The organism is Paenibacillus sp. PvR098, from assembly GCF_017833255.1.
Taxonomy (GTDB): domain Bacteria; phylum Bacillota; class Bacilli; order Paenibacillales; family NBRC-103111; genus Paenibacillus_G.
Window position 1 is genome coordinate 57,672 of record NZ_JAFIBU010000001.1, and the last position, 57,671, is coordinate 115,342.

Below are 57,671 nucleotides of genomic sequence, written 5' to 3' on the forward strand. Positions count from 1 at the left end.
CCAGAATCGCTCAAGTCGGGACTGTATTACGGGATATGGTCGCAGCTGATGCCGATGAAACTTTGGACGAGTTGGACCAGATATCGAATCACATTACCCGGATTGTCGGCGAGCTTCAGGGAAGTGTAATGAAAACGAGAATGCTTCCCATCGAACAGCTTTTTAATCGCTTTCCCAGGACGGTACGGGATTTGACTCAGGCCTTACATAAAGATATCGATTTTATCGTTGAAGGAAAAGAAACGGAACTGGACCGTACGGTCATTGAAGAAATTGGCGATCCGTTAATCCACCTGATCCGTAATGCAATCGATCATGGCATCGAAGCTACGGAAGTACGGAGACAGAGGGGCAAACCGCTCAAAGGCACCGTTCGGATTAAAGCAACCCAACCAAGTCGTTTTAACCATTGAAGATGACGGAGCCGGTATTGAAGCTGAGAAAATAAAGCAGTCGGCCATTTGCAAGGAACTCATCACTACCCAGCAAGCGGATTCAATGAGTGAACAGGAACTCATTCATTTGATTTTTTTGCCCGGATTTTCTACCGCCAATGCCGTTAGCGACATTTCCGGCCGAGGTGTTGGAATGGACATTGTAAGGAATCATATTGAAAAACTAAATGGGCTTATTGACGTAGAAACGAATCTGGGGCAAGGAACGAAGTTCACGATCAAACTGCCGTTAACTTTGGCTATTGTGCGGTGACGCAAGCTACTAAAGAACAAGCAGCGGGAGTACAAGAGGTCATTGGCGGTGTGGTGAACGCCCGTGAACAGGCGCGACAAATTACCGTTGCTACCGGCGAACAGGCCAAGCAAGCGGAAGGTATTGTTCTCGCAGTAGAAAACGTAACTAAACAAGCTGAAATGGTTACTGTGGGCACGAAAGAACAGGCACAAGGTGTGGAGGAGATTATCAAGGGAGTCGCCAACGCGCGGGAGCAGGTTCGTCAGATCACTGTCTCTGTCGGAGAGCAAGCGAAGCAGGGAAAAGACATTGCATATTCAATGGAAAATGTAACGAAGCAAGCGGAAATGGTAACAACAGCGACCAAAGAACAAGCCCAAGGGGTTGAAGAAGTCATTAAGGGGATTGTCAATGCGCGGGAGCAGGTTCGTCAGATCGCAGCAGCTGCGGTACAACAAACCAGACAAGGCCAGGATATGGTTAAAGCGGTGCAAAACGTAACCAAGCAAGCTGCCGATGTGAGGGAGGGAACCAAGGAGGAGCTAAAACAAATGGAACGGTTAAATAAGGGCATGACCGGAACCGAACGAGTGATGCTCCAGAACATAAGGGACGTTGAACAGACTGTGGCCGTGACCAGGGAGCTTGTCCAGCAATCTTCTGCGATCCAAAAGTCACTTGCAGCATTGCAGCCGTAAACTATTTTTTCTAATTCATTAACACCATTGGAGAAGTACATTGACGACTTCTTCAATGGTTTTTTCAGGAGTGAAATGAAATGGATAATCAACTTGTTCAGATGCAGGGTTCATCTTTACGTCTTTTGGCCCAAATGATTTATGACTTCTGTGGAATCCATTATCTAGACAATCTTCCCGGACTGGCATCCAAAATTTCACGGAGGCTATCTGCGCTGGATATGTCTTGTTGGGAGTATACGGAATATCTGCGGCAAGTCACTCGTGAGTGGGATATCCTAGTCGAACATATCACTATTAACGAAACCTATTTCTTTCGGGAAGAGGGGCACTTGAATGAGTTGCGGGATTCCATTATAAATTTGTATAAGAATTCTCAAGGCCTTAAGATATGGAGCGCAGCTTGTTCTACTGGAGAAGAACCATACAGCATCGGAATGACGATGGCCGACTGCGGGAAACTGCCGCTCGAGTCAATAAACATTATGGCCTCCGATATTAACAGAAAAGTTCTTGGTATTGCGGAAAAAGGATGGTATCACAAAAATTCTTTGTGCTTTCGTAGAACCACACCCGAGCAATTAGAGAAGTTCTTTGATAAAGAAGGCGATGGGTACGAGGTAAAAAGCCATATTAAAGATCTAGTGGAGTATCGGCAGATTAATCTTTTGGACGAAAAACAAGTAGAGCTGGTTGGGGAAGTGGATATGATATTCTGCCGCAATGTACTTATTTACTTCGATTCAGCGACGATAACGAAAATACTTACACGGTTCCACTCCTTATTAAAGCCAGGAGGCTTTTTGTTTCTTGGGCATGCGGAAACCATCCGTGGCATGAACGGCTTTTTTGAAACGATTAACGCCCAAACCACTTTTTACTATAAGAAGGGAATAACCATATGAAAAGGTACGGAGTTTTAATCGTGGATGATTCCGCGTTTATGAGAAGGGCGATTAATCTCTTATTTGACATGGACTCTGATTTTTTTGTTGTAGGAATTGCCCGGAACGGGGAAGAAGCCATAGAAAAGATAAGGCGCTTAAAGCCCGATGTGGTAACCATGGACGTGGAAATGCCGGAAATGGATGGAATTAAAGCACTAGAACATATTATGAAATCCGATCCGGTTCCCGTAGTCATGTTAAGCGTTCAAACCGGGGATGAAACGGCATCCACTCTTAAAGCATTGGAGCTAGGAGCCGTTGATTTCTTCCTAAAATCAAACTTAATACAAGATGTGGATAATCAGGATACGATCCGTGATTTTTTGGATCGAGTGAAAGTGGCTGCGGGCGCAAATATAGCGAGGCAACAAGCGATAGTCGATGATCATCATGTTGACCAATTGATTCAAGGAAAACGGGTTGTGTCTATGGATTTGGTGATTATCGGATGCTCAACCGGGGGGCCTTCCGCGTTACAGTCGATCCTTCCGCGATTTCCATCTGACTTTCCTGCGGGAATTGTCGTTGTACAACATATGCCACCGGGTTTTACTAAGCCATTAGCCGACCGGTTTGATCATATTTGCAACCTGACGGTGAAGGAAGCTGAGGATGGGGATATCGTGGGTCCAGGGACCATATATATCGCCCCCGCTGGTTCGCATCTGATTTTCCAAAAAACTAGCGGGATGGTCCAACTGAAAATCCAATCAGAGGTTGCAGAAAAACACCTGTATAAGCCTTCTGTGGATGTCACCCTTGGTTCAGCGGCTCCCATTTATGGAAATCGGCTTTTGAGTGTGATTTTAACGGGGATGGGGATCGACGGGTTACACGGATGCGGAGAGGTCAAGGCGCGCGGGGGGCGGGTGATTACGGAATCAGAGAATTCCTGCGTTGTCTATGGCATGCCGAAGGCTGTCTATGAAGCAGGATTAGCGGATAAACAAGTCCTTTTGAATCATGTATATCAACACATCATTGCTGAAATATAGACAGGCCATCAACAGAACGAATAGGTCGTTTGAAGATCTTCTTGTAAATATCTCGAGAAGGTCTTTCTTTATTATTAATGAGATGTATTTCCAAAAAACGCTTGACTCAAACTATAATCAGGAATATTAAAGACGTATCCAGATTGGCCGGTGTTTCACTCAGTACCGCTTCCAAAGTCATTAATCATGAAGGCAATGTGAAGCCTGAGCTTCAAGATAAGGTTTGGAAGGCCGTGCATGAACTGAATTATCATCCGAACGCCGTAGCAAGGAGCTTGAAATCATCCACTACGAATACATTGGCGGTTCTTTTTTGGGCAATATTACCAATCCGTTTTGCTTTTTGGGGAGGGAGAATTGCTTATTTTTCCGACCCGGAAAATAACCTTTGGGAAGTTGCTTGGAATCCCACGGCCATTTTTGATGAACGAGGGGCGATGATATCATTTTAAAATAAAGAGTAGAGAGGTGATATCCATGAAAAATCCAACCCCCAAGCTTCCCATAACTCCTGAAGAAAGGTCGAATTTAAGAACTTTTAAAATTAAACTAATGGATATTGCTCATATAGATGCAACCGAACTATCCCAATGTCTGCAATGCTCATTTCAACGAGCAAAATATCTTATCGCTTTGGCTCAATTCCAAATGATCCCCTCCATCGGTCCGAAAGTAGCTCAATGGGTGACCGAATTAGGGTATTATTCTCTGGAGGAGATAAAAAATGAAGGTGGTGCGGACTTAATTCAACGCTTGGAAGAACATTTCGGATATTGGGAGGACCCTTGTGCGGAGGATGCTTTACGTTGTATTGTATATCATGCCAATCATCCTGGCAGTGATAAAACCTGGTTTGATTTTACATCCGAAAGGAAAGCATATCGAGAGAAGCATGGGTATCCTGCGACTAGACCCACGGTTCCTTGGTATGAGAAGAAAAAACTTCATACCGAGGGATGGGGAACAAGAGTTGAATAAACCATCAAACAACAAGGAGACTGCCTCGGGCAGCCTCCTTGTTGTTTAGTAAACTCATGACGAAAGGCTAAATAGTGATTACGGATGAAAATTGCTGCTCCTTTATGGTAAAACAGTACATAGATTTCATCTTCGTTCTGTTCTACAATGAAAGCATGGCGCAAGCTGCTAAGCTTTTAAAAAGAACCGTAAGGGGAGAAACCCTCATGGAAGAATTGAAGTAGTAGTGAATGTAGTATTATCCTGCTTAAATAACGTCTTGGCGATCGCCCCCCAGATAGTGTACAGGAAAGCGATCGCCGCTTTAGAGTCTTTAAATTCTAGTCCCGTGGGATAAGCCCCCACTTTATAAAATCTTATTGTAGATTGGAATCCTCGTTCTGGTTTACTGTATTTTCAGTTCCTGTGTTAGTTTAAAGCTCGGAGGATAATGATTCGATCTGCTGCTGCTGCTGTTCGTTATTTGGTGCAGTTTGCTTTGCAGCATTGAGTGCATGTTGGATTGCATTCTGATCATTGCCAGCCATTGTGCTTTCACCCCAAGGTGTTCATATTTTATTAGAAAAAAGCGGGTTTCTCATGAGGCCCGCTTTTTTATGATTAGATTAACGGAATGTGCTTTGTCCAGCCATAGACATTCCAAACCCATTGACAGGAGCAGAAGTAGCATAGCCTCCGCCAAATTGCGAAGAAACATTGTTTACATTATTATAAGCTGCTTCATTCCCACGAACGCCATAACCGAAGGAACCGTAATTGGCTTCGTATCCTGCCCCGCCTTGCTGTTGAGCCGGGTACAAGGAATCGCCGCGAAGGCCTTGGTCATGGCCTGGCTGGTTGCCACGGTAATTTTGCATATGGTATGCTTCGGCAGAAGGTTGGCCTTGAGCATAGGATCCTTGTCCAAAGGAAGAACCGAAGTTTTGGCGTGAGATGGAAGACCCGATGCCTTGACCTGCAAAGGAGGATCCGAATCCACCGTTTACAGGAGCGGAAGTTGTAAAGCCGCCGCCAAATTGTGAGGAAACGTTATTTACATTGTTATAAGCTGCTTCATTTCCACGAACACCGTAACGGAAGGTGCTGTAATTAGTTTCGTATCCAGTTCCCCCTTGCTGTTGAGCCGGGTAGAAGGAATCGCCACGTAGACCTTGGTCATGGCCCGGCTGGTTACCACGGTAATTTTGCATATGGTACGCTTCAGGAGAAGCACTGTTACCCATTTGCATTTGTTGCTGATTTTGGCCATAAAAGGATTGAACATTCCCAATTGGCTGATATGCCTGAGTTCTTTGAAAAGTTGAGCTTCCAAAGGGAGAAGTGCCAAGGTTGTTTTGGAACTGTTGATTATACATTCGATTTCTCCTTTATTTAATTTATTAGTCTTCAAGAAGTGAATAAAACACCTCAATTGAAGCCTTGATTAGGTTTTGCAGATTCCGATTTTTTTATGTTTAGAATAATAAAGTAACAAAGGATAAATCAATCTTTCATAAGAATCCCCTGAGCGGCGCTCAGGGGATTCGAACAACATGAAGGATTTTTCATGTACAACCATATAACAGTATGACTCCAATATTTGATCCTATACCAAGAATTTTTTCAGAACGGGTTATGACAAAGATTCGTAATCAAGAACAAAATGTATTGCCTTGTATACGGTTGCATGTTAGACTAATAAAGCAAAATATTTGTCGAAAATAATAACGATAATGCTTGGTGTGTCAACAGCGTTCCTGTTTACCGTTAAGCCCGATTCGGATGAACGAATGACATGCTGGTTTTAACGTAGCGTTCCTGCGGTTATACTAGTGTCACAGATCCTGTCCAAAGATGATTACCAACCATGGACAGGTGTTTGTGATGCTTTTTATTTTTACATCAATTGGAATTTGAATGAAGAGGGTGTAGGGTATGAGAAAAGTTAAAAATCGTTGGTTGATTGCAACATCAGCAGTAGGAATCCACATCTCCATCGGATCAGTTTATGCTTGGAGCAATTTTACCAACCCGCTGATTCAACAGTTTGGCTGGACAACTAGTCAAGTACAGCTTACGTTTAGTTTAGCGATTCTGTTTCTAGGGTTGTCTGCGGCTTTTATGGGTCACTTTGTGGAAAAACACGGTCCACGTAAGGCTGGTTTGGTTGCCGCAATCTTTTTCGGCGTGGGGACTTTCGGCTCCGGATTTGCGGTGAACATGGAATCGCTCAGCTTGTTGTACCTATGTTATGGCGTTCTCGGCGGTATTGGCCTGGGCGTTGGCTATATTGCGCCCGTGTCCACATTGGTCAAGTGGTTTCCGGATCGTCGCGGGTTGGCTACGGGTCTTGCGATTATGGGATTTGGATTTGCGGCCGCGATCAGTAGTCCGATTATGAATTCCTTCATCCAGACGATGGGTGTGGCAAATACGTTTTATATCTTGGGAGCTGCCTATTTTTTGGTCATGACGGTATCATCCTTGTACCTTGAAAGGCCACCTGAAAATTGGATGCCGGCAGGATTTGAGCAGAAAGTGAAGGCTTCAAAATCCCGATATACGGACCTCTCTCAGCTTACGGCGAATGAAGCGATCAAGACGTCCCGTTTTTATTACCTTTGGATCATGCTGTTTATTAACATAACGTGTGGAATTGCCATTCTTTCCGCAGCAAAGCCGCTTGCCCAGGAGAGCATTGGGCTGACCGCGGCGGAAGCAGCGACCCTAGTCGGGATTCTGGGTCTTTTTAATGGTTTAGGACGTATCGGTTGGGCAAGCATATCAGACTATATCGGACGTCCTAATACGTACACGACGTTCTTTGTACTGCAGATCATTCTGTTTGCTCTATTGCCGCATACGACAGGAGCTCTAATGTTCCAAATCATGCTGGCTGTAATATACACTTGCTATGGTGGAGGTTTTGCCGCAATCCCCGCGTTTATCGGTGATTTATTCGGAACCAAGCAGCTTGGAGCGATTCATGGTTACATATTAACCGCTTGGGCGGCGGCCGGATTGGCAGGTCCGATGTTTGCAGCATGGATGAAAGATACGACGGGAAGCTATGCCAGCAGCTTGACCTTCTTCGTAGGCTTATTCGTAGTAGCGTTCATCGTTTCTCTTTTAATTCGCAAAGACATCCGCAGATTGAGGGAACAAGCTGGATTGATACAAGAGAGACAGGCTTCTTAGGAAAACAGAGTGAGGTTTATATAGAAATACCGCTGTAATGAAAAAAGAGACAAGCCGTTCGGTGTTTGATGCCCGGGCGGTTTTTTTGTCTTGAAAACACACGACCGCTTGCTGCTGGTTAAATCTTGTTGAGTTTACTGTTATACAATAGATCACTATATTGATTTTATGTTGCAAACAAATAGTTACTGTTATATAATAAATAAAATTAAAACGAATTGTAATATTATAAAAAAACATTCGAAGGGAGCGTTAATCATGAATAGTACGGCTTTGTCAGTAGAGTTTAAATCAAGACAGATCCGGAAATTGCGTGTGCTTGAATCGAAGAAAGATGAAACAAGAGGAACGGTAAGTACGGAACATGATGAGCTTGGAGAAACGGTTTTTTATGAGCTATCCCCTATTCATATGGCCTTGTATTATGCATTCGATCCCGAGATGGATATTTCATAAAGCACTTATACAGATTTGAAGTCCGCCATAACATGGCGGGCTTTATTATGTTTTGATCATTTTTTAACTGTTATATAACAATAAAAAAATAAAAAACAATATTTAACATTAAAAAACTATATATTATAAAATATATATAAATTAACAAACTGTACTATAACAATTAAATAGGAGGAGCTCGGAAAAATGGGTTACAAATTCCAATTTGTTACCTTGGCTGGATTCCATGTGCTTAATCACAGTATGTTTAAACTTGCTTATGATTACAAAGATCGCGGCATGGCAGCCTACTCCGAGTTCCAACAAAGTGAGTTTTCCAGCGAGTCCAAGGGTTATGAGGCGACGCGTCATCAACGCGAGGTGGGAACAGGGTACTTCGACGAAGTATCCCAGGTGATAGCAGGAGGGACTTCTTCCACCACGGCACTGACAGGCTCGACCGAGGAAGAGCAATTCGCCCATTGACGTGAATAGATTGAAGTGACAGCACTCTTAGCATCAGGGTGCTGTCTTTTTTTGTTAAGCTATTATATAATTGTCTAAATATTATAGAACAGTTCAGCGAGGTGCGGAAGATGAGCTTGGACAATTCTGAACTCAATACGAAGCATGAACAAATTACCAAATACATTGAGTCTTTAAGCGTAGGCACGAAGCTGTCCGTACGGAAAATCGCTCAAGAGCTGGAAGTAAGTGAAGGGACCGCGTACCGTGCTATTAAGGAGGCGGAAAACACCGGACTGGTCAGCACTAAAAGACGAATCGGCACCATCCGGGTGGAAAAAAAAGAAGAGCTTCAGATTGATAAACTCACCTTCGCGGAAATCGTCATGGTGGTGGAAGGCGTAGTGCTTGGCGGTTCTGCAGGGATACACAAGACGCTGAATAAATTTGTCATAGGCGCGATGCAGCTTGAAGCCATGCTGAAATATATTGAACAAGGCAATCTTCTTATTGTTGGAAACCGTGTACAAGCGCATATGTGCGCGTTAAGTCAAGGCTCCGGTGTATTAATCACTGGAGGATTTGATACAACCCCCGAGGTCAAGAAGCTTGCAGATGATTTGGAGCTTCCGATTATCGGGAGCAGCTACGATACGTTTACTGTTGCTGCCATGATTAACCGGGCCATTGAGGATCGATTAATCAAAAAACAAATTCTAATCGTGGAAGATATCATTCGAAAAGATACGCCGGTTTACTCCTTGCTGCCGACAAATACGGTAAAAGATATGGAAAAACTAGTTGAGCAAACGTCTCATACTCGCTATCCTGTTGTGGATGAAGATCGGAAGCCGATAGGAATCATAACGACAAAGGACATCATCGGGGCGAAGCCTAACCAGCCGATCGGAGAGTTAATGACGTTAAATCCGCTCGTGATTAGCACCAAAACATCCGTAGCTTCCGCAGGACATACGATGGTTTGGGAAGGCATAGAGCTGCTTCCGGTCATTGATTCGGATCGAAAAATGATCGGGGTTATCAGTCGTAAAGATGTTATGAAAGCGATGCAGTACATGCAAAAGCAGCCTCAAAATGCGGAAACTTTTGAAGTTCAAATCAGCGCGGGCTTTGAAGAGCTGAGGAACGCGGAAGGAAAGCTATACTTTAAAGGTTCCGTGACACCTCAAATGACCAATTATGAGGGGATGGTGTCGGAGGGAGTCCTATCTACCCTTATGATTCGAGCCGCGTACCGTACGGTACAGGAGCATAAAAAGGGTGACTTGATCATAGACAGCTCCTCCAGTTATTTTCTCGTGGCATTACAAATCGACGATGTGATCGAGATCGTTCCCACGATCATTGAATTAAGCCGAAGATTTTGCAAGATCGATTTGGAAATGACGTGCAATGGCGTTAGAGTGGCGAGATCCATGGTCACAGCACGTATATTACAATAAATGAAGTTTCCATTGTATGTTTTGCTAATAATCTATATAAAAGCTTATACAAAAAGCATTGGCTCCGCGCTGCGGCGCATACCAGCCAATGTTTTTTAGATTGTGGGGATAACAAAGGCCAAGTCGGTTTTGGTCAGTGCAAGGATATCTGATCTCACAATAACCGGTTAATTTATAGAATTATTTTTGATACAAAAATAACCTAATGGCTTAGTTAAGCGTTAGGTTATTTTAAATTGGTGTAAGCACACTACTACTTAATAACATATTTTTATTTAGTTACTTACTTAATTTGTCATATAAAATCTTTCATCGATCACTTTTTCTACTGGCAGATCATTTTTAATTGATCCGGTTTCCTTCACGGCATTGATTGCCCATTTTATGCCTTCAACATTAATTTTCGCTTGGTCCGGAAAGGAGTCTTTTACAAAATCCAGCGATTTCGTTGCAATTTCTTGATCCATTCCCATAGAATCGATAGCAATTTGTATTGCTTCCTTACTATTGACTGGATCCTTTATAAACGCGATAGCATCGGCTGTAGCGGCCATAAACGCGCGGGCGACTTCCGGCTGTTTTTGGATTACTGTTCCGCTGGAGGAGATTACAGTGTGATTATAATTCTGCAGTTCATCACTTAAGTTTACAAAACGTTTCATTCCGGCTTGTTCACCGTTGATATCATTGGGGGGTTGGAGAACAGTCACTTGAACTTGCCCGTTTCTCAGCGCGGCAAGACGGGAAGGTGTTCCTCCTGCTGAGATCATTCGAATATCTTGATCCGGTTCAAGTCCATTTTCCTTTAACCACCAACGCATAATAATATCCACTCCATTACCTGGTTGTAAAACAGCTGCTGCTTTCCCCCTGAGGTCTTCTATTGTATTGATTTCGGGGGATACGAATACGGAATATAATGTCTGATCGCTTAAGGAACCGATAATTTTCATATTTGCGCCTTCATTTACTGATGTCATGATGGACTCGGCTAAACTGGCAATAAATTGAAAATCGCCGGCTTGCAAACCGCGCAAAGCAAGGACTCCTCCTTCAATTTTTCGTAGGTCCACTTCAAGGTTATACTTTTCAAACATTCCTTTTTTTTCAGCTACATATAAAGGTAAAAAACTAGTAGTGTTGGAAACGATGGCTACGCTTATTGGAGTAAGTTTGTCAGGTTTAGATTTGTCCTCTTGTCCACCGCTGGTTGCTTCTGGGATAGAAGTTGTCGTTTTCGTGCCGCAACCTGATAAAACCGTTACAAATACCATTACGATTAACAAAAAAATGGATAACATCTTTTTATTTCCCACGATACTCCTCCTAATAAGATGATTTAGGGTACCACATATCCCGATCCATTCGTTACACTAAGAAACTAGAAATCAGCTTAATGTAAAATAACCCCCTTTATTAAAAGTTAATTATTTATAAAGCGCTTTCAGTATAAGCTTATATCTTTAATCTGTAAAATTAATACTTTCTATTCAAACTTACTAGTAGATAAGTTAAAAACTATTCAACAATTAGTTAAAATTTATGTTTATTGCGGCGTTTCTTTCTAGCCTTGCTCTCATTATCTTATTTCGTAATCCTCTGTTGTTATACAGTTAACCCGTGTCCACCCCTTGATCTGATTACGTTATTATTTGTTTGTCCTGGGGAGGTAGCCCCTTATTATGTCAGGATTTACCATGCAATTTGATTCAATATTTCAATGAATGCGATTGACAAAATGTTTGCTAACTTATTTTTTGATTAGAAATAATCTATTTCACAATAAGGATTTATTAAATTAAAATCATTTGTAAGCGCTTATAACGGGTGAAGGGAGTGGATAAAATTTGTGGATTTAAAAAATGTTCAAACCTTCCTCCATATTGCACGGGAGTTAAGTTTTACTAAAGCGGCTCAATTACTTCATCTAAGCCAACCTTCTGTAACGGCAAGAGTACGTGCGTTGGAGTCCGAGCTGGGCAAGTCTTTGCTTATTAGACAACATCGCAACTTACATTTGAGCAAAGAGGGTGAAGCGTTCATCCCATTTGCGATGCAGATACTGGAAGTAGAAAAAGCTGCGGAAGAAAAATTAAAAAGCCTTAAAAATGCGCTGCAGGGAAAAGTCACTATAGGCTCGACCACTAGCTGCTCGCTGTATCTCCTACCGGGAATTTTAAGTAGGCAGTTGCAAAAATACCCTCAAATTGAATTTCAAGTTGTTACGGGAGATACTTCCAACATCACGGAATTGCTTCTGCGGAATCAAATTGATTTGGGCATGGTCTCATCGGATGTGAAAAAGAAACAAATTAAGCAGATCAACTTATGCCTTCACGATTTTGATTTGGTATGCGGCGCTAATCACCCCCTTGTTAAAAAGGGGAACGTATCTATTGAAGAGCTGGTTGAAATGCCGTTTGTCACCTACGAACAGAATTCAGACGTATGGAAAAAAATAAAAAAGCTCTTCGCCCAGCACGATGCTTCCCCCAATGTGGTGATGCAATTAAATCAGATTGAGGCGGCTAAAGAGATGGTTCATGCCTCCTCATGCTGCATGGGTATGTTTCCGCATCTCAGTGTGAAGCGTGAATTGTCTCTAGGGCGACTAGTGAAGCTCAAGGTCAAGGAGCTGGAAGTCATTAAACAATATTCGTCCATGATTTATATGGAAAAGAAAGAATTTTATCCTTTGATGGAGCTGATGATCAACACCTTTTTAAACCATTTCAATCCGGATTCATCTCATATAAAGACTACAGGTTAATGAATACCAAAATAAGTTGTCACGAGGAGGAGCGCATATGTTATCAAGCGAAGAGAATGAATTATTGACTAGAACCGGTCCGGGCACACCAACAGGAGAGTTATTGCGTCGTTATTGGCTACCGGCCATGATTTCCGATGAGCTTCCCCATCCGGATTGTACACCGGTTAGGGTGAAGCTGCTCGGGGAGCAGCTGCTGGCGTTCCGGGATACGAACGGGAATGTCGGTCTGATTGATGAATTTTGCCCGCACCGCAAAGTTTCTCTGTACTATGGAAGAAATGAAGAATGCGGCCTTCGCTGCGTTTATCATGGCTGGAAATTCGATACCAGCGGACAGTGTGTAGATATGCCTTCGGAGCCCCCGGAAAGCAGTTTTAAGGATAAAGTGAAAATTACATCGTACCCATGCCGGGAGCGGGGTGGTGTCGTATGGACGTATATGGGACCGCCTGAGCTTATGCCGGAACTGCCGGAATTGGAATGGGCTTTGGTTCCTGACAGCCACCGTTATACGACCAGAAGAATACAGGAGTGCAACTACTTCCAAGCGATTGAGGGGGGACTGGATTCGAGTCATATCTCTTTTCTTCATCGCAATTCAGGCGGTCAAGGGTTTATGGGTACGAAAGCATATGATAAAAGTTCGGCTCCATCCTATTTAACCCATGATACCGCCCCGAAATTTGAAATTGAAAAAGCGGATTACGGAATGATGGTTGGGGCCAAACGTAACGCAGACCCCGGACACCTGTATTGGAGAATCACCCAATTTCTGATGCCTTTTTACACGATGATCCCGCCTTTTGAGCATGCTCCTCGCGGTGCTCATGCCTGGGTTCCGATGGATGACGAACATGTCTATACCTGGAACATCAACTGGAACCCCCTTCGTGCGCTGACGGAGGAAGAACGGGATATTTTAAAGCAGGGCCGGGGCATTCATATGGAGCTTATCCCGGGTACGCTGAGACCGGTACAAAATAAGGATAACGAGTACCTGATTGATCGCGAGCAGCAAGCTTCGGGTAAATCGTTCACCGGAATCAAAGGAATCGGCGCGCAGGACAGCGCAGTACAGGAAACGCAAGGAACGATTGCCGACCGCAGCGTGGAAAGATTGGGCACAAGCGATGCAGCGATCATTGCTGCCCGAAGAATTATGCTGCAAGCGGTGAAAAATCTGCAGGAGGGAATGGAGCCGCCCGCTCTTGACCCTAAATCCCATCACGTCCGCTCCGTATCGCTTGTGCTTCCGGAGGGAGTGGCTTTCCAAATCGGCGCAAAAGAAAAACTGGTTACGCAGCCGGGCGATTACATTGATGTAGAATCTGTGCAGCAATCGGATGCTGTTTAATACAGTCTTGAAGGGAGACGATATCATTGATAACAGCGACTGCTGCCGTTCAGATCGGCGCTTTGACGACGGAAATACGGGAATTTCAACTGCCGGACATTGCGCCTGATGCGGGTCTGCTCAAAGTGGAGTTATCCGGCATATGCGGAAGCGATTGGCCGGATTATAAAAAGGATGAAGGCCCCCGGATTCTCGGGCATGAGGTCGTGGGACGAATCGTCAAGATGGGCAAAATGGCAGAAAAGCGGTGGGGTTTAAAGGAGGGTGATCGGGTAGCCCTTGAGGAATATTTACCCTGCGGTTATTGCGATCGATGCAGAACAGGGGAGTTCCGCCTATGCGATTTTACGGATAAATGGATGGGCGGAATACGGTATGGCTCGACGAATACAACCATCGAACCGTCGTTATGGGGAGGATACAGCCGATATCTTTATCTTCATCCGAATTCAGTTTTCCACAGGGTTCCTGAACAGGTTCCGGCAGAAGAGGCAGCGCTTGCTCTCCCGTTAGGAAACGGAATCGAATGGACGGTAAATGAAGGCGGCGTGGGCATAGGCAAAACGGTCTTGATTCAGGGTCCCGGACAGCAGGGCTTGGCTTGTGTCTTGGCTGCGAAGCAGGCCGGTGCGGATTTGGTTATCGTGAGCGGACTTACGGCGGATAAAGAACGGTTTGAAATTGCCAAGCGTTTCGGCGCCGATGTTACGATAGATGTCTCTGCCGAGGATGTAAAGGAACGAATCCGAGAGGTTACGGCAGGAAAAATGGTCGATGTCGTTATCGATGTGGCCTCCGGAGGTCCCTCAACGGTTACAACCGGAATAGATGTTGTGAAAAAACGAGGCACGGTGATCGTAGCCGGCAAGAAAAATACAGAGATACCTCATTTCATGAGCGATGTCCTGGTATCCAAATATGTGGCCCTCAAAGGAGTTCGGGGTCACAGCTACGGTGCGGTGGAGCAGGCTATTCAATTTATGGCCTCCGGTAAATTTCCTCTTCATGAGCTTTGCACGCATACATTCAGTTTAGATCAGGTGGACTTGGCGCTCAAAACGGTTGGGGGACAAGGAGTGCCGGGAGCGATCCATTGCTCTATCGATCCGTGGAACTAGAGGGGGCAGACTCCATTGACAGGTAAACAAGAACAAGATGTCGATCTTTCGTATTTTAAAGGGAAAACGGTAGCCATCCTTGGATATGCCGATCATGGCAAGGAGCATGCTCTTAAACTAAGAAATAACGGAATTAACGTTGTGGTGGCCTTAAGGCATGAAGTCGCCTCGACGGGTTGGGTGGAAGAGGGCTTTAGGGTCGTATCTGTATATGAAGCGGTTGACGAAGCGGATGTCATTCAGGTGTGGTAATTTTAGTGAAACCCAACGCTCTGCAATCCTAGAGTTTGAGAATATTAATGTCATCTATAATGCTGGTAATCCAAATGAAGTACACGCTTTGAAAGAAGCGTCGGGACAAATTCAAGAAGGTGAATTCATATCCATTATTGGTCCAAGCGGTTGCGGTAAAAGCACCTTACTTCATACGTTGGATGGTCTTATCAAACCGGTTTCGGGCTCAGTAAGCATTAACGGCCACAAGATCGATGGTCCAGGTGGAGAAAAGGCAATGGTTTTTCAGGATTTTGCTTTAATGCCTTGGCAAACGGTATTTGAGAACGTTGCATTTGGCCTAAGGATTTCAGGCAAATCCAAAAACGATATGAAAGATCATGTCATGCATTTTATTAAGATGGTCGGACTTGATGGTTTCGAGAATAAATATCCTCATCAATTGTCCGGGGGGATGAACCAACGGGTAGGGATAGCTAGAGCGTTTGCTGTTGAGCCTAAGATTCTGTTGATGGACGAACCATTTTCCGCAATAGATGAACAAACCCGCGAAATTATGCAAGAAGAGGTTCTGAAAATCATGTTGAACGAAAAAAAGACCGTAATATTTATTACCCACTCCATTGATGAAGCTGTGTTTTTGTCCAGCCGCATCTTTCTTATGACCGTCCGTCCGGGAAGAATAATAGCTGACTTGAAAATAGATATTCCTTATCCCAGAACGCTTAAAACGAAGCTTCTTCCAGAATATCAAGAATACAAGAATACTAATCGGTTATTTGGAATCACTTAAAAGCTGAGGTTACCAGACAATACGAGAAAGGAGAGGCGTAATGTCTAACACAGTTTTGGTTAATAATCAGTCACTGAGCATAAAACGCAAAAACTTATAACTACATCCAGCCGTTTCTTATCCTATCATATGAATTGGTACTATTTTTATTATATGGGAATTGACCGGGCGATTAGGGATTATCGATCCGTTCATGTTCAGTTGGCCTAGTAAAATTTTTGTGGAAGTATGGAGTTTTACAATAAACGGTACATTGTTTCAGCATTTATATATAAGCGGTATAGAAGTTGGAATAGGGTTTGCCATGGCTTTAATCGGAATACCTCTTGGACTCATGTTAGGTTATTGGAGAAAATTAGAGTACGCAACTGATCCTATTATCATAGCCTTGTATACAACGCCTACCGTTGCCCTGACCCCACTGTTTGTATTATGGTTCGGACTGGATATTTTATCTAAAGTGATGATGGTCTTTCTGATGTCAATCTTCCCGATACTAATTAATACCATGGCCGGCGTAAAAACAACGGAACCTTCACTTATCAAGGCCGCTCGTTCCTACGGTGCTTCTGAGTTCCAAATGTTCAAAGAAGTCATCTTTCCTTCAACGCTTTCCTATATTATTACCGGTATTCGTTTGGCCATCGGACGGGCATTAATTGCCGTTGTGATCGCGGAAATGCTTGCCGCCAATCAAGGGATTGGATACGCTATCCGCCATGCATCCGAGCTTTTCCGAACATCGGAATATTTGGGATACGTCGGTGTTCTCATGGTCTGTTCCGTGATTCTCACCCAATTGCTAAAAATGGTGGAACGTTGGATCGCGCCTTGGCGCCAGCATTAATGAGTATACGTGTACCGAATTAATTACATTGAATTGATTCCTTAAAGACCGTAAATTAACAAAACATAAAAGCGGAGCAGCACGGCTTAGTTTCAAGCCGTGCTGCTCCGTTTTTCTTCATGTTCCTTTTTATATAGAAGCCTATTTAACGGATATAATTGGACAGCTGCACGCATAGACTTTTATTGAAACGGCGCTTCAACTTGCATAATTCACAACGATGGTATATTGACCATGTCAACAACACTTTGTTAGTCATTTTGACAATCAAAGGAGGTGAACAAAGTTGTGCTTGGTCGTGGTCAAACCGGGAACACCAAGTTGGTGAAACAAATCAATCGTGAAGGGATCTTGCAACAGCTCAGGATACATAAGCGCATGTCCCGGGCGGATTTGGCCAAAACGACGGAATTGAGTCGTCCTTGTGTTTCTTCTATTGTAGACGAATTGATCAAGGAAGGTCTCGTCCATGAAGTAGGCACCGGGGAGTCCAAGGGAGGCCGCAGGCCCATTTTACTGGAGTATAATTTTCAGGCCTATGGCGTCGTGGGTGTGGTTTTCGAAGGAAGCATGCTGCAGATGTCTATCGCTAATCTGAAAGGCGAACTCACGTCCCACTACCGGGTACGCCTGGAACAACCAGTGAATGGCGAAAAGGCTATACAGGCCCTAGAGCAAGGGTTGTTGGCTCTCCTGTCACAAAGCAGCTTTGACAAATCAAGACTGCTTGGCGTTGGCTTGGGACTGCCTGGGATTACACATCGCAGACAAGGCACGATCAGCTATGCGCCCAGCACAGGATGGATGGATCTTCCTGTTCAAAAGGAAATGGAAGAACGTTTGGGACTGCCGGTGATTCTGGATAATGACGTCAACATGATGACATTAGGAGAGTTTTACAAGGGGGTCGGGTCGAAAGTATCCCATCTTGTCTACATGTATGTAGGCACAGGGATCGGTGCGGGCATTATTATCGATCGTCAGCTGTACCGGGGGATTCGCGAGGCAGCCGGGGAAATCGGCTATATGATGGTCGGCTCCGAGGAGAATAGACTTCACGGAGAATATGGGGTGTTTGAAAGAAATTATTCCGTAACGGGGATTTATGAGAAAGCTAAAGCGCTGCTTCCTGCCATGATCGACAGGGATCATGTGATTAAGCAGCTTGTGCAGCTATCCGATCAAGGATCGAAAGAAGCGGGTGAACTGCTCGAGAACGTGTATCGGCATTGGGCCTACGGGATCGCCAATATGGTGAGCGTGTTGGATCCGGAGCTTCTGATCCTAAGTGGGCAAATGATTCACATCGGCGACAAGGGCATTCAGGCCATATCTGCTTTACTCAGGGCATGGGTACCGTACGTCCCGGACATCCGCTTGGCTAGGCTGGGCGATAAAGCCGGAATTATCGGAGCGGTTCACAGCGTGCTGGAAGCTTTTCCGGCTGCACATATCCATAGGATATCCAAAAGGGAGGAGTTATCTTTATGAAAAGTTCAGGAAGAAATGTGTTCAAAGGGGTTACGGCCCTTCTGCTTGCGTTGATCATGATCGCTCTAGCCGCTTGCGGGGGTACTGCGCCACCGCCGGCTGCTCAGCCAGCCCCCGCAGAGAAGCCGGCAGAGAACAAACCGGCAGATCCCCCGAAAGCTCCCGACAAACAAAAATTGGTGATCTATACGGCTCGTGATAAGACGGTGATCGATGAAATTATTCCGAAGTTTAATGCTCAGAATCCGAACATCGAAGTAGAAGTTTTGACCATGGGCGCTCAACAAATTATGGAACGTGTGCGCGGGGAAAAAGCCAATCCGCAAGCCGACTTCTGGTGGGGAGGCACCCAATCCGCCTTGATGACCGCGGCGAATGAGGGCTTGCTGGAAAGCTATAAACCGAGCTTCGGCGGCAATATTCCTGACTTGTATAAGGACAGCCAGGATCGTTGGTACGGTGAAATGCTGCTTCCGGAAGTCATCATGTACAACTCCAAAGCATTGAAGACAGAAGATGCGCCGAAAGATTGGGATGATCTGCTCGACCCGAAATACAAAGGGAAAATCATTATCCGCGGCGTGCTGGCATCCGGTACGATGAGAACGATCTACTCCTCCATGATCTTTAAAGAAGGAGGAGCAACCGATCCTGCCAAAGGCTACGAGTGGTTGAAGAAGCTGGATGCGAATACGAAAGAATACGCCCAAGATCCGACCAACCTCTATCTCAAGCTTGCCCGTGAAGAAGGCACTTTGTCCTTATGGAATCTGCAGGACATCTTGATCCAAAAGCATCTGAAAAACCAACCATTTGACTATATTTATCCGGCAAGCGGCGCACCGATCCTGGTTGATGGCGTAGGCCTCGTCAAAGGCGCTAAAAACAGTGAAGCGGCTAAAAAATTCTACGAGTTCCTGTTCGATCCGAAGCTGCGTGTGGAATTGGCGGAAAAATTGTTCCAAATCCCAACCCGTACGGACATTAGTAAAGACACCATGCCGGAATGGCTCAAAGGAATTGAGTTGAAGCCGATGGACATCGACTGGAACATCATGGCCGAGAAAGAAAAAGAGTGGATGCAGCACTGGGATGAGAACATCAAAGGTAAAGGCGGTAAGTAACCAAGAGGCAGGTTTATACATTTTCGGGCGGAGGCTGACTCCGCCTGATCGTTCAACGGGGGAGGAGCCGTCTTGATCGACGTTACACTGGACCATGTAGGTAAAATGTTCGGAAATGTCAACGGAGTAAACAATGTAGATATCCACATTAAACCCGGTGAATTTTTTACTTTCCTCGGCCCGAGCGGCTGCGGGAAAACGACAACGCTGCGCATGATTGCTGGATTTTATTTCCCCAGCTCAGGACGGATTTTATTCGGAAACCATGATGTGACCCGCCTGCCTCCCAACAAAAGAGAAACAGGTATGGTTTTTCAGAACTATGCGTTATTTCCGCACATGACCGTATTTGAGAATGTGGCCTTCGGCCTTCAGGTGCGTAAACGATCAAAGCTTGAAATTGCGGAGCGTGTGGAGCGTGCCTTGGGGCAGGTTCATTTACAGGGCTACGGCAGCCGCCGCATCGATCAGCTTTCCGGCGGACAGCAGCAGCGGGTAGCGCTTGCCAGAGCTCTTGTCATTGAACCGAAGATTCTGCTGCTGGATGAGCCGCTGTCCAACCTGGATGCCAAATTAAGAGAAGAAACCCGATTGGAAATCAAGAGACTGCAAATGGAGCTGGGCGTTACCACCATTTATGTCACTCACGATCAGGCTGAGGCGATGGCAATGTCGGATCGGATTATGGTGATGCAGAGCGGTGTCGTTCAACAAATTGGAAGTCCTGAGGAAATATATAACCGTCCCTTGAACCGTTTCGTCGCTTCCTTTATAGGAGAGTCGAATTTGTGGGAGGGTACGCTTGAAAGAATCGAAGGGGAATACGCTTATGTTCGCATTTCGCCGGAGCTTGTCTTATGCGGTCATGCGGCGAACAAATCGCCTCTATGCGATTTAACGACGGGCGGGAGAATCACCGTTTCCGTTCGGCCGGAATCCATCCGTGAAGCGATGCCCAAAGAAGCGGGGGAGGCGAATACGGTTCAAACCAAAGTCGTTATTTCCGAGTTTACGGGCGTCAGCGTTAATTATTTGACGGAAATCGAAAAACAATCGTTAAAAGCCATGTTTGTCAATCAAGGACACCGCGTCCGGCTTCGGGGCGAGCGGCTAGCGGTGCATATACCTGTAGAAAGTGTATACCTTTTGGGGTAGGTGAAGCTATGAAGCCGGAACACAAAGCATCCGTTCGTCCTGCTAATACCTGGAGTGCCATGACTTCGTCGCCCTATTTCGTCTATGTGCTGATTTCGCCCTTATTTCTTGTTTTATTGGCTTATGTGATTTATCCGCTTTATCAAACCTTCATTCAAAGCGTCCAGATCGAAGAGCAATTTTCATTGCAAAACTATTCCAGGTTTTTCAGTCTGGAGCATACCTCCAATCTAGAGGCACTATGGACCAGTATTTACATTTCCGTGCTTAGCGTCATCACCTGCGCAATCGTCGGAGTAACCATGGCATTCTTGCTTGAACGTTATGAATTTCCAGGCCGAAAAATTCTCATGGTTCTGGCCATGGTACCGATGGCGCTGCCCCCTTTGGTTGGAGTATTATCCTTCACCTTTCTTTATGGGGAGAGCGGAATCATTCCAAGATCGCTTAAATTATGGTTTGATCTGGAACAGGTGCCATTTTCGCTAAAAGGCGTCTGGGGCGTACTCATGGTACATACCTTCACGATGTACACGTATTTCTATATGACGGCCTCCGCCGCCATCAAAGGACTCGATCCGTCTCTGGAGGAAGCCGCAGCAAGCTTGGGGGCCGGTCGATTGCTGATTTGGCGCAAAATTATTCTGCCGATGCTGACCCCGGCAATGGTCGCTTCATCGCTGCTGGTTTTTATGGTTTCGATGGCCTCGTATACCGCTCCGTTGATCTTTGGTATTGACCGGACCATGACGATGCAGATTTATTTGTCCCGGACCAACGGAAATTTGGATATGGCAGCTACCCAATCCACCATATTATCGGCTGTGTCGATCATCTTTTTGTTTATCATGCGATGGTATCAGAGTCTCAGAACCTACCAAAATATGAGCAAAGGCATCAGCGTCCATCGGACGGAGATTAGCCGGCCTCTGGTGAAGTACATCTCCATGGCACTTTCTTTTGTCGGCGTCGTTATTTTGATGCTGCCTATTCTCGTGCTTGTGCTCATTTCATTCTCTACCGACGGCACCTGGACAACGCAAATTTTGCCTCCAGAGTACACCTTACAACACTATAAAGATCTGTTCACGGATAGCAAAACGTGGCGTCCGATCGCCAACAGCTTTCAGATGAGCTTTATCGCCACCATCGGCAATGTTCTTTTTGGCGTTGCTGCTGCTTATGCCATGGTGCGCTTGAAGTTTAAAGGCAAGACGCTGCTCGATATGCTGATCATGATGCCTTGGGCGCTGCCGGGAACGGTCGTAGGGGTGAATCTGATCGCTGCTTTCAGCCAGCCTTCGATCTTTAGCTTTAATCAGGTCCTGATCGGCACGTTCTGGATTCTTCCACTGGCTTATTTTGTCCGCCATTTGCCGTTGGTGTTCCGTTCAACATCGGCCACATTGATGCAAATGGATCCTTCCATTGAAGAGGCTGCCCGTAATTTGGGGGCTACTTGGTGGTACAGCTTCCGCAGAGTAGTGACTCCAATGGCATTAAGTGGAATATTGGCCGGAACCTTGCTGGCTTTTGTTACGGGCATTGGCGAGTTCGTATCCTCCATCCTGATCTTCACGGCGAGAACTACGCCGATTTCTGTAGAAATATTCCAACGGATGTATGCGTTTGAGTTTGGTACGGCTTGCGCCTATGGGGTACTGCAAATAACCTTGATCATTATCGTGTTGTTCATTTCAAGAAAGCTCACGGGCGATAAAGCGGGCACAGCGGTGTAAGGTGTCGACAAAGATGAACGGTGGTTACCGCGCGAAGAACACCTAGGGTTCGGTCGCGTAACGATATCGGGGCGGGAAATAGGCCGTTTCTTGTCCCAAAAGATGACAAGGAGGAGTCAGATGAGCAGTCCGTTGAAACGGAAATTACCGATGAAGAAGCTTTTGTCTTTGGTTACGTGCGCAGCCATGGCAGGTACATTACTTCTGCCGTCATTGGCTGAGCCAGTTCAGGCGGATCGCGGTGTGGTCGATATGTGGAAAGCGATCAAGCCGCTGACCACGATTGCCAGCGCCATGAATACAGGCGCACACCCGGACGATGAGCACAGCGCGATGCTGGCGTACCTTGCCTTGGGAAGAGGGGTGCATACCTCCAGTATTATCGCCAACCGCGGGGAGGGCGGACAGAACGAGATCGGCAGCGAGCTCGGTAACGCTTTGGGTATTATCCGTACCCGGGAATTGGAGGAGGCCTCCAAGGTCACCAATGTCATCCTGGGTATGCTTAGCGAGGACATTGACGATCCGATATTTGACTTCGGATTTTCCAAAAGTCCTGATGAAACCTTGGAAAAATGGGGAGATTCCATCGTTTACGAACGGTTGATCCGCAAAATCCGCGAGCTTCGGCCGGATGTGCTCATCCCTGCATTCTTGAACGTAGAATCGACACATGGTCATCATAGGGCCATCAATGTGATAACCGTACGCGCTTTTGAGGATGCGGCCAATCCCGAAGTGTTTCCTGAGCATTTGGGAATGGGACTAAAGCCTTGGCAGGTGAAAAAGATGTATGTACCGGCCAATAAGGATGATTACACGGTATCCGTACCGACTGGAGAGTACGATGAAATATACGGAGCCTCCTATTTACAGCTTGGGGAAGAGTCCCGTTTTATGCATAAGAGCCAAGGCATGGGCCGCCACTATGAAGAAGGGCCAACGGTTAACTATTACAAACTTCATTCCAGCATCATCGATAAGAATGAAAAGGAATCCGATTTTTTTGAAGGCATCGCTTACACCTTCGAGGATTTGGCTAAGGAAGTAGAGAGCAAAGGAAAAGGAAAAGACAATAAAATAGCAAGTAACCTGCGAGCTTTAGATAAAGACGCGAACGAAGTGATCCGCGCTTATCCGAAATTTGCCGAAGTAGCCAAGGAAGTTCAGGACATGAAGGCTACTCTCAATACCGCTTTGGCTGACGTTAAGGCTTCCTCATTAGATGAACCAACGAAGACCGATCTGCTGTACCGCCTTCAAGTGAAAGAACAGCAGCTGAATCATGCAGCGATGGAAGCCGCCTCCATCGTCGTGAAGGTTAAACCGGCTACCGGCGAGCTGGTTGCGGGCCAAACGACGAAGATCACCGTTACGGCATATAACGGAGGGCAAACGGAGCTTAGAGACGTGAAGCTGTCACTGAACGTCCCGGACGGTTGGGTCGCGCAGGAAGCAGGAATCACAAGGTTTGGGATTGTTGGTTACAATCAAACCGCTAAGGCTGTCTTTGATGTGACGGTACCTAAGGACACCGCGGAATTCCACCCGTACCTGCCGCCGTCCATTACCGCGGATGTGACCTATCAAATGAATAAAGTAGTGAGCACGGTTCATGCCGCTCCGCAAATTCAAGTTGCGGTACTGCCGCCATTCTCCATGTCGCTGAATCCTAGCGCGACGGTGCTAAACACCCGTAAAGCGGATGAACCAATCCCTGTGAACGTGTCCGTTCGCAATTACAACCCGGGTGCGGCCAAAGCATCGTTCACGCTTGATGTGCCTGAAGGATGGGTTGCGGAGCCTGCTGCTCAAGAACTCAGCTTTGCTGAGAAGAACGAAACGAAATCGTTGTCTTTTTCGGTCAAAGCACCTTCGAATGCGGCCATCGGTAAGTACACGGTTACGGCCGTAGCATCCGTCAATGGAAACGCGGTTAGCAAAAAAGGAACTCAGGTGATCGAGTATCCTCATATCGGCAGAACCTATATGGTCCAGCCTGCGGAGCTCAATATCCAAGCGTTTGATCTTGATGTTCCAAAAGGACTGAAGGTAGGGTATGTATCCAGCGGATTTGACGACATCAACGTCTACTTGAGCCAACTGGGCGTTGACGTAAAGATGCTGGAAGAGAAGGATATTCAATACGGCGATCTGTCCCAGTATGATACGATTGTGCTCGGAATCCGTGCCTACGGTTTCCGGCCGGAGTTGATTCCAAGCAACCAAAGGCTGCTCTCCTATGTGGAAAACGGAGGCAATCTGGTTGTGCAATACCATAAGCCGGAGGATAAATGGAAGCCGGAGCTGGCTCCATATCCGATCAAAATCGGTACGCCGCTCATCCAATGGCGGGTAACGGATGAAAATTCCAAAGTGACAATGCTGGCGCCGGAGCATCCGATGTTCAACACGCCGAACAAAATCACCGATCAAGACTGGGATAACTGGATTCAAGACCGTTCGGCATACAATCCGTCGGAATGGGGACAGGAATACACCGAGCTCATATCCAACGGCGATCCGGGTGAAAAAGAATTTACGGGGACCTTCCTGACTGCACCTTACGGTAAAGGAACGTACACCTACAGCTCCCTGGTATGGTACCGTGAAATTCCGAGCCTTGTTCCTGGCTCCATCCGGTTGTTTGTGAATATGATCAGCTTAAAGCAGTAATCGAGATTTAGACGCAAATCCATTGCCGTGGAGCGAAGCGAAGCTTCCGGCTCCACGGCATCATAGATGCAGCCTTGGACGTAGTCGTCTTTATATTGCAGCTATAATCCACCTGCTGGTTGGAGGTTTGATCAATGAATATCATGAATGTTCATGGAAGAGATATAGATCGCGTTCTGGGTCATGTCCGGTTTGCCGTTGTACCGCTAGGCTCGGTGGAATACCACGGTCCCCATTCACCGGTCGGGACGGATGTCATATTGGCCGAAGGCTTTGCCGATCGCTTGGATCCGGAGCTGAAGCCGCTCGTCTATCCCGCGGTGCCTTACACCGCGTGTCCGGGCAAAACGCAGGACTACACAGGGACGATAACGATCCGTCCTGCGGTCATGACCGAATATTTGACAGATATTGCATTGGGGATTTGTGAAATGGGAATTCGAAGTATTTTACTTCTGAACGCTCATGACGGCAATATGGGCGTATCCCGTACGGTAGCGGAAGCGGTAACGGCTCAATATAAGGATGCCAGTTTTCTGCTGGTCAATTGGTGGCAGATGGCCTCCGTCGATTTTACAGAAAAAAAAGGATTATTTCATAACACTGCCGGCCGGGGACATGGCGGACCTTATGAAATGTCTGCGGTCAAGGCGTTTCGACCCGAATTAGTCTCAGTTGAAGATAACGATCCGGAGCTGCATTCAGCTCGGGCGTTGTCGCCGCTTCCTTACGTTCTGGTCGAGGGCGAACCACAGGGCTGGAATGGATACACAGGATGCATTCATCAAATTTCCATTGAAGCGGGAAAGGCCATCGTGGACGAAGCGGGAAGGAATATGAATGAGTTGATCCGCCAGTGGCTGGATGCCCGAGAAGCTGCTAAACCATCCGCGTTGGATGAAGAAAGAGTTAAAGTCGATAACGGGATAGATGGAGAGGGGGATCGACATCATGGATTACCGTGAGCGGATTTTACAAACGGAAGGCAGCGTGTTTCCAGGAAAAACATATACGGAGGTTGTGCTGGAGCCTGCGTTCAACGAGGCCAAGCGCCATTTGCTGGATCCGATGATGGCTATTCATAAAGCCCACTTGATCATGCTTTACGAGCAAAAGCTGATTACTCTGGAGGAAGCGATGCAAATTGCCAAAGCGATTACCGCTCTTTCATTGGACAAGATAAGGCGATCGCCGTATACGGGGGAGTTCGAAGATTTGTTTTTTCAAGTGGAAAGCGAGCTTTTGGAGAAAGCAGGAGACATTGCAGGGAATTTGCATCTAGCGCGAAGCCGCAATGACATGGGTGTAGCGATATATCGGATGGTGCTTCGAGAAAAGCTATCGCACACGCTGGCCTCGGCTCTCCAGTTAAGGGAGCATCTGCTTGCCTTTGCGGAGGAGCATGTTGAAACGGTGATGATAGGCTACACGCATACCCAGCAGGCCCAGCCGACAACGATGGCACATTACATTACCGCTGCTGCCGATTCACTCACACGGGATATTCGCCGGATGAAGGCTGCCTATGCGAACTGCAACCGAAGCAGTATGGGAGCAGCGGCTATGACGACTTCGGGCTTCCCGATCAGCCGGGAACGGATGATGGAACTGCTGGGCTTCGATGAGCTGGTCGAAAATTCCTATGACGCTATAGGGGGAGCGGACTACCTTGGCGAAGTCGCCACGGCGATCCAGCTGGCTGCCATTAATTTGGGTCGTGTGGTGCAGGATTTACTGTTATGGTGTACGCAGGAATTCGGAGCCGTAAAGGTTTCCGTCCCTTATGTGCAGATCAGCTCCATTATGCCGCAGAAAAGAAATCCTGTATCCTTTGAGCATATGCGTTCACTATTGTCCAGCTGCGTGGGCAGCGCGAATACCGTGCTTTCGATGATGCATAACACGCCCTTCGGGGATATCGTAGACACGGAAGACGATATGCAGCCCTACGCTTGGAGAAGCTTGGAGATCATGGATCAGATGTACCGGCTGCTATCGGTGGTGATCGGTACGTTGGAGGTGAATAAAGAGAAGCTTCTCCAGCGGGCTGAGGGAAGTTTCGCCACGGTAACTGAACTGGCGGATACGTTGGTTCGGACGGACGGCCTGTCCTTCCGGAAAGCGCATCATATTGTCAGCAGCGTGGTGAAAAAGGCTATGGCAGAAGGGTTAGCCGCAAGCGAGGTATCTCTGGAGATGGTGAATGAAGCTGCTCTTCAGGTGATTGAACGCCGTCTGCTTTTGGATGAGGAAAAGCTGAAGCAATCCCTGAATCCGGTTCATTTTGTTCATATCCGTACGCTCCCCGGGGGGCCGGGTCCGACGGAAATGAAACGAATGCTGGAAGAACGCAAGCATCAGCAGACCGCTTTAAGCAAATGGCTGCAGGAAGCGCAAGACAAGCGCAGATCGGCGCTGGAGCGCTTGGATGTAGTGATGGCGGGATGGAGTGAAGCCTGATGGCAAAGCAGCATGTCATTCCCTTGCTTGCGGTAGATGGAGGAGGCACCAAATGTCTTGCGGTACTGATAGACGAGCACGGAAATCGTTTGGCACAGGGCAGGGCGGGTTCGTGCAATTACCAAGGAATCGGCAGAGAAGCGGCCGCTCAGGAAATTCGTCTTGCCATTGAAACAGCCATCAAGGAATGGGTTGTATCGCAGGAGAATCAGCAGAAGCAGGCGGATATCGAAGTGGAATGTGCAGTCTTTGGCCTTGCCGGGTTAGATACGGAACATGACCGGGGCGTCCTGATCCGGTTGGTACGGGAGGTATTGACCAGCCTGGGCATAAAGGTAAAGCACCTTGTTGTCGAAAATGATGGATTCGCGGCTCTTTTGGGGGCAACAGGCGGTAAACCGGGCATTCTGGTTATTGCCGGGACGGGATCGATCGTCTATGGGATCAACGTACATGGAATGACGGCCAGAGCTGGCGGTTGGGGTCACCGGGTCGGTGACGAGGGCAGCGGTTATTGGATCGGCAAGCAAGCGATCATCTCCATTCTTAAAGCCGAGGACGGGCGCGGGGAGACAAGCCGGCTTGGTGATCGGGTCATATCACATCTGGGATTAGCCACACCTGAAGCTTTGTTTAATTGGGTGTACGGCTCCGATTATTCTGTAGAAAAGGTGGGCGAGCTTTCCCGGCTGGTTAGTCTGGCAGCTGTTGAAGGCGATACCGTATCGCAGCGCATTTTGTCTATGGCGGGCAGCGAATTGTACATGGGAGCTAAAGCGGTCATCGACAAATTAGGCATAAGACAGAGTGCATTTAAGGTCGTTCTACAGGGCGGCGTTTTACAAAACGATGTATGGGTGCATCGTGTCCTCATGGATCAGCTGCTTCAATACGCTCCCCTCGCGGTATTGGATTCGGTGGAAAATGAGCCGATTTACGGGGTGATGGCCATGGGGCTGTCTCACCTGAGAAAGCTGAGGCTGGCACATAGCGGGGAAGAAGAAAGGGGGAGTCCAAGCCCATGAAACGCAAGCTTTTATTTGTATTCGCGCACCCGGACGACGAGTCGTTCGGGTGCGGAGGCACGATAGCTAAATATAAGGAGCAGGGACACGATATCCTGCTGATCTGTGCAACTTCAGGCTGCGGGGGCAGATCGGGGGAATACTGTTTTCAAACCAAGCAGGAGTTGGCTGCTCACCGCGAGAATGAGCTGCGTCAGGCCTGTTCTATACTCGGAGTGTCGCACTTGGTTTTACTTTGTTATCCGGACGGCAAATTGAAGGAGCAGAATCCGGATGAACTCGCTCATCGGATCGAAGAAGTCATTTGTGACCATCTGCCGGACTTGGTGATTACGTTTCCGCCGAACGGGGTTACCGGTCATCTTGATCATATTGCTATTTCCAAAGCTACGGAGCAGGCGGTGGAATCGGCAGAGCATCGGCTCCCGAGAGAGCGCTGGCCCAGCTTGTATTATGTTTCGATTCCTCACTATTATGATCATTGCGCGGCGTCAGCGCCTGCAGGCGCCACCCCTATCACGGCAAAGGTTCATATAGAAAATTACCGAAATCAAAAAGGTAAGGCGCTCCAAGCCCATCGGAGCCAAGCTTATTCCGTGAACCGTGCCTATCCCGGCGTCATGCAGGGGGATTACCGAGTGATTGGCCATTACGAGTATTATACCTTGTGCCGCGAAGCAGGCGAAGCAGTCGAAATCAAGGAAATGCCGGAGGGCATTCCGGTAAAGGAATTAGTATAATGAAGCCTCAACCTTTTTCTTAACCCGCCTTGCTGCAGCGAGGCGGTCTTTTTATGTAGGGTTGTGTGCGTTTTCATTCAAAAAATGAACCATCACATTCAAATCACGTAATTTACATGTCAACTTTTATGACGTAAGATAAGTTTGAAAATACATCAACCTAAGGAGGGCGTTGGAAAATGGGCAAATACAGCTGGTATGACTTTATGACGGAGCAGGATAAAGCGCATGATGCTGTATGGGGCAAGAAAGAATTGGCCGGGTTTGGAGACAGGCCGGCGCTGCTGTTAATCGACATTTATTACAGTGTATTGGGCTTCACACGGGAGCCAATCCTTGAATCGATGCGAACATGGCCCATGAGTACAGGGCTGGAAGGCTGGGAGGCGTCGACCGCACGGTGGAGCTTCTCGCTTCCGCGAGGAAGAACGGCATACCGGTCATTCACGTGAAGGGCCTGCATACGGGGGTTGATCACTGGAGCCGGGGAAGCAAACGCAATACCAGCCAACTGACGCCTGAAATGATCGAAAAGGGGCGGCAAATCGTCGATGAGGTGAAGCCGATTGACGGTGAGCTGGTGATTGAAAAGGCGGCAGCCAGCGCTTTCCATGGAACTCCTTTGCTGTTCCATTTGATCAGTTTGAGCATTGATACGGTCATCTGTGCGGGAGAAACGACAAGTGGTTGTGTGCGTGCTTCGGTGGTGGATGGGGCTACGCACCGTTTTCGGATGGGCGTTGTTGAGGAATGTGTTTTTGATCGAACACAGGCTTGTCATTATATCAATTTGTATGATATGCATCAAAAATATGCAGATGTGGTGAACCTGACGCATGCCAATGAATATTTCAGCCAGATCGGAGCACGGAACAAGCAAGAAATCGGTATAGTGAGTTAACTTGCTGCCTCTAATACTTCGAGGAAAGGATGATTTCGTTTGAAATATGAATTTGAAGATCATTGCTGGAAAGAATTAATCCCGGAGGAAGTGTTGGAGATTTATAAGCCGTATCATCGGGAAACCTTCGTAGGCAAGCGGCCTGCGCTGCTGGTGGTCGATCTGTATAATTTAGCGTATCAGGGAGGTCCTCGTCCGGTTATTGAATTGCAGAAGGAGTTTCCCAGTTCCTGCGGAATTCATGCATGGGATGCCATTGAACCGACGAAGCGGGTGTTCGACGCGGTTCGCTCGCTGCAATGGCCGGTGATCTATCTTACCAGTGACAGGATTACGCGCTCTAACAGCCGTAAGGTGTCTGCGACGAAACGGAAATCGTCCTCCGTTAGTGAAGACGCCTATGAGATTTTTCCGGAATTCAGTCCGCAGCCGGAAGATTTGATCATCTGCAAAACAAGGGCCAGCGCCTTTCATGCAACGCCTTTGAGTGCATATTTGACGCTCATGGGGGTAGACAGCTTGATTGTTGTCGGCGAATCCACGAGCGGTTGTGTACGAGCGAGTGTAGTAGACGCCTATTCCCATGGCTATCATACGGTAGTAGTGGAGGAGTGTTGTTTCGATCGGAGCCCGATTTCGCATCAGATAAGTCTGTTCGATTTGCATCACAAATATGCAGATGTGATGCATGTGGATGAATGGTTAGGGCATCTTTCACAGCGCCAACCAGGTCAAACGGTTGGAAGTAAATGAATGGGATACAATCGTTCGGGAAGGACCGGACTGGAGGTATCGGAGGTTGGTTTAGGCTGCATGTCCCTCGGTGGATCTTCTGACGGGAAAGTATCTCCAAGGAGAGAAGAACAGATCCAGCCGGCACGAGGGGGAGCGCATGGGATCGTGCACTCCTGCAGCTGCCGGCGATGGATGAAAACGATTAAAGGGGATTAACGCTTATCTGACATCGGAGGAGCTTGTGGAGGTAGACGCCGTTTGCCGATTGGATTGATCGTTGATTTCATCCTCGAAGTGGCGAATGAATAATTGATCAAGGCTGTTTAGCTCGCCTTCACGGTAAACGATAAATAACTGGCTTAAAGGAAACGGGTTGTGTTCAATTTCGATTTGAACCAGCTCGTTTTTTTTGACTTCACTTTTCATATACGAAGGACCGGAGAAAAGAACGCCGAAATTCATTTGAATAAAATGCTTGAGCAAGCTCAAATTATTGGATTCGAATTTAGGTTTATAATTCAGGTTCAGTTGATTGAGCGTGACATCAATGAGTTTGCGGGATTGGGTATCTTTCTGATAAGTAATGAGCGGTTCCTGCAAGACTTCTTCCAAAGCGATTTTCTTGTGTTTGGCAAATCGGTGCTGAGGAGATACATAAAGCATCATAGGTTCACTATAAACGAGCCGGTAGTTTAAATCGGGGTCATTGCTTGTATAACGCGTGATCCCGAGCTGGAACGTTCTGCTTTTCATTAATCGCACCAGCTCCGAAGTTGAATAACAATATACCTTGATGGATACGTTGGCGTGTTTGGATGTGAAGGAATTCATCATCTGCGGAAGAATACAGGATGCGAACGAACTGTTGCAGCCGATCGACAGCTTTCCTGTCGTTCCTGATTTTACTTGACCTACGGCCTCCTTTCCTTCTTGGACGGCGCCGATGATGGAACGAGCATAAGGCAAAAAAGCCTTGCCTTCTTCCGTTAGCTTGATTTTTCCTTTTGCGCGGATCAGCAGGGAATTGCCTAATTCTTTCTCCAATTGACTGATGCGGTGGGATACGGTCGGCTGGGGCAAATACAATTGATTAGCCGCTTGTTGGAAGCTCCCGACTTGATAAACCTTTAGGAAAGTCACAATATGCTCGATATTCAAATCGACCCGCTCCTTCAAGACTTTATGATATATATTGTAACATAATATGCGAAACATATAATGGATAATGAAAAATTAAGTAGTGAATATGTGAAAAAAGAAGATAATGAATTCGTTATCATTCAAAATGTGAATAAATCGATTCAGTTTCAGTTATTTACAACTAGATGAAAAGTAAATATGATGGAATCACAGTAGAATTAAGTCATATTTATGATAACTAATATAACATAAATTCAAGGAGGAGATCGAAATGACTTCAAAAGGATGGGACCGTTATTTGTCGGATCGAGATAAGCAGCATGATGAGTTGTGCGGGAAAAAAGAGCTGAGAGGATTCGGAGTAAAGCCGGCGCTGCTGCTCATCGATATATACTACAGCGTGCTTGGAACGAAACGGGAAGTGATCTTCGAATCCATGAGAACATGGCCGGGCAGCACCGGTCTTGAAGGTTGGGAGGCGGTGGATCGAACCGCGGAACTGCTGGCTGTTGCTAGAGAAAACGATATTCCCGTGATTCACATCAAAGGGCTGTCGTCGCCGATCAAACCGTGGATCGCCAGGACATCGCGACGAGGGATGTCGGAGGAGCTTCGCGGTATAGGCTCGCAAATCGTCGATGAAGTGAAGCCGCTTGAAGGGGAATTGGTTATAGAAAAGTCGGCTCCAAGCGCTTTTCAAGGAACTCCGTTAGCTTATCAGCTCGTCAGTCTTGGAATCGACACGGTCATTTGCTGCGGAGAGACGACTAGCGGCTGCGTTCGGGCTTCGGTGGTCGACGGAGCGACGCATCGATTCAAAATGGGGGTTGTCGAAGAATGTGTATTCGACCGAACCGAATCGTCCCATTGGATCAATCTGTACGATATGCATCAAAAGTATGCGGATGTGGTGAATTTAGCCGATGCCGTCCAATATTTCAAGGAGATTGGAGCGAAAAACAAACGCCTCGTTCAATCGTAATTTACCGGCTTGTCACTACCATTCGAAATAAGAGGGGGAGCAATGTATGAGAACATGGAAATGGGGTTTTACCTGTATACTGGTCCTCTTGATGTTTTTGACGGCATGTGAAACCAGCGGAGGCGGCAGCACATCGGAAGGGACGCAGACTGCAGGAACAAGCTCAGGCGAAGCGGCAGGATCTGGGGAAAAAGTACTGAAGGTCCGTTTTTACGATGATCCGGCTGGCTTTGACCCGGCGAATATATTCCGGATTGAAAACGAGAATATTGCGTTTAACATTTTCAGCGGACTGACAACCTACGATTCCAAAACCGGAGCCATTATACCTGATTTGGCGGAATCGTGGGAGAACTCGGATAATCAGACTTGGAAGTTCCAGCTGCGTAAGGGCGTGAAATGGCAAAAAGGGTACGGCGAGTTTACTTCCGCAGATGTGCTGTACTCCTATCATCGTATTTTGGATCCGGTAACCGCATCGCCCTATGCGGCAGAATTCAACAATGTGGAAAGTTTTGAAGCACCAGATCCGCATACGTTCGTAGTTAAGCTCAAGAAGCCTGACGGCAATTTCCTGCATCAGGTCGCTAACTATCACCAAGGTCAGATTGTGAAGAAAGAAGCGGTCGAGGAGTTTGGAGATAAGATCCGCTGGAATCCGGTCGGAACAGGTCCCTATGCGGTGGAGAAGATCGATCCGACTTCAGAGATCGTCCTCGTACGGCATGAGGAATATTACAAGGGTCCGGCTCCGATCAGCAAGCTTATTTTCTCGATTATGAAAGACGATGCCACCGCTACCATCGCTTTGCAGAATGGTGAAATCGACTTGCTCATGCGCACCAACCGCGAGGAAAATTTGGATACGTTGGAGAAAGCGGGCTTCAAAATGAACAGGGTCGACAACTATGCCGTTTCACTTAAGGTATTTAATTTGGAACACCCGATTTTATCGAATCCCAAAGTGCGTCAGGCTTGGGCGCACGCAGTTGACTTCCAGGCGATTGCTGAAGGCGTGACTCCGAATCTCCAAATGGGCGCTGCCAATCTGATGCCGGAGTGGATGGAAGGGTACAGCAAAAATGTGCCGATATATGAGTATAATCCTGAAAAAGCGAAGCAGCTCTTGCAAGAAGCGGGATATGCGAACGGATTTAAAGTCAAAAATCTGGCCACTTCCGCAACAGGTGTAACGGATCAAATGCAGCTGGAGCAGGAATATCTCAAAGCGGTAGGCATTCAATTGGAATTTGAATTGGTCGATACGCCCACTTTTAATCAAAAGCGCAACCGAGGTGAGTTTGAAACGGCCACTCGTCTCCTGCCGGCTGTCAACCCGGATATGATTTTATTCAGTTTCCTGCATCCGGATAATATTTCTCCAAAAGGCTTGAATGGCGCCAGATACAACAATCCCGAAGTAACGGGTAAGCTGGAGGCTGTGCGTGCAGAAGTCGATCCCGGGAAGCGGAAGGTTCTTTATGAAGAAATACAGAAGATTGCCATGACGGAGCTTCCGTATTTACCGACCTTTGGAGGTAACGTATTCTGGCCAAGCAAACAAAATATTGACGGTGTGGTCATAAACAAGCTGGCGCAGGTCAATTTCTATGATGTAGATATCAAATAACATACCAGGTGGTGAACCGCGATGATCAACTACACCATGAAAAAAGGATTACAGCTGTTTGTTACGATGTTCGGTGTGTTGACTCTCGTGTTCTTCTCCATTCGGCTCATTCCAGGCGATCCTGCTGCAGCGATCGCCGGAGACAGCCTTTCGGCTGAGGCGCTCGAGGAATTAAGGGAGAAGCTCGGACTCAATGCCCCTCTCTGGGCTCAATATATCGAATATTTAAAAAGTATTCTTAGTCTGGATTTGGGTACGACGATCACCACATCGCTGCCGATTGCCGGTTTGCTGTTGAAAGCTTTGCCCATAACGCTGATCATCGCTGTGTTTACGGTGCTACTTTCAGTTATCATCGCCATTCCGCTCGGAACCATCGCCGCTTTCCTGGCCCATAAAGGCAAGAAAGCGTTGGATAATATCATCACATGGGCAGCGATGCTGGTGGATCTGATGCCTTCCTTCTGGACGGCACTGCTGCTCATGCTGTTCCTGTCGCTTAATTTACGCCTGTTTCCTGCGAGTGGTGCGATCAGTTTCGACGATCCGGTCATGTTCTTCATGCGGGTGGCGATGCCAATCCTGGTGCTGGGTTTAACTCAGATCGCAACCTTGGCCAGAATTACCCGAACGGCTGTACTGGAAGTGCTGAATGAAGATTATGTAAGAACGGCCAGAGCGATGGGGACATCGGAAATCATTGTGGTGTTCAGACATGCATTGAAAAATGCGATGCTGCCCATTATTACCGTGGTTGGTCTTAGTTTCGGCAACTTGTTGAACGGTACGGTGATTGTGGAGTTTATCTTCTCCATACCGGGTATCGGTTCACTCCTTGTATACGGCATTAACAGTCGGGACTATCCTCTTGTCCAAAATGTGATTTTATTTTATGCCTTCGTGTTTGTAGCGATTAATTTCTTAACTGACCTGGTCTACAAGAAGTTCGATCCGAGAGTTCAGTTCTAAAACAATCGATTTACAGGAGGGATGGAGCGTGAAACAAGAAGCGGTTCATACGACAATGATCGGGCAAGCCTCAGCATTGCCGCCCTGGAGAATCAAAATTCCTTATTTCATGTTTTTTGTCAGGAATAAAAAGGCCATGTGGGCCGTGCTGATCCTAGCACCCATTCTGCTGCTGGCCGTTTTGTCGCCAGTACTGCCGCTGCAAGCGCCTCTCGAAACAAATGTCCGGCAAAGCCTGTCCTCCCCAACGCTGGAGCATCCCTTCGGTACGGATAAGCTGGGCAGAGATGTATTCAGCAGGACATTGTCAGGCATCAAAGTATCGATGCTGGTCGGTATAAGCGTAGCGGCTATTGCTCTTGTTTTCGGCATAGTCCTCGGGACCATATCCGGATTCTTCGGCAAAACCGTCGATCGTGTTATTATGGGAATTGTAGATATATTCTTGGCTTTCCCTTCTTTGCTGCTGGCGATCGGCTTGGTTGCCGTGATGGGGGCCGGTACGATCCCAGTGATCTGCGCCATTGCTCTCGCCGATGTGCCCCGATTTATCCGTCTTCAGCGCTCGCTGGTGCTGAGTCTGAAGTCCAGAACGTTCATTGATGCGGCCAGAACGGTCAACGCTTCCCAGGGCTGGCTAATGGCGAAGCATATTGTTCCCAATACGATTGCGCCTCTGCTCGTTGCCGCCAGTATCGCCGCTGCGAACGCGATTTTGGTTGAAGCCAGCTTGAGCTTTCTCGGTTTGGGAATACTGCCTCCGGCTCCATCCTTGGGCAATATAATCCGAGACGGTCAATTATATCTGCAGCAGGCTTGGTGGATTTCCACACTGCCGGGTGTTGTCATTCTGCTGATTGCGATCGCGCTGCACTTTTTATCCGACGGTATTCGTGAGGCATTGGATCCGAAAGCAAGAAAATAGCGTGTCACTCTGAATCAACAAGAGCTAAGGAGGCGAAGGGCATGGAGAAGGAACCCATGATGAGTCCATACGTACCCGTCCTGCAGGTTCACGATTTGCATACACACTTTTTTACGGAATCAGGCACGGTAAAAGCAGTAAATGGGGTTTCCTTCGACTTGCAGCGAGGTGAGCGTCTGGCTATTGTAGGCGAGAGCGGTTCAGGCAAAAGCGCCATGGCGATGTCTTTGATCCAGTTGATCGCTCATCCGGGCAAGGTCGTTTCGGGCAGCGTGAAGCTGGAAGGGCAGGAACTGATCGGCATGAGTGACGGAGGGCTCAACAAGCTGCGCGGAAGCTCCATCGGAACGGTATTTCAGGATCCGATGGCCTCTCTTGATCCGGTGATGCGGATTGAGGATCAAATGGTCATTCCGATTCGGAAGCACTTAAATCTAGGGGCCAAAGAGTCCAGAGCGCATGCGATCCAATTATTGAGCAGCGTCGGTATTCCCGATGCGGAGAAACGGATCACGTCTTATCCGTTCGAAATGAGCGGCGGTATGAGACAAAGGGTGATGATCGCCATGGCGATCTCCTGCAATCCGAAGCTGATTATTGCGGATGAACCGACCACTGCACTGGATGTGACCATCCAGGCTCAGATCGTGGAGCTCATGAAGAGCATTACGGAGAAAACGGGCAGCGCCATGGTTTTTATCACCCATGATTTGGGCTTGGTTGCCCGCTTCGCGCAAAAGGTGGCGGTCATGTACGCCGGTAAAATCGTTGAGTACGGTACCGTACATGAGATTTTCGGGCAGCCTAAGCATCCTTACACGCAGAGCCTGCTTATGACCATCCCGAGTGTCAGCGGAGAAAAAAGGGAGCGTCTGCTGCAAATTCAAGGATTTCCGCCGGATATGAAATATCCAGTTCTGGGCTGTGCTTATAAAGAACGGTGTCCGGCAGCCTCCGATCGTTGTTATCACAATACACCGGAATTAACCGTAAAGGGAGGACAGCAGCTAGCCGCATGCTGGGAGTTGAAGGGCTTGATGAGAGATGGGGAAGACAAGGTAATGGACCTGCTCAGCTATCAGAGAAGAAAGGAAGCCCCCGACATAGCGCAATCGGATTTGAACTTTGAAGAAGAAAGCTATGGCCGTTCCGATGTGGTGCTTGAGGTTCGGGAATTGCGAAAGCATTATAAGAAGACGTCCGTCCTGCCATGGAAAAAGTCGGTGGAGATTCGTGCCGTGAACGGGATTGACCTGACCTTAAAACAAGGAGAGACTATCGGGATTGTAGGTGAAAGCGGCTGCGGCAAAAGCACGACAGCCCGCATGCTGCTCCAGCTTGAGCAGCCTACCTCAGGCAGCATCAACGCCAAAGGCAATATTCAAATCGTATTCCAAGATCCGTACTCTTCTTTTAATCCCAAGATGAGCATTGAGGATATCATCGCCGAACCGCTGAATGTGCAAAAAATCGGAACGAAGGAGGACCGGAAGCGGAAAGTAAGAGATTTAATTCAGAAGGTTGGATTGGATCCTGTTTATTTGGACCGGTATCCGAGTCAATTAAGCGGAGGCCAGCGGCAGCGGGTTGGCGTCGCCCGGGCACTTGCTTTGAATCCTTCAGTCGTGGTGGCCGATGAACCGACATCGGCGCTGGATGTATCGGTGCGCGCACAAATTATTAATTTGCTTTGTGACCTGAAGGAGGAGATGGGCCTAAGCTTTATATTCATCTCTCATGACCTGTCCACGGTGCGCTACATTAGCGACATGATTGCCGTTATGTATCTGGGGGAAATTGTAGAGTTTGGTCCTGCTGAAGAAGTGTTTACGAATCCAGCACATCCTTATACGAAGGCTTTGCTTGCCGCCGTTCCCGTTCCCGATCCGTTCGTGGAGGAAGGGCGCAGCATTAAGCTGCTGTCGGGTGAAATGCCAAGTCCCGCGAACCCTCCTGCGGGCTGCGCGTTCAGTACGCGATGTCCAATGGCGACAGAACAATGTATGGAGGAAAAGCCGATCTTAACGGAAAAAATGGCGTTGAGAAAGGTAGCCTGCCATGCTGTCAGCTGACTTCTACCGCAAATTTGCCATTTATGGCGGAGGTTTTTTTTTCACCATTACCGGTATGGCGCAGCCATTCTTTACTCTGTACGCTCAGGAACTGGGGGCATCGATGGCGGCGATCGGCTTTATGGTTACGCTTCGTTCCCTGCTCCCGATATTTATTGCCATGCCGGTAGGACAATTGATCGATCTGATCGGTGCGATCAAAATGCTGAAGATCGGAAGTGTGTTCCTGATCTTGTCCCTATTCACCAACATGATTGCAACCGATTTGTACATGCTCGCGATTTCCCAGCTCTTCATGGGAGCCAGCATTATTATTATGGCTTCCTCCCTTCAGGTGATGGTGTCCGAAGGCTCGAAGAACGAACGGAATGAAAATATCAAAAAATATTCGATGTGGATGTCGTGCGGAGGGATGCTGGGCCCGCTGATCGGCGGAGCGCTCACCTCCTTGTTTGCGTCGAAGCTGCTTGGATATAAAGTGACCTTTGGAGCAGCGTGCGCGATTTCCGTGATGTTCCTGATTTTTTTATTGCTGATTGCCAAAGGGTACCGAAAATCCTCGGAAGGCAGCAAGCAGGCTGCCAAAGAGATGCTCAAGTTCAAAGGAATCATGGACAGTTACATGAGCGGAATTCACTTGACCAAAAGCCGGGCTGTACAGTTCGGTTTAATCGGGACCTTCCTGATCATGTATATCCAAGTGCTATTTTCGAGCTTTATGCCCATCTATTTGGACGAGAAGGGCTATACGACATTGCTGATCTCTATAATCATATCGGCTCAAAGCTTAGCTGGAATGATGTCCAGATTTGCGCTGGGCTGGATTATGAAAAGGACCCATTTGGAACGAATCCTGCTTTTTGCCGGATTAATTGCTTCCGTTTGTCTCATCTTTACGCCGGTTGCCGTTTTGCATACGACAGGGATTATCGTTCTGGTAATGATTATGGGCAGTGCGGTAGGCATTAATCTTCCGGTGAGCATGATGATCATGGTGAACGATACGGAGGAAGCGGATCGCGGGAAGCTCATGGGGCTGCGGCTATTAATGAACCGCTTTTCGCAAATTATCAGTCCGGCCATGTTTGGCGTGTTGGGGCAATCGCTTGGACTGACGGTAGCGTTCTATACCGGAGGTGCATTCTTAATAGCGACCATTCTTGGGTTTTCTCTATACTCCTCTGCCAAATGGGGCTTGAAGACCGAGGGAATTGATTCGGTTGAGAAGCCGCCTCCTAAATCATTTGTGGCGTCTCCATCAAAGAAGGTCTCATCCTGATGAACTATTTACGGCTCGCGCTTGTTCCTTGTGAACAGGCGCGAGCCGTTTAATGACATGAAGGGGTCTTTGGAGGAAGGAATATCATTTCGTTGGTTTGCGAGCTCGTTCAACCAGGTCAGTAGCATCTCTGACCATCGTTTCCATATCTTCTGCTGCAGCACGAAGATTTACTTCTTTTCCCAATCGGAGCGAATCGTCCAGCTTTTGCAACATCGGATCGATTTGGCGCAGGACGGGAATGAAATCAACTTTCGTATTTCGTAATGATTCATGACCCGCCAGCTGCAGCAGATGTTTTTCATGTTTTATTAATCGATCGCGCATCTCATGAAAGATAGCTACATTTTTTTCCAGCTCCAGCGTTCTATGGCGCAAAGAGTCCAAGGTTCTGTATATTTGGGTCACTCCTTGCTTCGACTGAATGGCATCGAATGCCGCCGATTGATTCACTTGATGAAATAAGGTTTCCGCCTGGCGCAGATGTTCCTTCAGCTCATCTAAAGGAAAGCCCGTTTTTTGGGACAACGAGTGTATCATCCCGGAAGTTGCAGCAAGCTTCTCTTCAGCTTGCCGCAGCAGTTCTCTGGCTTCTTTTTCATCTTTATTCATTCTTGACAGATCAAAAAGAACTTGATCTACGCGATGCGACAATTCATTCGTTTCTTGCTGCAAATTTTTGGCCTGCATCAGAGGAGCCGCAAGGGAGAAAAAGGCTGCTTTCTGAGCTTGAAGCTGCTTTCGCAGCTGCTCTGATTTTTCGTGTAATGAAAAAACAGTCTGCTCCACTCCTTTCAGCCGTTGATAAGTCTCACCCATAGCTAATCCCATCTCTACATCTTTAAAAGTGTCGGAGACAATGATCGCATTCAATTGGGAGGCGGCCTCCCGATGCTGGTTTTCTGCCCGCTTCAGCCATTGTGTCGTAATCTTGCGTTTTACGACCAGTACCCCTAAGATCAATAGAAAAATGAAGACAGCTGTGGCGAGCAATATCTCCATAAAGTTAGATAAGATATACGAAATCAGAACAGGAATGAGCGCGGCTATGGCCGTCACCAGTACTGATTCGATCAACTCTTCCACACAGATTAGCCTCCTTGTACAAGAGTTAGGAAGTTATGCTTATGCCCAGCGGATAAAACGATCAATCGAATAGATCACCGAAAATGTCCATGACACTTTTTTTCTTCTTGTACTTCGGGTTATAGTGTCTGTTGTAATCCTCGGGATAAGGACGCCTTTGATCGTGTTCTTTGTTGTATCTTTTATCGTATTCATCCTCTTTGGACGTACGGCGTGTTTCGTGTCCCTCGTACCATTGGTTGAAGGGTTCCCGCACTTCTCGAACGCCTTGCATCAGTTTATCGAGTTCCCCCCTGTCGAGCCAAACTCCTTTGCAGGATGGACATATGTCAATCATTATCTGTTCCTTCTCTACCTCACGCATTTTTACACCGTCGCACACTGGGCAATTCATAAGTACATCCGACCTCCTTATTATTATGTAATAGCAGTTTCATTCACTTTTTGAGAGGTTTTCCATACCAATTTTAACATGATAAGGGAAGCCGCGCAAAAAGTTGGACATGAATTCGAGTTGACAAGTAATATTAGTAAAACGTATTCATGGTTAATCGGTGATATCCGATAAAAGATGGATGCAGCGCTAAATTATAGGTAACGGGGCGTTATCCGAATGGCCAACATAAGAGAAATCGCCCGATTGGCTAATGTATCGCAAGGCACCTTTCGGTCCGGAGTTATACGTTGGAGACATTGCTAAAAATCCGGTTACAAAGTAGAAAGAGTTTCTGGTCGACCATCCATGAAAGGCCTCGTTAAGAGGTTTTTTTATTTTATTCGCTAATAAACTAAATTCGCGCTGTGATAACCCTTTTTTATCACTGTTGGATTAGCTTTCTGATATAATAATCGTGAAAACATGGGTCAACTGTTAAACTTCCCCTCTTTTCTTGTATTTTTCATACCAACAACAGATGATCCTTCGACGGACGGGGAATATGAATCGCCTGATGCCAACTGTTGATTCCCACTATATCAATACCGTACCTCACTGGTTTAAAGTGCAGCTTTTGATCTGCATGTTAAATGATAACTGTAATGCAATTAGCATGATAAGGTGGTCAGAAATGGTGAAGCAAGTGGCTGTATGGGGTTGTTTATTGTTTGTGCTGTTGTCTCCTATGATACCGCAATCCTCGGAGATGGGCAGCGAAGGCTGGAGCGCTCTAGCTATACTGTCCTTGGCGATCGTCCTTTGGTTGACCAATGTCATACCGGCCTCTGTTACCAGCATGATGGTCGTGGTCCTTGTCTCGCTGCTCGGCATTCTGCCGTTCGAACAAGCTGCTCAAGCGCTGGGCAAAGAAGAAATATGGCTGATTTTATCCATGCTCATGATGGGAGTGGCGGTAGAAAAGTATTCTTTGGACAAGCGGCTTGCTTATAATATGCTCCTGTTTGCGGGGGGCAGCGTTAAATACATTGTCATGTACTTGATTGTGATCGCATTTTTACTCACCTTTTTCATGCCGAACGCATTGGGGCGGTTAACCGTGCTTCTACCGGTAAGTATAGGGCTGATTGAAACGATGAAAGCCCAAGGCGGTGCCAATTTCTCCAAACTCATCATTCTGACGGTCACTTTCGTACCTTATGTGAGCACTATTAGTCTGCTTACGGGAGCGGGGGGCTCCATTTATGCGGTAGGCCTATTCGACTCCATGCTGGGGCATCAATGGACTTATGTAGACTGGATGCTTCTGATGATGCCGATTACCCTTGTGGTTCTTGCGGCTTTTTGGGTGCTGCTCCTCTACTTATTTCCGCCGGAGACGGCTGTATTGACCGGGGGAGAGCAATTTTTTAAGCAAGAAAGAGATAAGCTTGGCCCTGTGACCGTGGCTGAAAAGAAATTGATTGCGCTTTATCTGCTCCTAACGCTTCTATGGATGACCAGCAGTCTGCACCATCTTCCGATTGCGCTTACAGGAGTGCTAGTAGTCACGCTGCTGTTCATACCCGGAATCCAGTTGCTAAGCTGGAAAGAAGCGATGAGTAAAGTGGATTGGGGGGTTCCGCTGCTGTTTGCTGCGGGCTTCGCCTTGGCGGACGCCCTCAATGAAAGCGGTGTGGTGAGGTGGGCTTCGGGGATGGCTACCAGCCTGCTGACCGATCTTCCCGCCGCTATTCTCGCCATGGCTATGATGTCGGCTTTCATCCTTATCCGAATCGGATTTACAAATTACACGGCCATGGTTGCTTCTTTACTTCCGGTGGCTCTGACGTTCGCTGCGGGAAGCACCCTGAATCCTCTCTGGCTTGGTATGCTGTGCGTAGTAGCCAGCAGTATCGGTTATTTTATCCCGACCCAATCCGCAGGCAGTATGACGACATTCGCGATGGGTTATTATTCGGGAAGGGATTATCTTGTGATTGGCAGTTTGATCACCCTGTTCATGTTCTTGACTACCCTGGTGGCGGCCTTCTTATATTGGCCGTTGCTCGGCCTGAGCGTACATCCAGGATAAATGAGATTGCTTAACATTTTTTGTTAAGTTACAATTAATGGGGTAATTCTTAATTAATGAGGAGGCTATCTGCCCTATGAGTTTGGCACTTCACACTGAAAAAGTCGTTCGTCAAATCACCATCGCAAAAATCGAAGCCATCAGCGAAGAATTTTTTGATGTCCAACCGCCGCAATTCAACAACACCATTAGATGGAATTTAGGACACATCGTTTCAGCTACCGACGGATTGATTTTTCAAAGAATTTCACAAACGTCACATCTGCCTGAAGGTTTTGCGGATTTGTTCAGAGGCGGTACCAAACCAGCGGATTGGACTACAACGCCTCCGACGAAAGCAGAATTGATCGAATTATTAAAATCACAAGTACATATTCTTGAAGAAACATTTGCAAATAGACTGGGTGAAAAATTACCCGAACCGCTTCAAATCCGTGATTTATCTTTCTCAACGGTGGAAGAAGTCATTAATTTTGCGTCCATGCACGAAACCATGCACAGCACCATCGTTTCAGACATGCTTAAGATCATTCAGCACCAGAGTAAATAACACGATCTGCCAATGGGAATAGTATGTCTCGATATAGATAAAATAAAAGTGTATCGACAACTTATTCTACGGCGGTGAATAGATTATGGGGAACCCCCCCAGACGAGGACACGTTGAATTCAGATCAACTCCGGCTAAGCTTGTGGCGGATATGCCTGAAGACGAAAACATGCGGGAGCAGCTTGACGAAATGAAAGAGAACGACAATTATCAAGGCTCTTGCGGTATTATTAGTAACAAGAAAAAATGATGCATAAGGCACATAATAAACAAGAAGGCTGCAGCCGTACTTGCAAAAGTCGGTTAGCAGCCTTCTTGTTTTGTTTTATAACGACATATGATATATCTTCAGAACATCTTCACGGCCGAGCGTTTTGAAGTTGCCGAAGGCTCCTCTTGCCATGGCTTTATCCGCCATCAGTTCCAGCTTCTCAGCATGGATGTCATAGTCCGCAAGCCGGCTCGGAGCACCGATGGAAGACCAGAAGGAACGCAGCGCCCGAATTCCCTCCAAAGCGGTTTCGCGGTCTGTCTTGCCTGTAGGATCGATCTCGAATACATTCACGGCGAATTGTTTGAACCGGGCAACGCCTTCATCCAAGACATGCTCCATCCAATTCGGGAAAAGGATAGCTAATCCCCCGCCGTGCGGAATATCGTATACCGCGCTTACGGCATGCTCAATGTTATGGGTAGCCCAGTCGCCGCGGATCCCCATAGCGAGGGTACCATTTAAGGCCATAGTACCGCTGTACAGAATGGTTTCGCGATACTCGTATTGCTGCGGATGTTCCAACAGTTTGGAGGCTGTTGCGATTACGGTTCTTAGAATAGTCTCACAAAAGCCGTCCTGGACCGGGGAATTTCCTGTATGGTTGAAATACTGCTCTAAAACATGCGACATAATGTCGACGATGCCGTATATCGTTTGGTCTTTCGGTACTGTATAAGTGAACTCAGGATTGAGAATAGAGAATTTAGGGAACACAAGGGGACTGCTCCAACCGTATTTTTCCTGAGTCTCCCAGTTGGTGATGACGGAGCCGGAATTCATCTCCGAGCCGGTAGCCGCGAGTGTAAGTACCGTACCAAAAGGCATGGCTTCTTCAGCCGTAGCCTTGCGTGTGATAATATCCCATACGCTGCCATCATACCTTGCTCCGATAGCGATAGCTTTGGCGCAGTCGATCACACTGCCTCCGCCAACGGCAAGAATGAAATCGATGCCTTCTTTTCTGCAAATATCAATTCCTCTCTGTACTGTGGTCAAACGGGGATTCGGTTCGACACCGCTCAGTTCATGAACCTCGGCATCAATTCCGTGTAACTGACGGATAACCGCATCGTAGACCCCATTTTTCTTTATGCTGCCTCCACCATACACAAGAAGAATGTTTCTGCCGAACGGCGGAATTTGTGTACTGAGATGCTCAAGCGTATCTTTTCCGAAAAAAAGTCGGGTCGGGTTATAAAACATAAACGTATCCATATAGGCTTCCTCCAATGTGGTTAATTATGTATCTGTAAACAGAGGGGGCTCAATGTTTATCTGTACCTTTTTTATTATAACAAATGACTCGAATGGAACCAAAAATTAGTAAAAGACCAAGCCGAAAACGTGTAAAGTATGCTATACTAATCCATGGCATTTACAATATATTTATGATACAAAGTGGGGAGACCATGGGAGAACTGCAACTTTCGCTTCGTCGTTATGGGCTGACAACGGTACGCCGCCTGCCCCTGCTATTATGGTCTCTTTGGATTGTTTTTTTAGTAGAGTTACTGAGCCGGGGTCAATGGTTAGATACCTTTGGATGGACATTCGAAGCGATCCCGGAACTGATACTAAACACCCTGGTAGTCTTGGGCTTATTGCTGCTTTTGACGGCATTCACGGGCAGTGTTCGTCTTTCGTTCTGGCTCGTAGCCGCAGTGTGTATAACTTTCGGACTGATTAGCGGCATTAAACTGGAAATATTAGGGGTCCCTTTCTTGCCATGGGATCTTCTGCTAACCAGCGAAACGAAAGATATGACACCGTACCTCCGTGGTTTATTAAGTTTTACGGTTATTTCGGGTTTCGTTCTTTTCGTGGCGATCAGTATTTTGTTGCTTTACAAGGTTGCAAGGAACGACCTTCAGTTGGGCTTGAGGCACCGGATAGGGATGGGGCTGGTGTCCGCATTGTTATTGATATCTATATACAATGACGGTGCATTCTCGTTAAAGAAGCTGGCAAACATCGATAATATTGCATGGGACCAAACCATAAATGTAAAGACCAACGGTTTTTTATTGTCGACCGTTATGAATATCAAGTTTCTTTATTTGCAAGAACCGAAGGGCTACGATGAGCAATCGATTCGAGCAATGGCATCGGGTGCCTCTCCCGCCGTAGCGGAAGCAGACGAGGTCAAGCCTAATATTATTGTTGTCTTGAGCGAATCGTTCTGGGATGCGACTCAGGTCGAGGGTTTGAAGTTCAGTAAAGATCCTCTGCCGTTCTACCATTCGTTAGTGGAAAAGTACACGAGTGGTACGATGCTTTCCCCGCAATTCGGAGGCGGAACGGCCAATGTAGAATTTGAAGTATTAACTGGAAACTCGATGCGTTTTTTGCCGCAGGGCTCGATTCCTTATAACCAATATATCCATAAACAAACCGATTCGCTAGCCAGCATCCTGAAGCGCCAAGGGTATGAGACAACAGCGATCAATCCGTTTCACAGCTGGTTTTATAATAGTAAAAGCGTTTATGAGCATTTTGGTTTTTCCAAGTATATCTCGCAGGAATTTTTCGAACCGGATTACGAGGGACCGTATATAGCTGATCGTGCTGTGGCCAAGTATATTATTCAAGCGAGTGAAGAAACCGCCGGACCCGATTTTATTTTTGCCAATACAATGGAGAACCACTACCATTACTATCCTGGTAAGTTTAAGGAAAATACGATTGAGGTGTCCGGAGTTTCCGATGAGTCCAAAGGGCTCTTTGAAACGTATGCGCAAGGGCTTTTGGGTGCGGACGATATGCTGAAACGTTTGGTGACGCACTATGAACAAAAGGGAGAACCAACCATTATCGTATTCTTCGGAGATCATCTTCCAAGCCTCGGGGAAAACTACAAAGCCTATAAGGATTGTGGCTATTTGCAGGAGAACGATCCTAATTTTCTTGACAAAATGTATCGCGTACCGGTCCTTGTATGGAATAATTATTTGCCTGAGCAGAAAGAAAGCCTGAATATGAGTCCTTCGTTTCTTGGACCGTACGTGTTAAAGCTGGCGCAAAGAACCGGTACTTATTACACGGATTATTTGTATGAATTCGCACAGCACACTCCTGTGATCCCGCCGAAACATTATTATCAACAAATGGGAATAAACGAGGACATACTAAAGGGATATGAGAAGCTGCAGTACGATATCCTTTTTGGAAAGCAGTACGGGTATGCTGATTGGAATGACACTATTCAAGATCCCGCTTTTGTTTTGGGTTTTGGAGCTCTGCATATTGATAACGTCCACATAGAACAATCCGGCGAAGAACAGGTTGTACGTATTACCGGTAAGGATCTTCCTCACAGCAGTATCGTTTATATTAACGACGAACCGGTGAAGACTCAATGGACCGATAACAATGAATTGACAGCTATTGTCGAGCCGGAGACGGCGGGCGCATTTCCGTGGAAGATGGAAATCGTGGTTGAGGATTCAAAGGGCCATGTCGTGGTAAAATCGAATCCGTATATACAAAATCCATTGACAGCCACAGATTATCATTAGAAGCCATGCATACCGTCCTGGCGTCGATCAAGGCTTGCATTATTATCTGGATCGGGCACCAACGCTCGCCGAGCTGCACGGCGAGCGTTGGTACCCGAGTTGGGACGAACAAAGCTGGAAGAGGGCGGTCCTTTCCACACTAAAGGACATCTGAAATCTTATGCGGAATGGCTTATGAGTACAAGGGATTGAAGAGGAGAGGTACCCATGGGGAACATTTTGCAGACGCTCGAACAGGCAGCCGCCGATTGCGCCTGCGGCAAGCACAACCGTATCAGCCTGGATACCATCGTTGTTGGACGCGAGGCATTGGAGCGGGCAGTGCCTTATTTGCTCGAGCGATCCTGCAAGCATGTCACCGTGGTAGTGGATGCTACTACCTTCGCAGCAGCTGGTCAAAGGCTGGTCGATTGTTTACGCACAGCTGGGATGGATTTCGCACAGGTCATACTGCTGGGGAATCATCAGGGGATGTGGTGGCTGATGAGCAGTCGATCATTCAAGTGATGCTGGAAACTCCGAACACAACGGACGTTATCATTGCCGTAGGGGCGGGAACCATCCATGATATCGTCCGGTTTACCGGATACAAGATGAACAAGCCTTTCATCTCCGTCCCGACCGCGCCGTCCGTTGACGGCTTCACTTCCATAGGGGCTCCGATCATCATTCAAGGGGAAAAGAAAACGATCTCGGCTTCAGCGCCCGATGCCATTTTTGCAGATCTGGATATTTTGACAGGCGCTCCTCAAAGCCTGCTAGCTGCGGGATTCTGCGATATGCTCGGCAAATACACCTCGTTGTTCGATTGGAAGTTCACGCATTGGGTAGCCGGCGAACCCCATTGTCCTGCTGCCGAACGCATAACCAAGCGAGCTCTGATGGATTGCGTTAACCATGTGCAGGAAATCGCTCAGCGCGAGGAAGGCGGTATTCGTGTTCTGACCAAAGCGCTGATAGAATCGGGATTAGCCGTGCTGATCTTCGGGAGCTTATACGGACCATGGACGGTCCGGTTACTCCAGCCGAGCTGGGAATAGATCAGGAGCTCTTAACGCGAAGCATGTTGGAAGCTCACCAAGTCCGGCTGAACCGGTATACGATGCTTAGAGCGCTGAATGAAGCGGGCTTCCGATAAGACTAGTCATGCCGAAAAATAAGACTTGCTGGTGAACATTCCTTCCGATATAGTAAGGGGTAATATAGTCACTCAGTTAAAATCACAACGAACGAAATGGAGGTGTCCATCCATTGCCGATTATCCAGTCGGTTGAGAGAGCGCTGCGAATTCTGGATCTGTTTGACGAATACCATAAGGAATTAAAGATCACAGAAATCAGCAGCCGGATGGACTTGCATAAAAGCACGGTTCATTCTTTATTAAAAACATTACAGGTGCATCGTTACATCGAACAAAATCCGGATAGCGGGAAGTACCGGCTCGGGATGAAGCTGCTGGAGAGAAGCAGCAGACTAGTGCAGAGCTTGGATATTCGACAGGTAGCTAATAACTATTTGCAGACGCTCTCCAAAACGACAGGGCAAACAGCCCATTTGGTTGTTCTGGACGGAAAAGAAGGCGTTTACATCGATAAAGTGGAGGGTGAGAAAGCCGTTATTCGATATTCCCGTATCGGCAGACGCATTCCTCTGCACTGCAGTGCCGTCGGGAAAGCGCTTGTTGCCTATAAATCGCCAAAGGAGCTGAGCTCCATTCTCAAAGGGTACGACTATCAGAAGCATACGGACAGAACCATCAGATCCGAAGAAGCTTTTCTGCTTGAGCTGGAGCAGGTGAAACAGCGGGGATACGCTACGGACGATCAGGAGAACGAACCTGGTGTCTTCTGCATCGCCGCGGCTGTCCGGGATCACACGGGGGAAGTGACTGCTGCGGTCAGCATATCGATGCTTCAGGCCAGAGTGACGGATGAGGATAAGGAAAGATACATCAAGCTCTTGTTACAAGCCGCTGGCGAGCTTTCAGAGCGGATGGGTTACGGCATCATGATAGGATGAAAGTGGGCGGCAAGCTTGTAAAAGCTTGACCTGCTTCTTTTTAATGAAAAACTATAAAACCTAGTTTTATAATATAAAACAAAAAAAGTGTTCGTCAAATTCTTGCACTAGAAGGGGAGAGGGAACATGAGTGAATTATTGAGTTCTATTATGGGAGCGGAAGGAAAAGAGTTATACCGCCTTCAGACCCATGCCCAAGGACCGCGGGGAACTCTGCCGCTGACACCGGATATGCTGCTTCACGAGCCTAGCGGGCATCTGTTTGGGCTAACGCAAAATGTAGGGATGGGCTGGATTCCCTCCGAACTGAACGGCAAGCAGGTTTTGTTGCTCAGCACCCAAGGCGGCATCCGCGCGGAGGACGGCAAACCGATTGCGCTAGGTTACCATACCGGGCATTGGGAAGTCGGGTTGCTGATGCAGGATGCGGCATATGAAATCCGGAAGAGCGGCGGCGTCCCCTTTGCGGGTTATGTGAGCGATCCATGCGATGGGAGAAGCCAAGGTACCGAAGGGATGTTCGACTCGCTGCCTTATCGTAATGACGCTGCTATCGTATTTCGCAGGCTCATTCGCTCACTTCCCACACGCAAGGCAGTGATCGGGATAGCTACCTGCGACAAGGGCCTGCCAGCCATGCTGACGGCTCTTGCCGCAATGCGCGAGCTGCCGTGTATTATCGTCCCCGGGGGAGTGACCCTGCCTCCATCGAGTGGGGAGGATGCCGGTAAAATCCAAACGATAGGGGCCCGTTATTCGAATGGAGAACTCTCGCTGGAGGATGCGGCGGATCTCGGCTGCCGGGCCTGTGCTACACCTGGCGGGGGCTGTCAGTTTCTCGGCACGGCGGCTACGGCGCAGGTCGTCGCCGAAGCCTTGGGACTGACGGTGCCGCACGCGGCGCTGGCTCCGTCCGGTCAACCGATCTGGCATGAGTTGGCCCGTCAATCAGCCCGCGCGGTCATGATGATGGAGTCGAAAGGGCTTCGGACGCGCGATATCGTAACTCATGCCGCCATTCGCAACGCCATGGTCGTTCATGCGGCCTTCGGCGGCTCCACAAACCTGCTGCTGCATATCCCGGCCATTGCTCATGCCGCCGGATGCGCCATACCGACCGTGCAAGAATGGGATCGCGTCAACCGAAATGTTCCGAGGCTGGTCAGCGTACTGCCGAACGGACCGGTATATCATCCGACGGTCAGGGTATTTCTGGCCGGTGGAGTGCCAGAGGTAATGCTGCATCTGCGCCAGTTAGGATTACTCGACGAATCGGCGCTCACCGTGACCGGCGAAACACTGGGGACGGTGCTCGATTGGTGGGAGACCTCGGAGCGAAGAGCGAAGGTGCGTGAGGCGCTGCAGAAGCTGGACGGAATTCGGCCCGATGAGGTCATTATGAGTCCGGAGCAAGCGCGGTCCTACGGAATGGCATCCACGGTCACCTTTCCAACCGGAAATCTTGCACCGGAAGGTTCCGTCATTAAATCGACGTCCATTGACCCTACAGTGGTAGGAACAGACGGAATCTATCGGCATAAAGGTCGGGCAAAGGTGTTCACTGCGGAACGGGAGGCTATTCGTGCCATCAAGACCGGAGGGATTGTAGCTGGGGATATGCTGGTGCTGATCGGACGCGGCCCAATCGGGTCGGGAATGGAGGAGACGTATCAACTAACCTCGGCGCTAAAGCATCTGCCTTTCGGAAAGCATGTGACGCTGATCACGGATGCCCGCTTCTCCGGCGTCTCCACGGGCGCTTGCATCGGTCATGTCGGACCGGAAGCGCTAGCGGGCGGACCGATCGGCAAGCTGAGGGACGGCGATTGGATCGAAGTGGTGATTGACCGGGAGCGTCTGCAGGGCAGCTTGCATTTTGTCGGAGAGGGAGATACCTTCTATACGCCTCAGGAAGGAAGCGAGGTACTCGCGCGGCGAATGCCTCATCCTCATCTGGCCCCTGATCCCGGTTTGCCGGACGATACCCGTTTGTGGGCTGCTCTTCAAGGGGCCAGCGGGGGAACATGGCGCGGGAGTGTGTATGATGTGGACCGGATCATCACACTGCTTGAGGCAGGCAAGAAAGCGTTGGGTTGGTAAAGGCCGTCCTTTTAATCTTGACTGGAAGCATATATATCATTACGAAAAGTAAGCAGCCGAAGGGTAATCCCTTCGGCTGCTCAAGGTTCAACGAACATACCGCGTTCGGTGAGCGTAGATCCAATTTTTTTTCATATCCCGTACAAGTCCTTCTTCCTTGGCAAGCACCTTCTCCGCATAAGCATCAAAGGTGTGAAATTCATGCGGAGTCGGCTCGATAAAACGCATGGTGCCCTTCCATTCAAATTCGAGCAGCAGCCCATAATTGGCTGCCAGGCGATGAGTGATGTGCATCAGAAGAAAATCCTCCCAGGTCGTCGCGTTCGCATCACGTTCGAATCGCCATCCACCAGGCTCCTCCGCTATCTGAATGCCATGGATTCGCATCATATATTCCGGAAGGAGGATATAGCCCTCGGGAACCTGCTGAACGACGGCATTCCACTCTTCCGCAATCCGCTGCAGCTCCTCCGTCATATTCAAAGTTTTGGTCGGAAGAAATAATGTAAACACGTTGGTCCTTCACCTCTTTTCCCTTTTTTACCTATCATAACGCAGACTACTTGGGATAGGTAGAGGCCGGTTGGTTACGTTTCCTTCAGCAGCGCTGTCAAGCGCTCCGGGTAATCGGTGATTACGCTTGTCACTCCCAGCAATATCATTCGGGCCATGGTGTCCTGATCATTGACGGTCCATGCATAGACTTCCTTCTGATGTAGGTTCGCCAAACGCATAAATTCTTCGTCTATGATCGTGTGAGCTGTACTGAGCACATCAAAATCTTTGTTCGAGAAAAGGCTTGCGTTGTCAGTGATTTTTGTAGAGATGATGAGACCCGTTTTGATGCTTGGATTCCGCTGTTTTACTTTTTGAATCAGGGCGGCATCGAACGATGTTACGGTACATTCCCGAATACACTGCTTTTTCATGATAATGTCTGCAGTCTTTTCGGCAAGCTGCTTTTGATGTCCGTTGTTTTTGAGCTCGATATTCAGCTTGATTTTACCCTTCGCGGTATCTATGGCTTGCTCCAATGTCGGCACCCGTTCAGCCTCGAACCGCTGGTGAAACCAAGCTCCCGCGCTGGCGTGAAGCAATTCTGCTGATGGGATCAGCCACATAGGCTTGTCGATGCCGGTCGTTCTCCTGGCGTTGTCGTCGTGCATTAAGACAATGATTCCGTCAGCGGTTTCCTGCACATCAATCTCCGCGTAGCCTGCGCCATCTTCGATGGCTTTACGGATGGAGCTTAGCGTGTTCTCTGGCGCGGAGCCAGAACTTCCGCGATGCGCAGTGACAAGCTCGCGGCTGTCGGCAAGCCAGCTGAGGTCAGAGCTGACAGAGGTCAGATTGGCGGTAAGTAGAAATGTGAGAGTGAGAATCATTTTATGCATGGTCGTCTCCTTCAGGCGTAAGTGAGTATGTTAAAATTGGACGGCCACTTGGGTTCTATTGTTTCCAATCCATATGAAAATTCATAAAAATGTTAGAAATAGGTGGTGACCCGTATACTATTTTTATCGTCGTATGCCGCTGAAAATGTAATGTTTTTTCCTGCTCTTGTGTGTAGTTGGAGAGGTTTTAAAAAAAGGGGGACAGCGTGATAGCATGAATGTCACAGGTTTAACATAAGCGTTGACCTCTGGGGTATACGTCCTCTGATTCAGAAATTGGCCGTTATCTTTGACCAGGGCGGACCGGCTCGGTGGATGAACGATCCGAAATAAATATGTTATGATGTTGGTTGACGATTCTGACTAAAATATGGGAGTTGTGTGAGAATGAATCAAGCCGGTTTGGTGGTATGTGTGGGGGAGCTTTTGATCGATTTCTTTTGCACAGACATCGATGTTGATTTAAAGAAAGGCGACAATTTTATTAAGCAAGCGGGTGGAGCGCCAGCCAACGTATCTGCAGCGATTGCCAAGCTGGGGGGAACGGCTTCGTTTGTCGGTAAGGTAGGAAATGATCCGTTCGGAGGGTTTCTGATTGATGTGCTGGATCAAGCCGGGGTCGATACACAGAGGGTTTCCAAGGATGATGCCGTTAGAACGACGATGGCTTTCGTATCGCTGCAAGCAAACGGGGAGCGGGATTTCGTCTTTTACCGCGGTGCGGATGAGCGGTTAACCATGGCTGATGTGGATCTTGAGTACATATCCCACGCTCGTGTCATGCACTTTGGCTCGGCAACGGCGCTTCTTGGAGGCGAAGCTCTAGAAACTTATTTTTCATTGATCGATCTGGCCAAAGCCAAAAACATGTTCATATCCTTTGACCCGAACTTCCGCACCAATTTGTGGCAGGGTAGAGAAGATGAATTTATAGAACGGGCGCGGAGAGGGATCGGACAAGCCGATTTCGTGAAGGTTAGCGATGAGGAGCTGCGGCTTATTACGACGCAAGAGGATATGCTGGAAGGCGTACGGGACCTGCATCACTTGGGGGCGCGCGTCATCGCCGTTACACTCGGGAAAGAGGGGACATTGATCTCCTCGAACGGGCAGCACGCTGTCATTCCGAGCGTTCCGATCAAGTCGGTCGATTCCACAGGTGCCGGAGACTCGTTCGTGGGAGCCACCTTGTTTCAGTTAGCACAAGCGAAGGAGCCAGCCGGTTTGTGCGATGACTTCGATGAGCTGAAGAGAATCATCGCGTTCTCCAATAAAGTAGGAGCCATCGTGTGTACGAAGGTCGGAGCGATTGCCGCGCTGCCGTCCTTGGAAGAGGTTGAACGGTTCGGGTGAACTGGAGTGTACAAAAAAGCCACAAATTGAATTGACGGTTTGCTTGCAGCGGAGCTTCTCCGCTGTAGGTTTCATTCACAAACAAGAAACCTATTTTCTCATTTATAAAAAACATTTATAAAAAACATTTATAAAAATATCGTTGACACGCTTTCATTAAAAAATTAGACTGTGAAAGTAATGCATTAGTTTAACTATTAATTTCGTAGTTTTGCATTAGGATTTTCTATAATCGAAAGGAGCAATAAAGAATGAGTGGTCAGACAAGTGGAAGTTATACGATTATTTTGCGAATGGAGCTGGAACCAAACGTAGCATTCATTCAAATCGCTAATGCAATCCACGAAAAGGGCTGCGAAATCGTTGCCGTGGATATTGTGAACAGAAATAAGGAAAAAACGATTAGGGATATCACGGTATCCGTTTCAAACAGAGAAACCGAAGCTGAATTGATTGAAAACGTTCGCAATGTACCGGGAATTAAAATCCTTAACATATCCGACCGTACCTTCCTGATGCATTTGGGAGGAAAGATTGAGATTCGTTCGAAAGTTCCGATTAAAAACAGGGACGATCTTTCCCATGTGTACACCCCTGGTGTAGCACGTGTATGTATGGCGCTTCATGAGGATCCTTCCAAGGCTTATTCGTTGACCATTAAAAGAAATACTGTAGCCGTCGTGTCCGACGGTACTGCCGTACTTGGCTTGGGGGATATTGGTCCGATTGCTGCGATGCCGGTTATGGAAGGCAAAGCGATGCTGTTTAAAGAAATGGCCGATATTGATTCATTCCCGATTTGTTTAGATACGAAAGACACGGAGGAAATTATCAGGATCGTTAAAGCAATCGCTCCTGCTTTCGGCGGTATCAACTTGGAGGATATTTCCTCGCCGCGATGCTTTGAGATTGAAGAAAGATTAAAAAATGAACTGGACATTCCCGTTTTTCATGACGACCAGCACGGAACCGCTGTTGTCATGCTGGCGGGATTGATTAACGCATTAAAAATTGTGAATAAGCAAATGTCTGACATTAGAGTGGTGTTTAGCGGTATCGGCGCTGCAGGCGTGGCTTGCACGAAAATGCTGATGGCTGCCGGAGTTAAGCATATCGTTGGTGCCACGAGATCCGTTGGTATTATCAACCGCAATGCAAACTACGAAAATTCAATGTTTCAATGGTACGCGGAGAATACGAATCCCGACAATGTAACGGGAACGTTAAAGGACGCCATGGAGAATGCGGATGTGTTTATCGGTTTGTCCGGTCCGGGTGTCATTACAGTCGAGGATTTGAAAAAAATGGCCAAGGATCCGATTGTGTTTGCTATGGCTAATCCGACTCCGGAGATTTTACCGGAAATTGCAGAGCCGTATGTTAGAGTCATGGCTACAGGAAGATCCGATTATCCGAATCAGTTAAATAACGTGTTATGCTTCCCGGGAATTTTCAGAGGCGCTATGGATTGCCATGCCACGATCATTAACGAGGAAATGAAGCTGGCGGCCGCTTATGCTATCGCGTCCATCGTAGAGGATGCTGAGCTCAATGAGCAGTATATTATCCCTAGCGTTTTCAATAACCGTGTAGTTGAAGTCGTTAGAAAAAAAGTAATTCAAGCCGCAGTAGAAACAGGGGTCGCGCGTAAAGTGCCGCATGATATTCATAATTAAATATTGAAGTAAACAGACCTGCCTCCGGTGGGTCTGTTTTTATATTTGCGAATAGATGGAGGAGGGAAGCGCACAATAAGGCGAATACCGACCGAAACTTATTCTATATGTAAGGATGAGAAGCTTGAGGAAGACATTGTTGTGCTCCAGGATCTGCTTATCATTGTTCTTGCTGGCCATTTGCGTTTCTTTATTCCCGCAAGTGCTCGCCGCGGAGCCGGATTCAAGCAAGCTGAAAATAATGAATTTTGACGGATTGTCAGAAGAAGGCGTCTATTTAATCATCAATAAAACCTCAAACCAGCTGACCGTGGTTTTGAACGGACGAGCCATGTATTATTTCCCAATCGCGACCGGACGGACGAAACAATTAACCCCGACAGGGCGATTTAACATCGTCACTAAAATCGTAAAGCCTTGGTACGTGCGCAAGCAGATCCCGGGCGGTGACCGGCGGAATCCGCTCGGTACCCGATGGATGGGCATTAATGTTCCCGGAACCGGAGGCTACACTTATGGAATCCATGGGACCAACCGGCCGTATTCGATTGGCAGCAGCGCATCTTCGGGCTGCATTCGGATGCATAACAAAGATATCGAGTGGTTGTTCAGGCATATTCCGCTCGGCACCGTGGTTATTATCAGAGATTAACGGAGCCCAAAATGGATTTTTGCTTGTGTATAAGCATTACCGGTTCTGAGCATCATACTATCGACGGTGAAAAGCGAGGTGTGGTTCCGTTGAGCAAAGTAGCGGGTTATACCGGGGAAATTGGTTTTGGATCGAGATAGAAGCGCAGGGATGTGCCAAAGACACGTTAGAGTAGTACTTGTTACTTTCGATCGTGTAGTTAGGTAAGACCCGAGCTTTAAAGCCAGGTTCAAGGCAATGACCAAAAAAACATTCACCGTTGAAAAGGACTCCAAGAGGAGTCCTTTTTCCTTTTGGACATGCTTCAGCAGTTGGACTAGCCCCTTGTCCTACCGTTCAAATAGATGAGTGTACCGTAGCAATTGTTTTCGCCAGGCATAGGATGAAGTAACCTCCTAAATCATATGAATGGGGGACGTGAACGATGGAACAATACCTATCCGTAATGTTGATTCTTTTGCTTTTTCTCCTGTTGCTGATTGTGCTCTTGCTGTTTTTGTAAATGAAGATAGTGCACGCTCTAACGAAGAAACAGCCCGATCCGCTGCTTCGCGGAAACGGGCTGTAATGTTAG

Annotated in this window: 54 protein-coding genes and 1 pseudogene (2 of these 55 cut by a window edge); 46 read left to right on the forward strand and 9 right to left on the reverse strand. The window is 47.5% G+C overall.

All coding sequences use genetic code 11. The annotated features are described in order from the left end of the window. From JOE45_RS23940 to JOE45_RS00335, 7 genes are all read left to right on the forward strand, one after another. A protein-coding gene (locus JOE45_RS23940) for an Hpt domain-containing protein (protein WP_348632455.1) crosses the window boundary here: on the forward strand, positions 1 to 413 show its final stretch. It extends 919 nt beyond the left edge of the window; the window shows 413 of its 1,332 coding nt (coding positions 920-1,332); its start codon lies off the left edge, out of view; it ends in the stop codon at positions 411 to 413. Further along, on the forward strand, positions 316 to 708 hold the full coding sequence (locus tag JOE45_RS23285) for an ATP-binding protein (protein ID WP_245246526.1): 393 nt from the start codon (positions 316 to 318) through the stop codon (positions 706 to 708). Before JOE45_RS23940 ends, JOE45_RS23285 begins: the two co-directional genes overlap by 98 nt. Next, positions 705 to 1,388, forward strand: a complete 684-nt coding sequence (locus tag JOE45_RS00315; protein ID WP_210022079.1) for a methyl-accepting chemotaxis protein — start codon at positions 705 to 707, stop codon at positions 1,386 to 1,388. The genes JOE45_RS23285 and JOE45_RS00315 overlap by 4 nt, the downstream gene beginning before the upstream one ends. An 80-nt stretch (positions 1,389 to 1,468) precedes the next feature. After that, on the forward strand, positions 1,469 to 2,293 hold the full coding sequence (locus JOE45_RS00320; protein WP_245246527.1) for a CheR family methyltransferase: 825 nt from the start codon (positions 1,469 to 1,471) through the stop codon (positions 2,291 to 2,293). Beyond that, complete coding sequence (locus JOE45_RS00325) at positions 2,290 to 3,330, forward strand: protein-glutamate methylesterase/protein-glutamine glutaminase (RefSeq protein WP_210022078.1); 1,041 nt, start codon at positions 2,290 to 2,292, stop codon at positions 3,328 to 3,330. Before JOE45_RS00320 ends, JOE45_RS00325 begins: the two co-directional genes overlap by 4 nt. A gap of 143 nt (positions 3,331 to 3,473) precedes the next feature. After that, on the forward strand, positions 3,474 to 3,782 hold the full coding sequence (locus JOE45_RS00330) for a helix-turn-helix domain-containing protein (RefSeq protein ID WP_245246528.1): 309 nt from the start codon (positions 3,474 to 3,476) through the stop codon (positions 3,780 to 3,782). A gap of 25 nt (positions 3,783 to 3,807) precedes the next feature. Next, the gene (locus JOE45_RS00335) at positions 3,808 to 4,308 is read left to right on the forward strand and encodes a helix-hairpin-helix domain-containing protein (protein ID WP_210022077.1); all 501 of its coding nucleotides are present in this window, start codon (positions 3,808 to 3,810) and stop codon (positions 4,306 to 4,308) included. Positions 4,309 to 4,913: 605 nt separating this feature from the next. Here JOE45_RS00335 and JOE45_RS00340 read toward each other — a convergent pair. Continuing rightward, positions 4,914 to 5,498 (reverse strand): hypothetical protein, encoded by a 585-nt coding sequence (locus tag JOE45_RS00340; protein ID WP_210022076.1) that lies wholly within the window; start codon positions 5,496 to 5,498, stop codon positions 4,914 to 4,916. 724 nt (positions 5,499 to 6,222) lie between these two features. Here JOE45_RS00340 and JOE45_RS00345 point away from each other — a divergent pair. The 4 genes and pseudogenes from JOE45_RS00345 to JOE45_RS00360 all read left to right on the forward strand — a co-directional run bounded on the left by JOE45_RS00345 (position 6,223) and on the right by JOE45_RS00360 (position 9,848). Beyond that, the gene (locus JOE45_RS00345; RefSeq protein ID WP_210022075.1) at positions 6,223 to 7,485 is read left to right on the forward strand and encodes an L-lactate MFS transporter; all 1,263 of its coding nucleotides are present in this window, start codon (positions 6,223 to 6,225) and stop codon (positions 7,483 to 7,485) included. A 258-nt stretch (positions 7,486 to 7,743) separates the two neighbouring features. After that, positions 7,744 to 7,941 (forward strand): hypothetical protein, encoded by a 198-nt coding sequence (locus tag JOE45_RS00350; protein WP_210022074.1) that lies wholly within the window; start codon positions 7,744 to 7,746, stop codon positions 7,939 to 7,941. A gap of 174 nt (positions 7,942 to 8,115) precedes the next feature. Next, a pseudogene (locus JOE45_RS00355) lies at positions 8,116 to 8,406 on the forward strand (isocitrate lyase); the annotation flags it as partial. Between the two features lie 110 nt (positions 8,407 to 8,516). After that, positions 8,517 to 9,848, forward strand: a complete 1,332-nt coding sequence (locus JOE45_RS00360) for a DRTGG domain-containing protein (protein ID WP_210022073.1) — start codon at positions 8,517 to 8,519, stop codon at positions 9,846 to 9,848. A 287-nt stretch (positions 9,849 to 10,135) separates the two neighbouring features. Here JOE45_RS00360 and JOE45_RS00365 read toward each other — a convergent pair whose 3' ends face one another. Continuing rightward, the gene (locus JOE45_RS00365; RefSeq protein WP_210022072.1) at positions 10,136 to 11,164 is read right to left on the reverse strand and encodes an ABC transporter substrate-binding protein; all 1,029 of its coding nucleotides are present in this window, start codon (positions 11,162 to 11,164) and stop codon (positions 10,136 to 10,138) included. Between the two features lie 533 nt (positions 11,165 to 11,697). On the opposite strand from JOE45_RS00365, the gene JOE45_RS00370 reads away from it, so the two are divergent. From JOE45_RS00370 to JOE45_RS00460, 19 genes are all read left to right on the forward strand, one after another. After that, the gene (locus tag JOE45_RS00370) at positions 11,698 to 12,618 is read left to right on the forward strand and encodes a LysR family transcriptional regulator (RefSeq protein WP_210022071.1); all 921 of its coding nucleotides are present in this window, start codon (positions 11,698 to 11,700) and stop codon (positions 12,616 to 12,618) included. 37 nt (positions 12,619 to 12,655) lie between these two features. Beyond that, positions 12,656 to 13,975 carry a Rieske 2Fe-2S domain-containing protein gene (locus tag JOE45_RS00375; protein ID WP_210021744.1) on the forward strand — a complete coding sequence of 440 codons (1,320 nt, stop codon included), beginning with the start codon at positions 12,656 to 12,658 and terminating at the stop codon, positions 13,973 to 13,975. Positions 13,976 to 14,001: 26 nt separating this feature from the next. Beyond that, a complete protein-coding gene (locus tag JOE45_RS00380) occupies positions 14,002 to 15,093 on the forward strand; it encodes a zinc-dependent alcohol dehydrogenase (RefSeq protein WP_210021743.1) in 1,092 nt (363 codons plus the stop codon). Positions 15,094 to 15,108: 15 nt separating this feature from the next. Then, positions 15,109 to 15,345: an NAD(P)-dependent oxidoreductase gene (locus JOE45_RS00385; protein ID WP_210021742.1), complete on the forward strand. Its 237-nt coding sequence runs from the start codon at positions 15,109 to 15,111 to the stop codon at positions 15,343 to 15,345. Continuing rightward, entirely contained in the window at positions 15,305 to 16,120 is an 816-nt protein-coding gene (locus JOE45_RS00390) for an ABC transporter ATP-binding protein (RefSeq protein ID WP_210022070.1), read from the forward strand. Before JOE45_RS00385 ends, JOE45_RS00390 begins: the two co-directional genes overlap by 41 nt. 304 nt (positions 16,121 to 16,424) lie before the next feature. Continuing rightward, a complete protein-coding gene (locus JOE45_RS00395) occupies positions 16,425 to 16,967 on the forward strand; it encodes an ABC transporter permease (protein WP_210022069.1) in 543 nt (180 codons plus the stop codon). A gap of 288 nt (positions 16,968 to 17,255) precedes the next feature. Further along, positions 17,256 to 18,458 (forward strand): ROK family transcriptional regulator, encoded by a 1,203-nt coding sequence (locus JOE45_RS00400; RefSeq protein WP_210022068.1) that lies wholly within the window; start codon positions 17,256 to 17,258, stop codon positions 18,456 to 18,458. After that, entirely contained in the window at positions 18,455 to 19,582 is a 1,128-nt protein-coding gene (locus JOE45_RS00405; RefSeq protein ID WP_210022067.1) for an extracellular solute-binding protein, read from the forward strand. The genes JOE45_RS00400 and JOE45_RS00405 overlap by 4 nt, the downstream gene beginning before the upstream one ends. Before the next feature lie 72 nt (positions 19,583 to 19,654). Next, on the forward strand, positions 19,655 to 20,737 hold the full coding sequence (locus tag JOE45_RS00410; protein WP_210022066.1) for an ABC transporter ATP-binding protein: 1,083 nt from the start codon (positions 19,655 to 19,657) through the stop codon (positions 20,735 to 20,737). 8 nt (positions 20,738 to 20,745) lie between these two features. After that, positions 20,746 to 22,476, forward strand: a complete 1,731-nt coding sequence (locus JOE45_RS00415) for an ABC transporter permease (protein WP_210022065.1) — start codon at positions 20,746 to 20,748, stop codon at positions 22,474 to 22,476. A 150-nt stretch (positions 22,477 to 22,626) separates the two neighbouring features. Continuing rightward, complete coding sequence (locus tag JOE45_RS00420; RefSeq protein ID WP_210023487.1) at positions 22,627 to 25,152, forward strand: NEW3 domain-containing protein; 2,526 nt, start codon at positions 22,627 to 22,629, stop codon at positions 25,150 to 25,152. Positions 25,153 to 25,286: 134 nt separating this feature from the next. After that, a complete protein-coding gene (locus JOE45_RS00425) occupies positions 25,287 to 26,117 on the forward strand; it encodes a creatininase family protein (protein WP_210022064.1) in 831 nt (276 codons plus the stop codon). Then, complete coding sequence (argH, locus tag JOE45_RS00430; protein ID WP_210022063.1) at positions 26,104 to 27,612, forward strand: argininosuccinate lyase; 1,509 nt, start codon at positions 26,104 to 26,106, stop codon at positions 27,610 to 27,612. The genes JOE45_RS00425 and argH overlap by 14 nt, the downstream gene beginning before the upstream one ends. Beyond that, positions 27,612 to 28,637, forward strand: a complete 1,026-nt coding sequence (locus JOE45_RS00435) for an N-acetylglucosamine kinase (RefSeq protein ID WP_210022062.1) — start codon at positions 27,612 to 27,614, stop codon at positions 28,635 to 28,637. The genes argH and JOE45_RS00435 overlap by 1 nt, the downstream gene beginning before the upstream one ends. Beyond that, on the forward strand, positions 28,634 to 29,377 hold the full coding sequence (locus JOE45_RS00440) for a PIG-L deacetylase family protein (protein ID WP_210022061.1): 744 nt from the start codon (positions 28,634 to 28,636) through the stop codon (positions 29,375 to 29,377). The genes JOE45_RS00435 and JOE45_RS00440 overlap by 4 nt, the downstream gene beginning before the upstream one ends. 179 nt (positions 29,378 to 29,556) lie before the next feature. Further along, on the forward strand, positions 29,557 to 29,829 hold the full coding sequence (locus JOE45_RS00445) for a hypothetical protein (protein WP_210022060.1): 273 nt from the start codon (positions 29,557 to 29,559) through the stop codon (positions 29,827 to 29,829). Next, positions 29,778 to 30,278, forward strand: coding sequence for an isochorismatase family protein (locus JOE45_RS00450; RefSeq protein WP_210022059.1), 501 nt, complete (start codon positions 29,778 to 29,780; stop codon positions 30,276 to 30,278). Before JOE45_RS00445 ends, JOE45_RS00450 begins: the two co-directional genes overlap by 52 nt. A 39-nt stretch (positions 30,279 to 30,317) precedes the next feature. Continuing rightward, positions 30,318 to 31,031, forward strand: a complete 714-nt coding sequence (locus tag JOE45_RS00455) for an isochorismatase family protein (RefSeq protein WP_210022058.1) — start codon at positions 30,318 to 30,320, stop codon at positions 31,029 to 31,031. After that, positions 31,032 to 31,229 (forward strand): hypothetical protein, encoded by a 198-nt coding sequence (locus JOE45_RS00460; protein ID WP_210022057.1) that lies wholly within the window; start codon positions 31,032 to 31,034, stop codon positions 31,227 to 31,229. A gap of 3 nt (positions 31,230 to 31,232) precedes the next feature. Here JOE45_RS00460 and JOE45_RS00465 read toward each other — a convergent pair whose 3' ends face one another. After that, positions 31,233 to 32,171, reverse strand: a complete 939-nt coding sequence (locus tag JOE45_RS00465) for a LysR family transcriptional regulator (protein WP_210022056.1) — start codon at positions 32,169 to 32,171, stop codon at positions 31,233 to 31,235. 253 nt (positions 32,172 to 32,424) lie between these two features. On the opposite strand from JOE45_RS00465, the gene JOE45_RS00470 reads away from it, so the two are divergent. From JOE45_RS00470 to JOE45_RS00495, 6 genes are read left to right on the forward strand one after another with little or no spacing between them, the layout of a single operon-like run. Continuing rightward, positions 32,425 to 33,135, forward strand: a complete 711-nt coding sequence (locus JOE45_RS00470) for an isochorismatase family protein (RefSeq protein ID WP_210022055.1) — start codon at positions 32,425 to 32,427, stop codon at positions 33,133 to 33,135. A 46-nt stretch (positions 33,136 to 33,181) separates the two neighbouring features. Then, a complete protein-coding gene (locus JOE45_RS00475) occupies positions 33,182 to 34,765 on the forward strand; it encodes an ABC transporter substrate-binding protein (protein WP_210022054.1) in 1,584 nt (527 codons plus the stop codon). 21 nt (positions 34,766 to 34,786) lie between these two features. Beyond that, positions 34,787 to 35,734: an ABC transporter permease gene (locus JOE45_RS00480; RefSeq protein ID WP_210022053.1), complete on the forward strand. Its 948-nt coding sequence runs from the start codon at positions 34,787 to 34,789 to the stop codon at positions 35,732 to 35,734. 28 nt (positions 35,735 to 35,762) lie between these two features. Then, positions 35,763 to 36,659 (forward strand): ABC transporter permease, encoded by an 897-nt coding sequence (locus JOE45_RS23295; protein ID WP_210022052.1) that lies wholly within the window; start codon positions 35,763 to 35,765, stop codon positions 36,657 to 36,659. A gap of 41 nt (positions 36,660 to 36,700) precedes the next feature. Beyond that, complete coding sequence (locus tag JOE45_RS00490; RefSeq protein WP_210022051.1) at positions 36,701 to 38,731, forward strand: ABC transporter ATP-binding protein; 2,031 nt, start codon at positions 36,701 to 36,703, stop codon at positions 38,729 to 38,731. After that, positions 38,718 to 40,010: an MFS transporter gene (locus JOE45_RS00495; RefSeq protein WP_210022050.1), complete on the forward strand. Its 1,293-nt coding sequence runs from the start codon at positions 38,718 to 38,720 to the stop codon at positions 40,008 to 40,010. Before JOE45_RS00490 ends, JOE45_RS00495 begins: the two co-directional genes overlap by 14 nt. Positions 40,011 to 40,094: 84 nt before the next feature. On the opposite strand, the gene JOE45_RS00500 is transcribed toward JOE45_RS00495, so the two are convergent. Further along, the gene (locus tag JOE45_RS00500) at positions 40,095 to 41,096 is read right to left on the reverse strand and encodes a coiled-coil domain-containing protein (RefSeq protein WP_210022049.1); all 1,002 of its coding nucleotides are present in this window, start codon (positions 41,094 to 41,096) and stop codon (positions 40,095 to 40,097) included. 61 nt (positions 41,097 to 41,157) lie between these two features. Next, complete coding sequence (locus tag JOE45_RS00505) at positions 41,158 to 41,490, reverse strand: TFIIB-type zinc ribbon-containing protein (RefSeq protein WP_210022048.1); 333 nt, start codon at positions 41,488 to 41,490, stop codon at positions 41,158 to 41,160. Between the two features lie 673 nt (positions 41,491 to 42,163). Here JOE45_RS00505 and JOE45_RS00510 point away from each other — a divergent pair. Both JOE45_RS00510 and JOE45_RS00515 read left to right on the forward strand, forming a co-directional pair. Beyond that, positions 42,164 to 43,564: an SLC13 family permease gene (locus tag JOE45_RS00510; protein WP_210022047.1), complete on the forward strand. Its 1,401-nt coding sequence runs from the start codon at positions 42,164 to 42,166 to the stop codon at positions 43,562 to 43,564. Between the two features lie 76 nt (positions 43,565 to 43,640). Further along, positions 43,641 to 44,114 (forward strand): DinB family protein, encoded by a 474-nt coding sequence (locus JOE45_RS00515; RefSeq protein WP_210022046.1) that lies wholly within the window; start codon positions 43,641 to 43,643, stop codon positions 44,112 to 44,114. Positions 44,115 to 44,439: 325 nt separating this feature from the next. Here JOE45_RS00515 and JOE45_RS00520 read toward each other — a convergent pair whose 3' ends face one another. Next, positions 44,440 to 45,603, reverse strand: coding sequence for an iron-containing alcohol dehydrogenase (locus JOE45_RS00520; RefSeq protein WP_210022045.1), 1,164 nt, complete (start codon positions 45,601 to 45,603; stop codon positions 44,440 to 44,442). 194 nt (positions 45,604 to 45,797) lie between these two features. Here JOE45_RS00520 and JOE45_RS00525 point away from each other — a divergent pair, with 194 nt between their 5' ends. The 5 genes from JOE45_RS00525 (at position 45,798) to JOE45_RS00540 (ending at position 52,022) form a co-directional block, all read left to right on the forward strand. Beyond that, positions 45,798 to 47,903: an LTA synthase family protein gene (locus tag JOE45_RS00525; protein WP_210022044.1), complete on the forward strand. Its 2,106-nt coding sequence runs from the start codon at positions 45,798 to 45,800 to the stop codon at positions 47,901 to 47,903. Positions 47,904 to 48,110: 207 nt separating this feature from the next. Next, positions 48,111 to 48,410: a hypothetical protein gene (locus JOE45_RS23300; RefSeq protein WP_245246531.1), complete on the forward strand. Its 300-nt coding sequence runs from the start codon at positions 48,111 to 48,113 to the stop codon at positions 48,408 to 48,410. After that, a complete protein-coding gene (locus JOE45_RS23305; RefSeq protein WP_348632456.1) occupies positions 48,380 to 48,943 on the forward strand; it encodes an iron-containing alcohol dehydrogenase in 564 nt (187 codons plus the stop codon). The genes JOE45_RS23300 and JOE45_RS23305 overlap by 31 nt, the downstream gene beginning before the upstream one ends. 211 nt (positions 48,944 to 49,154) lie before the next feature. Next, positions 49,155 to 49,922 (forward strand): IclR family transcriptional regulator, encoded by a 768-nt coding sequence (locus tag JOE45_RS00535; RefSeq protein WP_210022043.1) that lies wholly within the window; start codon positions 49,155 to 49,157, stop codon positions 49,920 to 49,922. 126 nt (positions 49,923 to 50,048) lie between these two features. Continuing rightward, positions 50,049 to 52,022, forward strand: a complete 1,974-nt coding sequence (locus JOE45_RS00540) for a YjhG/YagF family D-xylonate dehydratase (protein WP_210022042.1) — start codon at positions 50,049 to 50,051, stop codon at positions 52,020 to 52,022. Between the two features lie 87 nt (positions 52,023 to 52,109). On the opposite strand, the gene JOE45_RS00545 is transcribed toward JOE45_RS00540, so the two are convergent. Both JOE45_RS00545 and JOE45_RS00550 read right to left on the reverse strand, forming a co-directional pair. Then, the gene (locus tag JOE45_RS00545; protein WP_210022041.1) at positions 52,110 to 52,535 is read right to left on the reverse strand and encodes a hypothetical protein; all 426 of its coding nucleotides are present in this window, start codon (positions 52,533 to 52,535) and stop codon (positions 52,110 to 52,112) included. Between the two features lie 74 nt (positions 52,536 to 52,609). Beyond that, positions 52,610 to 53,416, reverse strand: a complete 807-nt coding sequence (locus JOE45_RS00550; protein ID WP_210022040.1) for a glycerophosphodiester phosphodiesterase — start codon at positions 53,414 to 53,416, stop codon at positions 52,610 to 52,612. 387 nt (positions 53,417 to 53,803) lie between these two features. On the opposite strand from JOE45_RS00550, the gene JOE45_RS00555 reads away from it, so the two are divergent. The 3 genes from JOE45_RS00555 (at position 53,804) to JOE45_RS00565 (ending at position 57,097) form a co-directional block, all read left to right on the forward strand. Then, positions 53,804 to 54,769 carry a carbohydrate kinase family protein gene (locus JOE45_RS00555; protein WP_210022039.1) on the forward strand — a complete coding sequence of 322 codons (966 nt, stop codon included), beginning with the start codon at positions 53,804 to 53,806 and terminating at the stop codon, positions 54,767 to 54,769. A 251-nt stretch (positions 54,770 to 55,020) separates the two neighbouring features. Next, a complete protein-coding gene (locus tag JOE45_RS00560; RefSeq protein ID WP_210022038.1) occupies positions 55,021 to 56,445 on the forward strand; it encodes an NAD-dependent malic enzyme in 1,425 nt (474 codons plus the stop codon). Between the two features lie 124 nt (positions 56,446 to 56,569). After that, positions 56,570 to 57,097, forward strand: a complete 528-nt coding sequence (locus tag JOE45_RS00565; RefSeq protein ID WP_245246533.1) for a L,D-transpeptidase — start codon at positions 56,570 to 56,572, stop codon at positions 57,095 to 57,097. A 570-nt stretch (positions 57,098 to 57,667) separates the two neighbouring features. Here the strand turns inward: JOE45_RS00565 and JOE45_RS00570 are convergent. Beyond that, positions 57,668 to 57,671, reverse strand: the 3' portion of a protein-coding gene (locus JOE45_RS00570; protein ID WP_210022037.1) for a DUF1657 domain-containing protein. It continues 203 nt past the right edge of the window; the window shows 4 of its 207 coding nt (coding positions 204-207); its start codon lies beyond the right edge, outside the window; it ends in the stop codon at positions 57,668 to 57,670.

Excerpts from the sequence above, each read along its gene's own strand:
- JOE45_RS23285 (WP_245246526.1), top strand. The coding sequence starts at position 316 with ATGGCATCGAAGCTACGGAAGTACGGAGACAGAGGGGCAAACCGCTCA.
- JOE45_RS00320 (WP_245246527.1), top strand. The coding sequence starts at position 1,469 with ATGGATAATCAACTTGTTCAGATGCAGGGTTCATCTTTACGTCTTTTG.
- JOE45_RS00325 (WP_210022078.1), top strand. The coding sequence starts at position 2,290 with ATGAAAAGGTACGGAGTTTTAATCGTGGATGATTCCGCGTTTATGAGA.
- JOE45_RS00335 (WP_210022077.1), top strand. The coding sequence starts at position 3,808 with ATGAAAAATCCAACCCCCAAGCTTCCCATAACTCCTGAAGAAAGGTCG.
- JOE45_RS00340 (WP_210022076.1), bottom strand. The coding sequence starts at position 5,498 with ATGCAAAATTACCGTGGTAACCAGCCGGGCCATGACCAAGGTCTACGT.
- JOE45_RS00345 (WP_210022075.1), top strand. The coding sequence starts at position 6,223 with ATGAGAAAAGTTAAAAATCGTTGGTTGATTGCAACATCAGCAGTAGGA.
- JOE45_RS00350 (WP_210022074.1), top strand. The coding sequence starts at position 7,744 with ATGAATAGTACGGCTTTGTCAGTAGAGTTTAAATCAAGACAGATCCGG.
- JOE45_RS00360 (WP_210022073.1), top strand. The coding sequence starts at position 8,517 with ATGAGCTTGGACAATTCTGAACTCAATACGAAGCATGAACAAATTACC.
- JOE45_RS00375 (WP_210021744.1), top strand. The coding sequence starts at position 12,656 with ATGTTATCAAGCGAAGAGAATGAATTATTGACTAGAACCGGTCCGGGC.
- JOE45_RS00390 (WP_210022070.1), top strand. The coding sequence starts at position 15,305 with ATGAAGCGGTTGACGAAGCGGATGTCATTCAGGTGTGGTAATTTTAGT.
- JOE45_RS00395 (WP_210022069.1), top strand. The coding sequence starts at position 16,425 with ATGGCTTTAATCGGAATACCTCTTGGACTCATGTTAGGTTATTGGAGA.
- JOE45_RS00405 (WP_210022067.1), top strand. The coding sequence starts at position 18,455 with ATGAAAAGTTCAGGAAGAAATGTGTTCAAAGGGGTTACGGCCCTTCTG.
- JOE45_RS00415 (WP_210022065.1), top strand. The coding sequence starts at position 20,746 with ATGAAGCCGGAACACAAAGCATCCGTTCGTCCTGCTAATACCTGGAGT.
- JOE45_RS00420 (WP_210023487.1), top strand. The coding sequence starts at position 22,627 with ATGAAGAAGCTTTTGTCTTTGGTTACGTGCGCAGCCATGGCAGGTACA.
- JOE45_RS00425 (WP_210022064.1), top strand. The coding sequence starts at position 25,287 with ATGAATATCATGAATGTTCATGGAAGAGATATAGATCGCGTTCTGGGT.
- argH (WP_210022063.1), top strand. The coding sequence starts at position 26,104 with ATGGATTACCGTGAGCGGATTTTACAAACGGAAGGCAGCGTGTTTCCA.
- JOE45_RS00435 (WP_210022062.1), top strand. The coding sequence starts at position 27,612 with ATGGCAAAGCAGCATGTCATTCCCTTGCTTGCGGTAGATGGAGGAGGC.
- JOE45_RS00440 (WP_210022061.1), top strand. The coding sequence starts at position 28,634 with ATGAAACGCAAGCTTTTATTTGTATTCGCGCACCCGGACGACGAGTCG.
- JOE45_RS00445 (WP_210022060.1), top strand. The coding sequence starts at position 29,557 with ATGGGCAAATACAGCTGGTATGACTTTATGACGGAGCAGGATAAAGCG.
- JOE45_RS00460 (WP_210022057.1), top strand. The coding sequence starts at position 31,032 with ATGGGATACAATCGTTCGGGAAGGACCGGACTGGAGGTATCGGAGGTT.
- JOE45_RS00470 (WP_210022055.1), top strand. The coding sequence starts at position 32,425 with ATGACTTCAAAAGGATGGGACCGTTATTTGTCGGATCGAGATAAGCAG.
- JOE45_RS00475 (WP_210022054.1), top strand. The coding sequence starts at position 33,182 with ATGAGAACATGGAAATGGGGTTTTACCTGTATACTGGTCCTCTTGATG.
- JOE45_RS00480 (WP_210022053.1), top strand. The coding sequence starts at position 34,787 with ATGATCAACTACACCATGAAAAAAGGATTACAGCTGTTTGTTACGATG.
- JOE45_RS00490 (WP_210022051.1), top strand. The coding sequence starts at position 36,701 with ATGGAGAAGGAACCCATGATGAGTCCATACGTACCCGTCCTGCAGGTT.
- JOE45_RS00495 (WP_210022050.1), top strand. The coding sequence starts at position 38,718 with ATGCTGTCAGCTGACTTCTACCGCAAATTTGCCATTTATGGCGGAGGT.
- JOE45_RS00505 (WP_210022048.1), bottom strand. The coding sequence starts at position 41,490 with ATGAATTGCCCAGTGTGCGACGGTGTAAAAATGCGTGAGGTAGAGAAG.
- JOE45_RS00510 (WP_210022047.1), top strand. The coding sequence starts at position 42,164 with ATGGTGAAGCAAGTGGCTGTATGGGGTTGTTTATTGTTTGTGCTGTTG.
- JOE45_RS00515 (WP_210022046.1), top strand. The coding sequence starts at position 43,641 with ATGAGTTTGGCACTTCACACTGAAAAAGTCGTTCGTCAAATCACCATC.
- JOE45_RS00520 (WP_210022045.1), bottom strand. The coding sequence starts at position 45,603 with ATGGATACGTTTATGTTTTATAACCCGACCCGACTTTTTTTCGGAAAA.
- JOE45_RS00525 (WP_210022044.1), top strand. The coding sequence starts at position 45,798 with ATGGGAGAACTGCAACTTTCGCTTCGTCGTTATGGGCTGACAACGGTA.
- JOE45_RS23300 (WP_245246531.1), top strand. The coding sequence starts at position 48,111 with ATGGGGAACATTTTGCAGACGCTCGAACAGGCAGCCGCCGATTGCGCC.
- JOE45_RS00540 (WP_210022042.1), top strand. The coding sequence starts at position 50,049 with ATGAGTGAATTATTGAGTTCTATTATGGGAGCGGAAGGAAAAGAGTTA.
- JOE45_RS00550 (WP_210022040.1), bottom strand. The coding sequence starts at position 53,416 with ATGCATAAAATGATTCTCACTCTCACATTTCTACTTACCGCCAATCTG.
- JOE45_RS00555 (WP_210022039.1), top strand. The coding sequence starts at position 53,804 with ATGAATCAAGCCGGTTTGGTGGTATGTGTGGGGGAGCTTTTGATCGAT.
- JOE45_RS00560 (WP_210022038.1), top strand. The coding sequence starts at position 55,021 with ATGAGTGGTCAGACAAGTGGAAGTTATACGATTATTTTGCGAATGGAG.